Origin of the sequence: Azospirillum brasilense (genome assembly GCF_008365405.1) — a bacterium.
GTDB classification, from domain to species: domain Bacteria; phylum Pseudomonadota; class Alphaproteobacteria; order Azospirillales; family Azospirillaceae; genus Azospirillum; species Azospirillum brasilense_D.
Genome location: NZ_QOKV01000008.1, coordinates 54,508 through 110,054, shown reverse-complemented (window position 1 = coordinate 110,054; position 55,547 = coordinate 54,508). Strand labels below are relative to the sequence as shown.

Here is a 55,547-nt window from a genome sequence, read left to right as displayed (position 1 = left end):
GGTGCCGCCGCCACCGCCCGGCTGCTGTTGGACGCGGTGGCCTACCGCCAAGGCAACAGCCGCTAAACCAATCAGGACGCTTGGATTTTTCCGGTGCGGGGGCCATGCTGACGGTCATCTCCTGCTCCGGCCTGCCCCGGCCCCAACCGTGCGATGACCGTGACCGCCACCGCCCCTTCCGACAGCCCGCCGCGCTCCGGGTGGGACGATCTGACCGCCGAGCTGGACGCCTGGGCTGCCGCCGGGCGCACCGCCACCTTGTGGTGGCGCGACGACGACGCCGTCGAGCCGACTCCTGCGCTCGACCGGATGGTTGCCCTGTCCGTCGAGACCGGCGCGCCGCTGGCCCTGGCGGTCATCCCGGCGGGCGTCACGGACTCCCTCGCCCCCGTTGTGGACGCGGCCCCCTCCGTCACGGTGCTTCAGCACGGCTGGTCGCACGCCAACCACGCCGCTCCCCCCGCGAAGAAAGCGGAGCTTGGCGCGGACCGGCCCGCCGCCGCCGTCCTGGCCGAACTGGCCGAGGGGCGGAACGTGCTGGAGCGCCGGTTCGGACCGCGCGCCCTGCCCGTCCTGGTGCCGCCGTGGAACCGCGTCGCGCCCGGCGTGGCGGCGGGCCTGCCCGGCGCGGGCTTCGCCGGCCTGTCGGTTTTCGGGCCGCGGCGTGTGTCAACCGTCAACATGATGTGTGTCAATACACACATCGACCCGGTGGCCTGGAAGGACGGCAAGCGCTTCCTCGGCGACTCGGAGTCGCTGGGCATGGCGGTCGCCCATCTGCGCGCCCGGCGGCTGGGTACGGTGGACGCGAAGGAGCCGACCGGGCTGCTGACGCATCATTTGGCGATGGACGGCGAAACCTGGGCCTTCACCGCGCGTTTCCTGACCGTGACCCGCCGCCATCCGGCGGCCCGCTGGCTGGCTGCTGAGACCCTGTTCGCCACCCCGTTCGCCGCAGAAGGACATCGCTGAAACATGGCCGAGCTGCCCATGGCCCGACCCTCGACCGGGGAGACGCCGACCGTCGAGGAGATGCGTTACCCCGCCGGGGCGCTCGCCGGCGACTACGCGCGGGCCGGGGCCGGGCTGGCGCTGACGGTGCTGCCGCTGGCCTTTCTGCCCGTCACCCCCTGGATCGCCGTGCCGCTGGCGGCCTGCGCGCTGCTGTTCGCCGTCTTCGCGGCGCGCACCCTGCAACGCCAGCTGACCCGCCTGACCATGGACGGCGAGGGCCTGCGGGCCGACGGGCCGCTGGGCGGCGCCATCCGCTGGGACGCGCTGTCCGGCCTGAAGCTGCGCTATTACGCGACCAGGCGGGGGCGCGACGACGGCTGGATGCAGGCGGCGCTGAGCGGCGGCGGCACGACCCTGCGCTTCGACAGCAATCTGGAGGGCTTCGACGCGGTGATCGAACAGGCCGCCCTCGCCGCCGGGCGCAACGGGGTGGCGCTGACCCCAGTGACGGTGGACAATCTGATCGCTCTCGGCATCGAGCCGCCGGCAGATCCCAATGAAAAAGACCCCAACGAAACGAGGCCGGCACCATGAGCCGCACGCTGCTCCGGGTGGAGGACCTGAAGGTCGATTTCCAGGTGCCGGGCGGCGTGGTCCAGGCGGTGCGCGGCGTGTCCTTCCGGGTGCGGGCGGGGTCCACCGTCGCCCTGGTCGGCGAATCCGGGTCGGGCAAGTCGGTGGCGGCGCAGTCGATCCTGCGCATCCTGCCGCGCAACGCCGCCATCGCCGACGGGCGCATCCTGTTCGACGACGGCATCGTCAACGACGGCGCCGGACCCGTCGACATCGCTTCGCTGAAGGCCGACGGCACGGCGATGCGGGCGCTGCGCGGCGGCCGCATCTCGATCATCTTCCAGGAGCCGATGACCTCGCTGTCGCCCCTGCACACCGTGGGCGACCAGGTGGGCGAGGCGGTGCGGCTGCACCAGCGGGTGACCGCCCGGCAGGCCCGCGCGCAAGCCGAGGACATGCTGCGCCGGGTGCGCTTCCCCGACCCGAAGCGGGCGCTGGACACCTACCCGTTCGAGCTGTCGGGCGGCCTGCGCCAGCGCGCGATGATCGCCATGGCGCTGGTCTGCCGCCCCGCCCTGCTGATCGCCGACGAGCCGACGACCGCGCTGGACGTCACCATCCAGGCGCAGATCCTGAAGCTGATCAAGGACCTCCAGGCCGATCTCGGGATGGCCGTGCTGCTCATCACCCACGACCTGGGGGTGGTCGCCAACCTCGCCGACGAGGTGGTGGTGATGCACCGCGGGCGGATCATGGAATCCGGCACGCGCGAGGACATCTTCGCCGATCCCCGCCACCCCTATCTGAAGGCGCTGCTGCGCGCCGTTCCGCGCTTCCACATGGCGCCGGGGGAACGGCTGGTGCCGATCCGCTCCATCACGTCGCAGGGCGGCAGCCTGCTGGAGAAGGATCACCAGCCCTGGCCGCCCGGCGCCGACGCGGCGGGGCCGCTGCTGGCGGTGGAAGGGGTGCGCAAGCGCTACGGGGCGCGCAAGGCCGGCTGGTTCGGCGCCAAGGCCGGGGCGGGCACGCTGGCGGTGGACGATGTCAGCTTCGCCATCGCGCGCGGCGAATGCGTCGGGCTGGTCGGCGAGTCGGGCTGTGGCAAGACCACCCTGTCGAAGATCCTGATGCGCGCCCTGACTCCGGATCAGGGCAGCGTCCGCTTCAACGACCATGGCCGGGTGGTGGACGTGCTGGGGCTGGAGGGCGCGGCCCTGACCGCCTTCCGCCGCAAGGTGCAGTTCGTCTTCCAGGACCCCTTCGGTTCCCTGAACCCGCGCATGACCGTCTTCGACATCATCGCCGAACCGCTGGTCATCCACGGCATCGGCGACGAGGCGGAGCGCGCCGCGCGGGTGAAGGAGCTGATGGGGCTGGTCGGGCTGGACGCGCGGCATCTGCGCCGCTACCCGCACAGCTTCTCCGGCGGCCAGCGCCAGCGCATCGGCATCGCCCGCGCGCTGGCGCTGCGGCCCGAGCTTCTGCTGCTCGACGAGCCGGTATCGGCGCTCGACGTGTCGATCCAGGCGCAGGTGCTGAACCTGCTGAAGGACCTGAAGGAGCGGCTCGGCCTGACCTACCTGTTCGTCAGCCACAATCTGGCGGTGGTGGATTACATGGCCGACCGCATCCTGGTGATGTGCCGCGGCCGGATCGTCGAGTCGGCCCCGCGCGAGGCGCTGTTCCGCAACCCGGTCCACCCCTACACCCGCGCCCTGCTGGCCGCCGTGCCGGAACCAGACCCCAGCCGCCCGCTGTCGCTGACCGACCTGGAGGAAGGCCGCGCCTCCGACCCCGCCCGCTGGCCCGCCCCCTTCACCATCGACGACGACCACCAGCCCCATCTGGTCGATCTCGGCGGCGGCCATTGCGTGCGCGCCGACGCCGCCGTCCGCGTGCGGGAGGTGGCGTGATGAGGCTGGCCCGCCCCGCCCTGCTGCTGCTCGCCTTCCTCGGGCTCAGCGCCTTCGACGCGGTCGAGACGCCGATGCTGGAGAACGCGGTCGGCGCCGGGTCGCTGCCGCCGGTGGAGAAGCGGCTGCCGCTCACCCCGCTGGTCGAGCCGATGGACCGCGCGTGGCAATCGCCGGGGCGCCATGGCGGCGACCTGCGCCTGCTGATGGCGCGGACCAAGGACACACGGCTGATCTACGTCTACAGCTACGCCCGGCTGGTCGCGCTGACCCCGAGCCTGCGCATCGTGCCCGACATCCTGGAGCGGGTGGATGTGGAGGAGGGGCGGATCTTCACCTTCACGCTGCGCCGCGGCCACCGCTGGTCGGACGGCCATCCCTTCACAGCGGAGGACTTCCGCTACTGGTGGGAGGACATGGCGAACAACGCCAAGCGCTCCCCCGGCGGGCCGCCGCCGGAGATGCTGGTGGCCGGGGAAGCGCCGAAGTTCGAGGTGCTGGACGCCGCCGCGGTGCGCTACACGTGGACCCGCCCCAACCCCTTCTTCCTGCCGATGCTGGCCGGGGCCAAGCCGGTGGAGATCTATGCCCCGGCCCATTACCTGCGGCGCTTCCACCCCCGCTTCACCGAGCCGCTGGAGCTGAAGCAGCGGGTGGAGGCGGAGCGGCAGAAAAGCTGGCAGCAGCTTCACAACCGCAAGGACAATCTGACCGAGTTCGACAACCCGGACCTGCCGACCCTGCAGCCCTGGGTGCCGACGACCGCTCCGCCCGCGGAACGTTTCATCTTCGTAAGGAACCCCTATTTCCATCGGGTGGACCCGGCGGGGCGGCAGTTGCCCTACATCGACCGGGTCATCATGACGGTGGCCGACGCCAAGATCATCCCGGCCAAGACGGGAGCGGGCGAGAGCGACCTCCAGGCGCGCTACCTGCGGTTCGACAACTACACCTTCCTGAAGCAGGGGGCGAAGCGCAACGACCAACGGGTCACGCTGTGGCGCACCGGCATCGGGGCGCAGGTGGCGCTGTTTCCCAACCTGAACTGCAACGACCCGGTGTGGCGCGCGCTGAACCGCGACGTGCGCTACCGCCGCGCCCTGTCGCTGGCTATCGACCGCGAGGAGATGAACCAGGTCATCTATTACGGCCTCGCCATCCCGTCCAACAACACGCTCTTGGAGGTCTCGCCGCTGTGGGTGCCGGCCTACCGCGACCGCTGGGCGCAGTTCGACGTGAAGCAGGCCAACCGGCTGCTCGACGAGATCGGCCTGACCAAGCGCGACGTCAACGGCGTGCGCCTGCTGCCCGACGGCCGCCCGCTGGAGATCGTGGTGGAGACCGCCGGGGAGAGCACGGAGGAGACCGACGCGCTGGAACTGATTGCCGACGGCTGGCGGCGCCTCGGGGCGCGGCTCTACATCCGCTCCTCGCAGCTCGACGTGTTCCGCAACCGCATCTTCGCCGGCGACACCTGCATGTCCATCTCGCGCGGGCTGGACAACGCCATCGCCACCGCGGACATGAGCCCCGGCGAGCTGGTGCCGGTCGATCAGGCCAAGTACCAGTGGCCGAAATGGGGCCAGTTCTTCCAGACGATGGGCAAGGACGGCGAGCGCCCCGACATGCCCGAGGCGCGCGACCTGCTGGAGGCCTTCCGCGCCTGGCGCGACGCCCCGGACGAGGCCGGGCGGGCGGCGGCCTGGACGCGCATCCTGACGCTCAACGCCGAGCAGGTCTTCACCATCGGCACGGTGGCCGGGGTGCCGCAGCCGGTGGTGGCGCGCCGCACCCTGCGCAACGTGCCGGAGGAAGGGCTGTTCAACTACGACCCCGGCGCGCATTTCGGGCTGTACCGGCCCGACGGCTTCTGGTTCGACGGAAAGGGGTGAGGCCATGCTGGGCTACGTGATCCGCCGCATCCTCATCATGATCCCGACGCTGCTGGCGATCAGCGTCATCACCTTCGTCATCATCCAGCTTCCGCCCGGCGACTATCTGACGACGCTGGTCAACGAGATGCAGAGCCGGGGCGAGAGCATGGACCAGGGCCGGCTGGCCATGCTGCGCGAGACCTACGGGCTCGACCGGCCGATGTATGAGCAGTACGCGCTGTGGCTGGCCGGCATGCTGCGCGGCGACTTCGGCTATTCCTTCGAATACAACCTGCCGGTATCGGACGTGGTGGGCGACCGGCTGTCGCTGACCGCCATCGTGTCCTTCGCGACCATCCTGTTCATCTGGGTGGTGTCCTTCCCCATCGGCATCTATTCGGCGACGCGGCAGTACAGCCTGGGTGACTATGTCCTGACCTTCCTCGGCTTCCTCGGGCTGGCGACGCCCAGCTTCCTGCTGGCGCTGGTGATGCTGTATTTCGCCAACGTGTGGTTCGGCACCTCCATCGGCGGGCTGATGGACCCGCGCTACATCGGCCAGCCCTGGAGCTGGGGCAAGGCGATGAGCGTGTTCGAGCACATGTGGATTCCGGTGATCGTCATCGGCACCGCCGGCACCGCCGCGATGATCCGCCGCCTGCGCGCCAACCTGCTGGACGAGCTGCACAAGCCCTACGTCGTCACCGCGCGGGCCAAGGGCCTGCCGCCGGGGCGGGCGCTGGTGAAATACCCGCTGCGCGTGGCGCTGAACCCCTTCGTGTCCGACATCGGCAACCTGCTGCCGCAGGTCGTCTCCGGCGCCGCCATCGTGTCGGTGGTGATGTCGCTGCCGACCACCGGGCCGATGCTGCTCCAGGCGCTGCGCAGCCAGGACATGTATCTGGCCGGGTCCTTCCTGATGTTCCTGGCGGTTCTGACGGTGATCGGCGTCTTTCTGTCCGATCTGGCGCTGGCCGCGCTCGACCCGCGCATCCGCCTGAGCGGGGGAGCCAGCCGATGAGCGCCTCCCTTCCGACCCACACCCCCCTGCCCCACACCGTCGACACCGCCCCCTGGGACCCCGACGAGGTCGAGCGGCTGTCGCCGGAGCAGGAGCGCTTCACCACCGCCTCGCAATGGCGGATGGTCTGGTGGAAGCTGCGGCGGCACAAGCTGGCGGTGGCGTCGGGGATCGTGCTGCTTCTGCTCTACGCCTCGACCCTGGTCAGCGAGGTCCTCGCCCCCTACGCGGTGGACAGCCGCAATTCCCACTTCATCCACGCCCCGCCGCAGACCGTGCATCTGTTCCACGAGGGGCGATTCGTCGGCCCCTTCGTCTACGGCTACAGCTACCGGCTGGACATGGAGATCCTGAAGCGGGAGTACAGGCCCGACCCGGCGAAGGTGCAGCCGATCCGCTTCTTCTGCCGCGGCGACCGTTACGCGTTCTGGGGGCTGGTGGAGACCGACTGGCACCTTGCCTGCCCGGCCGAGGGCGGGACGCTGTTCCTGATGGGCACCGACCGGCTGGGCCGGGACCTGCTGTCGCGGATGATCTACGGGACGCGCATCTCGCTGACCATCGGGCTGATCGGCGTCGCGGTCAGCTTCGTGCTGGGGATCGTCATCGGCGGCATCGCCGGCTATTACGGCGGCTGGGTGGACAATCTGATCCAGCGGCTGATCGAGATCATCCGCTCCTTCCCCGAGCTGCCGCTGTGGATGGCCCTGTCCGCCGCCCTGCCCGTCACCTGGAACCCGATCTTCATCTATTTCGGGATTACGGTGATCCTCGGCCTTCTGGAATGGACGGGCCTCGCCCGCGCCGTGCGGTCCAAGCTGCTGGCCCTGCGCGAGGAGGACTTCACCACCGCCGCCCAGCTGATGGGGGCCAGCCCGGCCCGCATCATCGGGCGGCACCTGCTGCCCAGCTTCATGAGCCACCTGATCGCCTCGGCGACGCTGGCCATCCCCGGCATGATCCTGGGCGAGACGGCGCTGAGCTTCCTCGGCCTCGGCCTGCGCCCGCCGATCACCAGCTGGGGGGTGCTGCTGACCGAGGCGCAGAACATCAACGTGGTGGCGCTGTACCCCTGGCTGATGCTGCCGGTGGTGCCGGTGATCGTGACCGTGCTGAGCTTCAACTTTCTCGGCGACGGCCTGCGGGACGCCGCGGACCCGTATCGGTAAAGCTCAGGGCTTCTTCTTCGCCGCAGGCTCCGGCTGCTCCTTGAGGGAGGCCAGCACCATGCGCACGCGGGCGAGGTCGGCGTCGTTGCCCTTGGCGGCAGCGGAAGCGGGCGCGGCCTTGGCCGGGGGGCGCTTCGGCGGGGCGGGCTCCGCCGCCGCGACCTGGGTGCGGGGAGCGGCGGGAGCGGGCTTGGCGGCCACCGCCTTGCCCGACGCGGCCTTCGCCGGGGTCGCCCTGGCCTCCAGGATGCGGGGATCGCCGCCCTTCGGGCTCCAGGTGCGGACCGGGCCGGTGTCGACATGGACGTGGCCGGTGTGGGGGTAGAGCGCGTAGCCGCCGCGCTGCAGGGCCGCGGCCTCATCGGCGAGACGGCGGGGCGGGACGCCGGGGATGGAGATGTCGGCGGCCTGGCCGCGCAGGTGATAGCTGTTTTCCGCCACGTTCGGGTTGCTGCGGGCCAGCGTGACGTTGGTCAGCGGCGACCGGTAGCCCGAGGTGATGTGGACCGGCGTGTCGGCGTCGGCGCCGCAGCGGTCCCGCAGATCGGCCAGAAGCTCCACCAGGGTGGGATCGACGGGCACCGTCTCGCCGGTGCGGCGGTCGCGGAACAGGCTGGCGATGCGGTCCAGAGCCTGCGGATCATAGCCGTCGGCGCGGCGGTAGGTGACGCTGACCGTCTCGCCGCTGGCGGGATGGTGCAGGACGATCGAGCGGGGGCCGCCATCGAACGAGGCCTTTGGACCCGGAGTGGAGGCGCAGCCGGCGAGCGTTCCGCCGGCGAGCAGACCCAGCAACGATAAGCGCAGAAGATGCCGCATGCGTCTCCCCAGAGTTCTCTCTGCGGTTGCAGGCGGTTTTCATACCATAATTGTCACACGATCCGGCAGTGACAACGGGCCAGGGGACGCGAACGGAGGCTTGGCCGTGTCCTTGGCGCATCACTGTCCAAGGGGATAGTTGCCGATCAGAGAGGAAGCGTCATGCCTTCGCGGGCGACCAGCGTTCCGGGGCGCCGGGCTTCGGCGGCGGTGGCGATGACGTCCAGGTCGGCATCGGTGCGCCGGGGGTCGTGGTGGAAGATGACCGCGCGCTTCACCCCGGCCTCGTCGGCGATGCGCAGGCACTCCTCCCACGTCGAATGGCCCCAGCCGACGCGGGCGGCGTATTCGGCGTCGGTGTAGGTGCAGTCGTAGATCAGCAGGTCGCTGCCGCGCACCAGTTCCATCACGGCGGGGTCGCGCCCTTCCGCTGGGTGCTCGGTGTCGGTGACGTAGCACAGGCTGCGCCCGGCGAACTCCACGCGGTAGCCGGTGGCCCCGTCCGGGTGGTTGAGCCGAGCGGTGCGCACGGTAACGCCTGGCTTCACCGCCAGCGTCTCGCCGCTGACGAAATCGTGGAAGGTGCAGTCGGCCCGAAAGATCTCCACCGGGACCGGGAACAGCGGCGCCGACATCATGCATTCCAGGACGGAGCGCATCGTCCGCTCCCGCTCCAGATGGCCGGCCCTGATCCGCACGCGGCTGGCCGCGTCGAAGGCCGGCGCGAAGAAGGGCAGGCCGCAGATGTGGTCGAGATGGCTGTGGGTCAGCAGCAGATCGACGTCCACCGGCTCCCCCTGGCGCATCAGCGCCTCGCCCAGCGGGCGCAGGCCGGTGCCGGCGTCGAGAACCAGGAGAGCATCCCCGCAGCGCAGCTCGACGCAGGGGGTGTTGCCGCCGTAGCGGACCGTGTCCGGCCCCGGGGAGGCGATGCTGCCACGCACGCCCCAGAAGCGGACGGTGAAGTCCGGCGGGGTGTCAGGCGCACCGGAACAGGCGTCGGAAACGGTTCGTGCCGTCATGGTACCGACAATTTGGCGGTAGGACCCTCGCGAGTCGAGTGAAAAGGTTGTTTCACGAAACGACCCTCCGGCTCGTCCGCAAGCCGGTCCGGCGGCAAGCGGGCAGCCGTTCCGCCTCGATGGAAGGGGGGACGGCGCGAGACGGGGGTAGGAGGAAAAGGCGTGCCGCACCGCCGAGATGCGGAGATGCCCAATCCGATAAGATGTGGTAGTTTGCGCCCGTTCGCCCATCGACGCGAAAAATCGCCTCCGGACCCCGCCCCCTCGGATGGACCCAGACAAGCTCGCCAAAGTCCTCGCCATGGCCGAGTCGGAGCATCAGGGCGAGGCCCAGTCCGCTCTGCGCGCCGCGCGAATCATGCTGTCGAGGGCCGGCCTGTCGTTCCGCGATCTCGCCCGCGGCGCCCGTCCGGTCTCCACCGCCCCGGAACCGCCGCCCGCCGCCAGCGCCCCGCCGCCCGACCGTCCGCCGCCGCCCGACCAGCTCGTCCAAGGCTTGCGCCGTCAGGTGCGCGATCTGGAGCTGGAGGTCGCCGGGCTGAAGCGGCAGCTGGAAAAGAGCAACGGCGACATGGAGCGCCAGCGCGAGGAGGCCGACCGCTGGCGCGGTCTCGCCCGCGAAACCGCCGAGAAGCTCTGGGACCTCGGCAAGGCGCTGGAGCGCAAGCACAGCCGCCACACCAGCCTGGACAAACGCCGCGCCATCCTCGATCTGCTGCAGGACCCCGGCAGCGCCCTGCTGGCCGACCATGAGATCGCGCGGCGGGTCGGCACCTCGACCAAGCTGGTCGCCCATTGGCGCCGCCGGCTGGCCATCGTCGGGCGGAAGATCCGCCTGCTGCCCGTGGTGCCGCGCGGCCGCGGCCTGTGGGGCGGCGGGCGTCCGGCCGGTCCGGCTCGCGGCGGAGCGGCTCTGGCGAACAAGCGCCAGCGCTGGATGGGCTATCCGGTCGCCGTCACCATCGCGGACCGGTCAGGACCGCTCGGCAAGCGACCCTGACACGGCGTTCCCGTTTCAGTTGGCCCGTTTCAGTTGGCCCGTTTCAGTTGGATGATCCGTTCCCATCGGTCGTGGCACTGCCCATATCCGCCGGTGCTTGCGCACTGGACGAGCGATCCGTCACCGCGACGCGCCACACCGTGTTCGACAGGTCGTCGGCGACGATCAGGGCGCCCTTCGGGTCCACCGTGACGCCGACCGGCCGGCCGTAGGTCTTGCCGTCCTCGCCCATGAAGCCGGTCACCACCTCGACCGGGTCGCCGGCGGGGGCTCCGTCGCGGAAGGGGACGAAGATCACCTTGTAGCCGCTGGGAACGCTGCGGTTCCAACTGCCGTGCTCGCCGACGAACACGCCGTCGGCGAAGCGCTCGCCCATGACCGGCGAGGAGAAGGCCACGCCGAGCGCCGCGACGTGCGAGCCCAGGGCGTAGTCCGGCTTGATCGCCGCGGCCACCAGCTCCGGCTTCTGCGGCTGGGCGCGCGGATCGACGTTCTGCCCCCAATAGCTGTAAGGCCAGCCGTAGAATCCGCCCTCGCGGACCGAGGTCAGGTAATCGGGGACGAGGTTGGGGCCGAGCTCGTCGCGTTCGTTGACCACCGCCCACAGCGTGCCGGTCCCCGGCTGGATGGCCAGCGCGGTGGGATTGCGCAGGCCGGTGGCGTAAGGCCGGTGCGCGCCGGTCTGCGCGTCGATCTCCCAGACCATCGCGCGGTCGGCCTCGGCGGGCATCCCGCGTTCGGTGATGTTGCTGTTGGAGCCGATGCCGACATAGAGGAACCGCCCGTCCGGGCTGGCGGCCAGCGACTTGGTCCAGTGATGGTTGATGTAGGCGGGCAGGTCGGTGACCTTCTCCGGCGGCCCCTCGGCCCGGGTCTGGCCGTCGCGGTAGGGGAAGCGCACCAGCGCGTCCTGGTTCGCGACGTAGATCTGGCCATTCACGAAGGCCAGCCCGTAGGGCGCGTTCAACTGGTCGGCGAAGACCGTGCGTTCCTCGTACCGGCCGTCGCCGTCGGCGTCGCGCAGGAGGGTGATGCGGTTGCCGCTCGGCACCGAGGTTGTGCCCTTGGCCTTGATGATGCCGGCGATCAGGTCCTTGGGCCGCAGCGGCGGGGCCGAGCCGCCCCGGCCTTCGGCAACCAGGATGTCGCCGTTGGGAAGGACGAGGGTCTGGCGCGGGATGCCGAGGTCGGTGGCGATCGCCGTGACGGTGAAGCCCTCCGGCACGGTCGGTTTCCGGTCCCCCCAGTTGGCGGGGTTGGCGATCTTCATGCTGGGCAGCAGACCGTGCTGCTGCTCGGGCAGAGGCGGGTTGGCGCCGTAGACGGGCTGCGACGGGTTGTTGTCGTCGCAGGCGGTCAGCAGGACGACGATCCCCGCCGCGGCCAGCAGGCTGGAGCGTTTCATCGCGTTTCTCCCATGCGGGCGCCAATGCGGAGACTGGAGAAGCCGAACCAGGTCGCCAGGATGGCGGTCACGGCGACGGCTGCCGACAGGATCAGGCCCTCCGGCATGGTTCCCCAGGCGTCCCGCGCGTGCACGAAGGCGTTGACGAGGCCGAGCGCGACGGTGATGAGCAGCAGGACGAAGTAGACGAGCCCGCGACCGCGGCGCCGGCCGGCGCGGAACAGGTCGATGAAGGCCCAGAGGAGCGAGACGCTGGCGAAGACCATGCCGCCGGCGATCAGCCAGGAGGCGAAATGGCTCCACTGGATCTCGAAGCTCCTGAAATAGGCGAAGTCGCAGAGCAGGCCGCCCAGGAACAGCGGAAGGGAGGCGGCGAGCAGCACCGCGTGCAAGGGATGGATGGCCCTTGCCGGTCTGCCGTGATCGACGATGGCAACCAAGACGTCATCTCCTTGCCCAACGGGGGTCCGTGCCGAAACGGCGCGGAAATCAATCCTTTCAATGGGTAGGCAGGGAGATGGTTCCGCGCGGCCGCCGGCCGGGGATCGCCTGACAGGGGATCAGGGCACCAGCCGGTAGCCGCCGGGCTCCGTCACCAGGATTTCCGCGTTGGACGGATCGCGCTCGATCTTCTGGCGCAGGCGGTAGACGTGGGTTTCCAGCGTGTGGGTGGTGACCCCGGCGTTGTAGCCCCACACCTCGCCCAGCAGCGTCTCGCGCCCGATCACCGCACCGCCGGCCCGGTACAGGTATTTCAGGATCGCCGTTTCCTTCTCGGTCAGGCGGATCTTGCGGGCGCCGCCGTCCGCAAGGAGCAGCTTGCCCGCCGGGCGGAAGCTGTAGGGGCCGATGGCGAAGACGGCGTCCTCGCTCTGCTCGTGGACGCGGAGATGCGCGCGCAGCCGGGCCAGCAGCACCCCCATGCGGAAGGGCTTGGTGACATAGTCGCTGGCCCCGGAATCGAGCCCCAGGATGGTGTCGGCGTCGGAGGCCGCCGCGGTCAGCATGATGACCGGGCAGCGCACCCCCTCGCGCCGCAGCAGGCGGCAGAGGTCGCGCCCGTCCATGTCCGGCAGCCCGACATCGAGCAGGATGGCGGCGAAGCCGCCCTCGCGCGCAACGGCCAGCGCCGAGGCGCCGTCCCCGGCCTCCACCGTCTCGAATTCCTCCAGAAGCTGGAGCTGCTCGGCGAGGGACTGCCGGAGGGCGGTGTCGTCGTCGATCAGAAGGATGCGTTTCGCAAGCGTCATTCGGGGGCGTTCACCGGTGGCTCCGGGCGCGGAACTTATCATGGCCCGCGCGGGATTGCCCTAGCCTAATCGGAAGGACCTGAGCATAGCGCAACCCGGATTCGCCCGCACCGGCGGCGGTTTGCGCCATCGTTGCACCGCCGGCAACGGTGTGGCGCGCGGGATTTGCTGGACAGGGGTGCGCCACCTGCGCTTTGCTTCCCGCGCTCTCCGACCCATGTCGGGATCTTTCGCCCTTCGGGGCGCAGCACGCGAAGCCTCCGTTATGTACGCCGACGCCCCGTCCGACTCCGCCCTGCCCGAAGCCGTCCTGCCCATGGACGAAGCCGCCATGCGCGCGGTGGACCGGGCGACGGCCGCCCTGCGCCGGGGCGAGGCCGTCGCCATCGAGACCGCCGACGGCAGTGTCGGCGCCGCGGTGTCGGTGGAATCCGTGGCGATCGACGCCGTGCAGCGGCTGGTGCAGCTCACCGGCGCCGCGCCGGTCCTGGCCGTCACCCGCCGCCGCGCCACGGTGCTGAAGCTGATGGGCGAGGGGACCGGCGTCGTCGCCCTGTCGCTTCCCCGCTGCCTGACCGCGGACGAGGCCCACGCGCTGGCCGACCCCGAACACCGCCCGGACGGCATGATGCCGGACGGCCTGACCGCCACGGCCATGGACCCCGGCTCGCGCGAGACCGCGGCGGTGGACCTTGCCCGGCTGGCGCGGCTGCTGCCGGCGGCCATCGTCGCCCCGGGGACCGGACACACGACCACCGGCCACAGCGGCAGCGCCGCGGAATGGGCGGCGAAGCACGACCTGCTGCTGGTCCGCGCCCGCGACATCGCCGACTACCGCGTCCATGTGGTGCGCACGCTGCGCCGGGTGGCCGAGGCCCGCGTCCCGCTGTCCGGCGCCGAGAACACCAGCATCGCCGCCTTCCGCCCCATCGACGGCGGGCCGGAGCATCTGGCGATCATCGTCGGCACCCCGGCGGCGGGCGAGCCGGTGCTGGCCCGCCTGCATTCGGAATGCTTCACCGGCGACCTGCTGGGCAGCCTGCGCTGCGACTGCGGCCAGCAGCTGCGCGGCGCCATCGCCGAGATCGCCCGGCAGGGCAGCGGCGTCCTGCTCTATCTGGCGCAGGAGGGGCGGGGGATCGGCCTCGTCAACAAGCTGCGCGCCTACCGCATCCAGGACCGCGGCTTCGACACGGTCGACGCCAACGAGATCTTGGGATTCGAGGCGGACGAGCGGGTCTATCTGCCGGCGGCGGAGATGCTGCGGCAGTTGGGCTTCACCGCCGTGCGGCTGATGACCAACAACCCCGAGAAGCTGCGCCAGCTCGCCCGCTGCGGGATCGAGGTGGTCGAGCGCGTTCCCCACATCTTCCCGGCCAACGGCCACAACGAAGGCTATCTGCGCACCAAGGCGGAGCGCAGCGGCCACATGTTCTGAGAGTCGATTCTTCGGAGGGCAGGAATCGCCCCTTGCCCGGCAGCTCTTGCCGGGTCGCGGGTCGCATCCGAGCCCGAAAGCGCGCGAGGGCACGGGATTCCAGCCCAGGGAACTGGCACACCGGTTGCTTAGGGTAGGGCTGGACACCGCGACGGGAGACCGCCCATGGCCATCGACGCCACCACCATCGACGCAGCCGCCGCTTCGCGGCCGGTGCAGCGCGAGCGGTCGCCGGCCCAAGCGGCGCCCGCCTTGACGGTCATGGAAAGCCGGGACAGCCCCGACCGGTACGAGGCCGAGGCCGAGATGTCCTTCGGCGACTTCCTCGACATCATCAACCCGCTTCAGCACATCCCCCTCGTCAACACCATCTACCGCGAGATCACCGGCGACACGATCAAGCCGTCGTCGAAGGTCATCGGCGGCATCCTGTTCGGCGGCCCGCTGGGCGGCATGGCGTCCATCGCCAACGCGGTGGTGGAACAGGCCCAGGGCAAAGACATCGGCGGGCAGATCATGGCCTCGCTCGGCTTCGACGGGGACGCCGCCGCCGGCCATCCGCCCGCCGGCACCTCCGGAGCCACCGCGGTCGCCGCTCTGCCGGACTCCACAGCCGGCACCTCAGCGCCGGCTGCGGCAGCCACGGCGCCGGCCACCCAGCCGGCCCATGCCGCGATGGCGGAGCTGCCGGACGCCAAGCGGTCCACGGCCCCGTCGCACGGGGTGGGGGCGGCGGTGGGCGGGACCGGGCGCAATGGCCTGACGGACACGCCGCATCCCTCGCGCATGCCGGCGCGCGACACCCCGCTGGCGAACAGCCTGATGGCCAAATACGCCGCCGCCAAGCCGCATCCCTCCACCATCGGCTTTGCCGCAACGGCGGCCCCCTCCGGCGCCCGGAAGACCGCGGAGGCCCAGGCGCCCGTGGCCCAACCGGACGCCACAGCCGGAACCGGGGCGGCGAACGCACCGACAAATGCGCCGGCACAGGCGAACGCCGCCCCGGCCGCCGCCAACAGCAACGCCTTCGCGCCCGTGACACCGGACATGCTGTCTGAGACGATGATGCGCAATCTGGCCAAATACGAGCAAGGCCGGCGAGCCGCACAGGCCCCCGCGCCCAGTCTGCGGGTGTCGGGCTGAGCGCGATGACCCCGGAAGCGGGTGAGGGAAGGGCGATGGAGATCACGGTTCGTCTTGCGGACCCGCCGGCCGAAGGCCGTCTCGACTGGCCCGGCGGGTCATTCCGCTGCGTTCTCGGCCGCGGCGGCATCCGGTCCGCCAAGCGGGAGGGCGACGGCGCCACCCCGGTCGGCCGCTTCGCGCTGCGCCGCGTGTTGTGGCGCGCCGACCGGCTGGAGCGGCCCGAGACGGGCCTGCCGGTGTCGCCCATCGCGTCCGACGACGGCTGGTGCGACGACCCGGCGGATCCCGCCTACAACCATCCGGTCAAGCGCCCCTACGCCGCCAGCCACGAGGAGCTGTGGCGCGACGACCACGTCTACGACGTCATCGTGGTGATGGGGCACAACGACGACCCGGTGGTGCCGGGTCTGGGCAGCGCCGTCTTCATGCATGTGGCGCGGCCCGATGGGGCGCCGACGGCGGGCTGCGTCGCGCTGCCCCTGCAGGACCTGCTGCGGCTTCTGAAGGACTGCGCGCCAGGCACCGCGCTGACCGTGCTGGACCCGGCGGCGTAATAAGCTCTAACCGGCGGCGGGGGTGGGGCGCGCTCCGAAGATCGCCGTGCCGACCCGCACATGGGTGGCGCCGAAGCGGATCGCCGTTTCGTAATCGCCGCTCATCCCCATGCTGACCTCGGGCAGGCCGGCGCGGCGCGCCATGTCGGCGAGCAGGGCGAAATGCATCGCCGGCTCCTCGTCCACCGGCGGGATGCACATCAGGCCGGTCACCGGCAGGTTCCAGCTGTCACGGCAGGCGGCCAGGAACGCGTCCAGCTCCGCCGGGGAAATGCCGGCCTTCTGCGGCTCCTCGCCGGTGTTGACCTCGATCAGGCAGCGCGGGCGGCGCCCGCTGCGCGCCATCTCCTCGGCCAGGGCCTCGGCCAGCTTGGGCCGGTCCACCGTCTGGATCACGTCGAACAGGGCCACCGCGTCCTTGACCTTGTTGGTCTGGAGCGGGCCGATCAGGTGCAGTTCCAGGTCCGGGAAGCGCTCGCGCAACGCGGGGAACTTCGCCTTGGCTTCCTGCACGCGGTTCTCGCCGAAGACGCGCTGGCCGGCGGCCAGGGCCTCCTCCACCGCCTCGACCGGGTGGGTCTTGGAGACGGCGACCAGGGTTACCGCGCCGGCAGCGCGCCCGCCGGCGGCGCAGCCGTCCTGGATGGAGCGGCGGACGGACTCCAGCCGGGCCGTGACGGTGCCGTCTGGTGTATCGGTGTGCGAAGCGGACATGCCGGCCCTCCCCCTTTTATGGCGCCTGCCTGTACAGGGACCGGAGGGCGTGGTAACGGACGGGCCGACGAAACGCAAGCACCCCGAGGAGAACACGGCATGCGTGGTTGGATGCGTCCCCTGATCCTGTCGGCGCTGATTCTGGGGGCCGCGCCGTTCACGGCCGGCAGCGCCCTTGCCCAGAACACCGGGAACCAGAATGGCGGCAAGCCCGCCGCCGGCAAGGAGGCTCCGAAGACGGTGGCGGGGTCGGCCATCGCTCAGGTGCCCTTCGCCGAACATCCCTTCCCCTTGCAGGACGACGGCACCTACAAGGAGTTCATGGGCGCGGCGGCCGCCGACATCAACCGGCGATGCACCAAGCTGGAAAGCTATGGCTGGGAGTTCAAGAAGGACGACGCCGCCCGCCGCGACCAAATCCTGGAATCCACGCTGGGCGGCTTCCGCAAGGCCGGCTGGAAGATGGGGGAGGTGAAGGTCCGGACGATCCGCGATCCGGGGACCACCGCCTATACGGCGGAGAAGGCCAAGCAGCGCCTGCTGGCCATCTGGACTCCGATGGAGGACGCGGCGATCCTGCTGCTCTGCGAGACCGAAGCGGCGCAAGCCACTAAGAAGTAAGGAACGGCGCCAAAGGAAAACGGCGGCGGATGGGCATCCGCCGCCGTTTCCGTCAGAGCTGCCGCAAGGCCGATCAGAAGGCCAGACGGGTGTCGATCATGATGATGTGCGCGCGGTCGTCGGGGCTGATCCCGCCGTTGTCCAGCGTCGTCATCTCCGAGTCGAGGTCGAGGTAGCTGTACTCCAGGCCCGTGGTCAGGCCGGGCGCGATGGTGTAGGTCACGCCGGCCTGATACAGCTCGGCCTTGACCGGGGCCACGAACCCGGTGTTCGGGCTGGTGCCGTTGGACTTCGACTGCGAGTAGTTGGCTGCCAGGATGAACGGACCGGTGGCGTACTGGGCGCCGACGATCCAGATGTCCTGCTTCTCCTTCACGGTCAGCGACTTGTCGTAGCCGCTCTCGCCGCTGTAGGCGTAGCTGCCGCCGACCTTGAAGTCGCCGAAGCCGACGTTCAGGCCGACATGGTAGGAGTTGAGCTCTTCGAAGCGGGTGGCGCCGGCGCCGGTGCCGTCATCGACCGCATCGCCGAACTGGTAGAAGGCGCTGGCCCCGATGGTGAAGCCGCCGAACTCGTTGGTGTAGGTGCCGCCGACCTCGACGACGTCCTGGAAGCCGCCATTGTCCTGGCGGCGGTTGATCGAGGTGTGCGAGTCGCCCGTGCGCGGCGTGTAGGAGACGCCGCCCTGGATGCCCGCGAAGGTCGGGGTCAGGTAGATGACCTTGGTGCCGACGTCACCCGACGCGAAGGCGCGGAAGTTGTTGGTGGTGGTCGGCAGCAGCGAATAGGTCTGCGAGCCGCCCAGGAACTCCACCGTGTTGTTGTCCGGACCGCCGGCGATGCCTTCGACGTTCGGGCCGATGATGCCGAACTCGTCCGACAGGCCGTTGATCGTGCCGGCCTGCAGGGTGCCGAAGCCGCTGTTGACGAAGATGAACGCGCGGTCGGCGTCCATGGTGCGGACGTTGCCGGCGCCGTTGGCGGCGCGCATGCGGACGCGGCCGCCGTATTCCAGGCCGTTGTCGGCCGTGGCGACCGGGGTGACGGTCACGCGGAAGCGGTTGGCGAACTCCGTGGAGCGGGTGCCTTCGTCACGGTCCTGCTCGACATAGGCGCCCTGGAAGAAAGCGTCGCCGCCGATCTTGACCTCGAACTTGGTCTGGGCGGAAGCCATGCCGCTGCAGGTGATGATCGCGATGGCTGCGCAGCCCGTAACAAGAGAACGCTTCATTGATGGTCCATCCTTCTGGCAGGCCCCCAAGGAGACTGGAGCCGTGCGGTTGTGCTTCCCACCAACTACTAAGCCACCCGTTCGTTTACCCGGCAAGGGTGATTCGACGGGGTAAGCGGTTCAACTGTAACACAGTTGCCATTCCGACACAGGTATAAGTGTTTGAAGGCTAATGGATTTTCCCGTATGCCGTAAATATAGCACATTTCATGGCGAGATTTTGGGCGCCATGAACAAACTTTGCGCACCAAAACGCGCCATGGCGGACGGTGGACCGAAGGCAAAAGACGCAAGGAAAAGACGCAGAGTGACGGCAAGGAGGATGCACAAAGAAAAAGGGCGGTGGCCGAAGCCACCGCCCTTTTCCATCCACGGGTGACCGCAGATTAGAACGCCAGGACCGTGCGGAGCAGGACGACGTGACCGTCGTTGTCCAGGTCCACAGCGGCCGTGCTCAGGTCGCTGTCGGCCTTGAAGTAGTCGTACTGAGCCTGCAGGGTCAGGCCCGGAGCGACGGTGTAACCGGCGCCGATCTCGTAGACCTCGAGCGAGCGATCGCCAGCGGTGTAGAGGCTGCCGGCGTCCTTGCCGTTCTTGTAGTTGGCGCCGACGACGATCGGGCCGGCGGTGTACTGAGCGCCGACAACCCAGATGCGGCTCTTCTCGTTGTCCGAGGTCGCGGTCTGGATCTGGCCCGACTCACCGAAGTCGGTGTACGAACCGCCGAGCGAGAAGCCGGCGTAGCCAACCTGGGCACCGACCTGCCAGGCGTTCAGGTCCTCGACGCTGGCGCCGACCGAGGTCGTGCCGGCGGCGCTGCCCCAGTAGTAACCGGCGCTCGCCTTCACAGCGACACCACCGAAGGTGTTGCTGTAGTTGGCACCGACTTCGACCAGATCCTCGAACGTGGTCGAGAAGCCGCGGCCAGAAGCGGCGACCGGGGTCAGGTCGGCGCGGTTGACCGAGGCGTGCGAGTCGTCGTTGCGGGGGGTGTAGCTGCCGCCCACCTGCAGGCCGGCGAAGCGCGGCGAGAAGTACACGATCTTGGTCGCGTTGTTCTCGACGACCAGCGACTGGTTCAGGATCGAGCCGTTCAGACCGCCCAGGCCGCCGGCGATGTCCGAGGTCTGGCTGATCCAGGAGGTGACGCCGTCATAGATGGCCAGCGGCAGGTAGTCCTGCGGGGCCGTGACGTAGGTGGCGTCGTTGAAGGAGTTGGTCACGCCCATCTGGACCTGACCGAAGGCGCCCTGCGCGAAGATGTAGCCGCGGTCGGCGTCCATCGTGCGGTTGTTGCTGGCGCCCGAGTTGGCGCGCATACGGATGCGGCCGCCGTACTCCAGGCCGTTGTCGGCCTTGGCGGTCGGGGTCACGATGACGCGGAAGCGGTTGCGGAAGTCAACCGAACGGGCGCCCTGGTCGCGGTCTTCGTTGACGTAGCCGCCTTCGAAGTAGGCGTCGCCGCCGACCTTGACTTCAAACTTGGCCTGAGCGTTGGCAGCGCCGGCACCCAGAGCCAGAGCGGCAGCGGCGCAGCCCGCGAGCAGATAACGGTTCATGATTGTTGCCTCCATCCTGGCAGCAGAATTTTCAGCCCGGTTAACGTCCTGGCTGGCTCTGTGGTACGCAGATGCGGGGACGCCAGCAAGCCGGAAATCGAAAAGTTGCAGCAATGAAGGAACAGTGTGTCCGACGGAACACACCTTGATTGTGCGCCGTCGTTGGAATTCCGCCGCCCGCGCCATCCCGTCCGCAGGGCTCCGGCATCGCCCCGGACACAGCAAAGGCACAGGCTGCGCCCCGCATCGGCTGTTGCCGCGGGCGGGCTTTTATGGTCTTTTCACCGGCATCCGCCGCGGTATCGTGCGCGGTACCCCGAATTTATTGATCCAGGTTCCGACCATGCGCCGTTCCCGTGTCCTTCGCCTTGCCCCCGTCGTGCTCGCGGCGTCGCTCGCCGTGGCCGGTTGCTCCAGCTGGGGCGGCCAGACGGAAACCGTCGATGAGCAGATCAAGAAGGAATACAAGTTCGGCAGCCTTCTCGGCACCGACGGCGGCTTCAGCCTGTTCGGCAAGAACAAGCGCAACGGCGCCGAGCAGGGCGACCCGAACGGGATCGGCGTCAACAGCTTCCTGTGGCGCGCCTCGCTGGACACGCTGTCCTTCATGCCGATCGTCTCCGCCGATCCGTTCGGCGGAGTCATCCTGACCGATTGGTACACGCCGCCGGACACCCCGAACGAGCGCTTCAAGGTCAACCTGTACATCATGGACCGCCAGCTCCGCGCCGACGGCGTGCGGGTGTCGGTGTTCAAGCAGCAGCGGGCCGGGTCGGACTGGCGCGACAGCGCGGTCGGGCCGGAGACGGCGTCGACGCTGGAGGACGCGGTGCTGACCCGCGCCCGCCAGATCCGCGTCGCCCAACAGGCCGCGGCGCGCTGAACACGGGCACCGATCAGCCAAGCAGGGGCCGGGCGGGGCAGGGCGCGGACATCGGTCCGCCGCCTGTTACTCCGCCAGCGGCGCCTTATCTATCAAGACCCACGAAATTCACGGAACGGCGTCTGCGGTCATGTCGCGTTACAATGTCAAGGAAACCGAAGCGAAGTGGCAGGGCGAGTGGGAGCGGCAGGGCTGCTTCACCGCGCGCGAGGACGCTTCCCGTGAGAAGTATTACGTGCTGGAGATGTTCCCCTACCCGTCGGGGCGCATCCACATGGGGCATGTCCGCAACTACACCATCGGCGATGTGATCGCGCGGTACAAGCGCGCCCGCGGCTTCAACGTGCTGCACCCGATGGGCTGGGACGCCTTCGGCCTGCCGGCGGAGAACGCCGCGCTCGAGAAGAAGACCCACCCGGCCAAATGGACGCGCGAGAACATCGCGGCCATGCGCGCCCAGCTGAAGACGATGGGCCTGTCCATCGACTGGGACCGCGAGATCGCCACCTGCGACGTGGAGTATTACCGCCACGAGCAGAAGATGTTCCTGGATTTCCTCAAGGAAGGCCTGGCCTACCGCAAGGAGTCCTGGGTCAACTGGGACCCGGTCGACAACACGGTCCTCGCCAACGAGCAGGTGATCGACGGCCGCGGCTGGCGCACCGGAGCGCTGGTGGAGAAGCGCAAGCTGTCGCAGTGGTTCCTCAAGATCACCGCCTACGCCGACGAACTGCTGAAGGGGCTGGACACGCTGGACCGCTGGCCGGAGCGCGTGCGCCTGATGCAGGAGAACTGGATCGGCAAGTCCACCGGCGTGCGCTTCCGCTTCGACCTCGTCGGGCGGGCGGACACGCTGGAGGTCTTCACGACCCGGCCCGACACGCTGTTCGGCGCCTCCTTCGCGGCGATCTCCGCCAACCACCCGCTGGCCGCCGAGCTGGCCGCCGGCAACCCCGCGCTGGCCGAGTTCATCGCCGAGTGCAACCGTCTGGGCACCAGCGAGGAGGCGATCGAGACCGCCGAGAAGCGCGGTTTCGACACCGGGCTGAAGGTGGCGCATCCCTTCGACCCGTCCTGGGAACTGCCGGTCTACGTCGCCAACTTCGTGCTGATGGACTACGGCACGGGCGCCATCTTCGGCTGCCCGGCCCATGACCAGCGCGACCTGGACTTCGCCCGCAAGTACGGCCTGCCGGTCACGCCGGTGGTCGTCCCGGCGGACGCCGATCCCGCCGCCTTCGCGGTTGGCGACGAGGCCTACACCGGCCCCGGCCTGCTGCGCAATTCCCGCTTCCTCGACGGGCTGGAGGTCGAGCCGGCCAAGCAGGAGGTCGGCAGGAGGCTGGAGGAGCAGGGGCAGGGCGAGCGCACCACCCAGTACCGTCTGCGCGACTGGGGCGTCTCCCGCCAGCGTTACTGGGGCTGCCCGATCCCGGTCATCCACTGCGAAAGCTGCGGCATCGTCCCGGTGCCCGAGCGGGATCTGCCGGTCGTCCTTCCGGACGACGTGACCTTCGACAAGCCCGGCAACCCGCTCGACCATCACCCGACCTGGAAGCACACGAGCTGCCCGAGCTGCGGCAAGCCGGCGGTGCGCGAGACCGACACCTTCGACACCTTTATCGAGTCGAGCTGGTATTTCGCCCGCTTCTGCTCGCCCAAGGCCGAGGACGTCGCCTTCACGCGCGAGGCGGTGGACTACTGGCTGGCGGTCGACCAGTACATCGGCGGCATCGAGCATGCCGTGCTGCACCTGCTCTACTCCCGTTTCTGGACGCGGGCGATGAAGCAGTGCGGCTACCTGAACGTGGAGGAGCCCTTCGCCGGCCTCTTCACCCAGGGCATGGTCAACCACGAGACCTACAAGGACGCCGGCACCGGCGCCTGGCTGGCCCCGACCGACATCCGCAAGAACGATCTGGGCGACTACATCCGCAACGACGACGGTGGCCCCGTGACGGTCGGCCGTGTCGAGAAGATGTCGAAGTCCAAGAAGAACGTGGTGGACCCGGCGCACATCATCGGCACTTACGGCGCCGACGCCGCCCGCCTGTTCATGCTGTCCGACAGCCCGCCGGAACGCGACCTGGAATGGACCGAAGCCGGCATCGACGGCGCCTGGCGCTACATCAACCGCCTGTGGCGGATGGTGACGGAATCGCCGGTGGCACTGCCGCCCGCCGGCGCGCCGAAGCCGGACGCCCTCGGCGCCAAGGCCGAAGCCACCCGCCGGATGGTCCACAAGGCCATCGCCGGCATCTCGGAAGACCTGGAGAAGTTCCGCTTCAACAAGGCGGTCGCCCGTGTGCGCGAGCTGTCCAACGCCCTGGGCGAGCTGGACGGCACGGGCGAGGGCGAAGCCTGGGTGCTGCGTGAAGGCTTCGAGGCCACCGTGCGCCTGATCGCCCCGATGATGCCCCATCTGGCCGAGGAGCTGTGGGCGCAGCTCGGCCACGCCACACTGCTGGTGAACCAGCCCTGGCCGCAGGCCGACGCCGCCCTGGTGGTCGAGGATTCGGTCACCATGGCGGTCCAGGTCAACGGCAAGCTGCGCGCGACGCTGGAGTTGCCGCGGGACATGGCGAAGGACGCCGCGGAGCAGGCCGCCCTGGCCGATCCGAACGTCCAGCGCGCCCTGGAGGGCAAGCCGGTGCGCAAGGTCATCGTCGTCCCGAACCGGGTGATCAATGTCGTCGTCTGAACTTCATAACGACCCTGGCGGCCATAACGGCAGAGCCGGCGTCCGGCGGCGGGGGCTTCTGGCCCTCGCCGTGCTCGCGCCGGCGGTGCTCGCCACGGCGGCCTGCGGTTTCCAGCCCATGTATGGAAATCTCGGGGCGAACAGCATCGGCACCGCCGAGCTTCAGCAGGTGGACATCGGGCTCATCCCGGACCGCTATGGCCAGAAGCTGCGCAATCTCCTGATCGACCGCTTCTACGTCGACGGCCGCCCCGCTGCCCCGCTCTACCGGCTGCAGACCACGCTGACCGCGTCGGAGCAAAAGCTGTCCCTTCAGAAGGACGCGACCGCCACCCGCGCCCAGCTCGTCGTGAACGCTCCCTACCAGCTCATCGACGCGGCAACGGGAAAGATCCTGTTCAAGGCCAACGCGCGGTCCTTCATCAGCTACAACGTGCTGGAGCAGCAGTACGGCGCCCTGGCCACCGTCGAGAACGCCTACGACCGCGCGATTCTGGAAATCTCCAACGAGATCACCACCCGCGTGGCCGCCGAACTCGGCCGCAAGACCTGATCCGCACTGAGTAACGGAGGCCGTTCCTCCGCCACCGACGGTGACTTCGTGAAGCTGCAAGCCCGGGCGATCGACGGCTTCCTGCGCAGCCCCGATCCCAAGATCCGCGCGGTCCTGCTCTACGGCCCGGACACCGGTCTGGTGCGCGACCGCGCCATGGGGCTGGGCCGCACCGTGGTCGCCGACCTGTCCGACCCCTTCCGCGTGACCGAGCTGCTGGGCCGCGCCGTCGCCGACGACCCGGCGCGCCTGGCCGACGAGGCGGCCGCCCTGTCCTTCACCGGCGGGCGCCGCCTGATCCGCGTGCGCGAGGCGGAGGACAACGCCGCCACCGCCTTCACCGCCTTCCTGGCTGCACTTCCGCCCGGCGACAGCCTCGTCATCGTCGAAGCCGGCGATCTCGGCAACCGGTCGAAGCTGCGCACCCTGTTCGAGGGGGCGGACGGCGCCGTCGCCATTCCCTGTTATGTGGAGGAGGAGGCCGCGCTTGGCCGGGTCATCGCCGACATCCTGCACGGCCACGGCCTGACCGCCGACCCCGACGCCTTGTCCTTCCTCGCCGGCAATCTCGTCGGCGACCGCATGGTGGCGCGCGGCGAGATGGAGAAGCTGGCGCTCTACATGGGCACCGAGACGCGCGTCCGGCTGGAGGACGCCCAGGCCTGCGTCGGCGACAGCGCGGCCCTGTCGCTCGACGAGCCGATCTGGGCGGCGGCGGAGGGCGACTTCGCGACGCTCGACCGCTCGCTGGCCCGTCTGTTCGCCGAGGGCATGTCCCCGGTGCCGATCCTGCGCGCCGCTCAGCGCCATTTCCAGCGCCTCCAACTGGTCGCCGGGCAGGTGGCGGCGGGCAAGTCGGCGGACGCCGCGGTGGAGGCGCTGCGCCCGCCGGTGTTCTTCAAGATGAAGCCGCGGCTGACCGGTCAGGCCCGCCGCTGGCCGGCGCCGCTGGTCCGGCAGGCGCTGGAGCGGCTGGTCGAGGCCGAGGCGGACTGCAAGCGCACCAACATGCCCGACCAGACGCTCTGCGCCCGCGTCCTCTTCCAGCTCGCCTCGCTGGCGCGGCGCTGACCTTTCCTACTTCGCGGCCAGGAACTGCGGCACGCGCAGCAGGATCAGCTCGTTGTGGTCCTGTTTGCCCAGCGCGCGGCCGGACGAGTAGGGCAGGTTGTTGTCGTTGCCGACGACGATGTGCTCCGCGTCCACCACGTCGACGTTCTCGATGGTCACGAAGGGGAAGGTGAACTTGCCCTTATCGCCGCCGAGCTGGGTGACGCCCTTCGGATCGTCGATGTCCATCAGATCGACATAGCCCACTTTCTTCACAAAGCCCTCGGCGTCGGCCTGGGCAAAGTCGATTTTGTAGACCCGCTTGAACCGGGCCGGAACGTTGAAGCAATCCGGGGTGGGTTGGCTGGTGCAGCCCTGGGCCGGGTTCCCCTCGCCGTTGTCGCGCTCGATGATCAGGCCGGTGGTGGCGTCGATCATGTTGAAGTCGCCGATGTTGTTGCCGTTGGCCTCCAGAAGGTACTTGACGCTGCGGCCCGTGAAGTCGCCCTTGGCGACGTCGAATTCGGCGATGCGCAGATACTCCCGCCCGTCCTTGGTCTCCCAGGCGCCAACCGTCCCAATCTGGGCGTTGAACAGCGGCCCTTCGAACAGCGGATAGAGGAACCGGCCGTCCTTCGACGCGGCCATGCCCTCGAAACCGCGCGAGCGGCGCACCTCGAAGCCGACGGCGCCCGGCACCGCCGGGGTGGACACCGCGTAATGGTCGGGGGAGCGCACGGGCTTGCCGTCCACCATGCTCTCGTGCAGGGACAGCAGTTTGCCGGTCCGGTCGGTCACCAGGATGTAGGGGCCGAACTCATCGCCGAAATACATCCGGTCGCCGATGATCTGCACGCTCTCGACGTCGAAGTCGGCGCCGGTCAGGTAGCGTTCCTTGGTCGCCTCGGTGACGATGGGGAAGGGCACCTTGCGGTCGGGATCGCGCAGGAACAGCGTCTCGGCCACCGCCGCCTTGCCGGTCTTCCAGTCGATGGTCAGCCGGTGCACCGTCAGCATGGCGTCGGCGGAGTTGCCCTTGCTGCCGAAGCCGTTGTCGGTCAGCACCAGGAAGCTGCCGTCGCCCAGCGCCTTGATGCCGGAAAAACCCTGGACTGGCTGGCCTTCGAAGGGCAGCGCCATGCCGGTGCCGCGCGGCGCGCCCGGCGCCGACAGGAAGGACGTGCCGTCGATGCTGCGGGGCTGGTCGACGCGCTTGCGGTCGGCGGCGGTGAACTTGCCGGAGGTGCGGAAGAGGTCCGGCGCTTCGGCGGGCGGGGCGATGAAGGTGGCGGCGTCGATGACGCCGTGGCCGGCCAGTTCCGCCGGGAATTTCTGGTCCGCAAGCGCCGGACCGGCGAGCAGGGCCGCGGTGAGGCCGGCAAGGCACAGGCCGTGGATGGGCTTCATAGATCTCCCCCTCTGTGTCGGCTCCGGCCGCGTCGCTGCGGCCGGACGACCCTGTTTAGGGGGAGTTCATGTTAGTGCCGTTTCACTAAAGTGACAGTTTGGTTCCGCGACGTCCTACTCACCACCGAGGCGCCGCAGCACGTCGTCGAGCTGGTCCAGCGTCTGGTAATGGATGGTGATGGAGCCGCCCTTGCCTTGGGGCGTGATGGCAACCTTCAGCCCGATGCGGGCCGAGATCTCCTCCTCCAGATTCACCAGATCGACGTCCTTGAGCGTCGGGTCGGTGGCGGCACCGCCGCGTCCGCCGGTCTTCTTGGCCTTGACCGGCGCACTGCCACGCATCAGGTCCTCGGTCTGGCGGACATTCAGCCCACGCTTGACCACCTCGCGCGCCACCGACACCGGATCGGAGGAGGTGAGCAACGCGCGGGCGTGACCGGCGCTGAGCGCCCCGTCCTGCACCATGCCCTTGACCGGGTCGGGCAGGGCGAGCAGACGCATCATGTTGGCGACGTGGCTGCGGCTCTTGCCGACCGAGCGCGCCAGATCCTCCTGCGTGTGCTCGAACTCCTCCATCAGCCGCTTGTAGCCCTCGGCCTCTTCGAGCGGCGTCAGGTCCTGGCGCTGGATGTTCTCGATCAGCGCGATTTCCAGCGCTTCACGGTCCGACAGCTCGCGGATGACGACCGGCACCTCATGCAGGCCGGCGATCTGCGCGGCCCGCCAGCGGCGCTCGCCGGCAATCAGCTCATAGGAGTTGGTCGTCTCCGAATCGCGGCGGACGAGCAGGGGCTGGAGGATGCCCTTGTCGCGGATCGACTCGACCAGACCCTGCAGCGCCTCGTCGTCGAAGGTGCGGCGCGGCTGGTACTTGCCGGGATGGATGAACTCGATGGGCACCTGCTTGGACTGGCGCACCTTGTCGAGCGCGGAATAATCCTCCGCCGCCTCGCCGAACAGGGCGGACAGACCGCGGCCCAGGCTGGCGCGGCGGGCACCGCCGTCCGAACGTTTGGTATCCTCCATCACGCGCTCAGCCTCTTCTCACGGCGCAGCACCTCGCCCGCCAGATGGATGTATGCCTGCGACCCGGGGCAGCGCATGTCGTAGATCAGCACCGGCTTGCCGTGGGACGGCGCCTCCGACACCTTCACGTTCCGCGGGATGACGGTGTCGTAGACCTTCTCGCCGAAGAAGCCGCGCACGTCGGCGGCCACCATGTCGGACAGGTTGTTGCGCTTGTCGAACATGGTCAGCACGACGCCGTGGATGTCGAGTTCGGGGTTGAAGGCGCGCTTCACCCGCTCGATGGTTCGGACGAGATGGCTGAGCCCCTCCAGCGCGTAGAACTCGCACTGCAGCGGCACCATCACGGCGTGGGAGGCGACCAGCGCGTTCAGCGTCAGCAGGCCGAGCGCCGGCGGGCAGTCGATCAGCACGTAGTCGTATTCCAGCGCGCTCTTGTCCACCGCCTCGCGCAGCCGGAACTCGCGCCGCTCGGAGGTGACCAGCTCGACCTCGGCACCGGACAGATCGACGGAGGAGGTGATGATCGACAGGTTCGGCACCGTCGACACCGTGGCGGCGTCCTCCAGCGGCATGCCGTCGAAGAGCACGTCGTAGATGCCGACGCGGCGTTCGGCGCGTGGGATGCCGAGGCCGGTGGAGGCATTGCCCTGGGGATCGAGATCGATCACCAGGACGCGCTTGCCGATGGCGGCCAGAGCGGTTGCCAGATTGATGGTGGTCGTGGTTTTGCCCACGCCGCCTTTCTGGTTGGCAATCGATATGACTCGCGCGGAAGGAAAGGCGGAGGGCATGTCAGCCTCGCGGGAAGCGTCGGAGCGGGAATGCATCAGGGTCGCGGTCTTAGACACGGGCGATACCACTCACACGCAGGATGGTTCCGGTGGGGTCGGTGCGGCTGTCGAAGCGCTCGGTCCGCATCTTCCAATATTTGGTGGTATCGGTCAATTCGTCCGCCACATTTTGGCCCTTGGGAAACAGTGCCGCACCCCGGTCCTGAAGGAAGGGATGGGCCCAGGTCAGCAGGTCGTTCAGCGGCGCCAGGGCGCGGGCCGTCACCACGTCGGCGGCGATCGGCGGCACCGCCTCGATCCGCTTGTTGTGCACGGTGACCGACGCTCCGGCGACACGGGCGGCCTCGCGCAGGAAGGCGCATTTGCGGGAGTCGCTCTCCACCAGATGTACCTCCGGCACGCCCATGATGGCGAGGACCAAGCCGGGGAAGCCGGCGCCGCTGCCGAGATCAACCAGCACCCGAGTCCCTTCGGGCAGCAGCGGATAGAGCTGGGCGGAGTCGAGAAAATGCCGGCGCCAGGCGTCGGGCAGGGTGGAGGGGCCGACGAGATTGATCTTCGGCTGCCACTTGCGCAGCGTCGCCTCGTATGCGGCGAGGCGGTCCAGCGTTTCACGTGAAACACCGGTCTCCGCCTGGAAGGCCGCGGCATCGAACAGGCTCATCAGACGGCCACCTTCACGTCGCGCCGTTTCACGTGGCGGAGCAGGGCAACCAGCGCCGCCGGGGTCATGCCGGGAATGCGGGCCGCTGCCCCCAAGGTCGCCGGACGGGCCTGCCGCAGCTTCTGCCGAATCTCCGCCGACAGGCTGCCGATGGTGTCGGGATCGAGATCGTCGGGAAGCGCCAACGCCTCGTCCTTGCGGAAGGCTCGAATGTCGGCCTCCTGCCGGTCGAGATAGCCGGCGTATTTCCCGTCGATCTCCAACTGCTCGGCGACATCGCCGGGGATCGCCGCCAGTTCCGGCCACAGTCGGGCCAGGGTGGCAAGGTCGAGGTCGGGATAGCGCAGCAGATCGGCGGCGGTCCGCCGCACACCGTCCTGGTTGACCGCGATGCCCTGCCGCTGCAGTTCCGCGGGGGTGGCCTGGAGCGCGCGCACCAGCGTGCGACCGGCGGACAGCGCCTCGGCCTTCGCCGTGAAGGCATCGCGCCGCGCCGACCCGACACAGCCAATGGCCAGCCCCTTCGGCGTCAGCCGCTGGTCGGCGTTGTCGGCGCGCAGGATCAACCGATACTCGGCGCGCGAGGTGAACATCCGGTAGGGCTCGTTGGTCCCTCGGGTGATCAGGTCGTCGACCAGAACCCCGATGTAGGCGTCGGCGCGGTCGAGGACAAAGCCCTCCGCCGAACCGCCGGCCAGCAGAGCGGCGTTGATGCCGGCCATCAGCCCCTGCGCCGCCGCCTCCTCATAGCCGGTGGTGCCGTTGATCTGGCCGGCGAAGAACAGGCCGGGGGTCCGGCGGGTCTCCAGCGTCGGCTTCAGCTCCCGCGGGTCCACGAAGTCGTATTCGATGGCGTAGCCGGGGCGGATCATCACTGCCCGCTCCAGCCCCGGCATCGCCTTCAGGAAGCCGAGCTGAACGTCGCGGGGCAGGGAGGTCGAAATGCCGTTCGGGTAGACCGTGTCGTCGTCCAGCCCCTCCGGCTCCAGGAAGATCTGGTGGCGCTCCTTGTCGGCGAAGCGGACCACCTTGTCCTCGATGGACGGGCAATAGCGTGGGCCGGTGCTCTGGATCTGGCCGGAATACATCGGCGCGCGGTGGAGGTTGCCGCGGATCAGCGCGTGCATCTCCGGCGTCGTCCAGGTGATCGCGCAGTCGATCTGCGGCGTGTCGATGCGGTCGGTCAGGTAGGAAAAGGGCGGGGGTGGCGTGTCGCCCGGCTGTTTCTCAAGCGCGGCCCAGTCGATGGTCTTGCCGTCGAGCCGCGGCGGCGTGCCGGTCTTCAGGCGACCGAGCGGGAAGCCGAGACGCGCCAGCGTGTCGGACAGGCCGATGGACGGCGCCTCGCCGACGCGACCCGCCGGGGTGGTTTCCTCGCCGATGTGGATCAGGCCGCGCAGGAAGGTGCCGGTGGTCACCACCACGCATCCCGCAGCGAGGATCTCTCCGGAGCCGGTGACCACGCCCGTGACGCGCCCATCCTCGCCGATGGTCAGGTCCTCGGCGCCGCCGGCCTCGATGGACAGGTTCGGCTGTTCGGCGAGGATCGCCTGCACCGCCTGCCGGTAGAGCTTGCGGTCGGCCTGGGCGCGCGGGCCGCGAACGGCCGGTCCCTTGCTGCGGTTGAGGATGCGGAACTGGATGCCGCCGCGGTCGATGGCGCGGGCCATGACGCCGTCGAGCGCATCGATCTCGCGCACCAGATGGCCTTTCGCCAACCCGCCGATGGCCGGGTTGCAGGACATCTCGCCGATGGTGTCCAGCTTATGGGTGAGCAGCAGGGTGCGCGCACCCATGCGCGCCGCGGCGGCGGCAGCCTCGCAACCGGCGTGGCCTCCGCCGACAACAATGACGTCGAACGTTCGCATGGCCGGACCATAGCCGAGTCAGCGTCGGACGCCAAGTGCGGCGACGCCGCAAAGCCCGTGTTTCACGTGAAACAGAGCGTCGCAACGCGTTTGTCACGCCACCCCCGGCTCACTTGCCGATGCAGAAATCCCGGAAGATCACGTCCAGCAGGTCTTCGACATCGACACGCCCGGTGATGCGGCCGAGAGCGCGGCTCGCCAGACGCACATCCTCGGCCATCAGCTCCGGCAGGGGGGCGGTTAGGGCGCGGCGCAGGGCATCGCGGCACTCCTCCAAGGCGGAGCGGTGGCGGGCACGGGTGAGGGCCGGGGCACCGCTGCCCGCCAGCCGATCGGCGGTAAACGCCGTCAAACGCCGTTCCAGCTCCGGCAGGCCGGCGCCGGTCCGGGCCGAGACCGCGACCGCCTCCCAGCCGCCGACGGTTGGCACCGCGGCATCGACGACGTCCGTCTTGTTCAGGACGACCACCGTGTCCTTGTCGAGCAGGGCGACGGTCGCCGGGTCGAGTGTGGGTAGGGCGGTGGCATCGAACACGGCAACCTTCACGTCGGCGCGGGCGGCGCGGTCGAGCGCGCGGCGAATGCCTTCCTCTTCCACCTCGTCGGCGGCGGCCTCGCGCAGGCCCGCCGTGTCGGCCAGCACCACCGGGTAGCCACCGAGGTCGAGATGAACCTCGATCACGTCGCGTGTGGTGCCGGCGCGGGCCGAGACAATGGCGGCCTCGCGGCGGGCGAGGGCGTTCAGCAGGCTCGACTTGCCGGCGTTGGGAGCGCCGACGATGGCAATGTGCAGACCTTCGCGCAACCGCTCACCCCGGCCGCGGTCGTCCAGATGGGCGTCGATCTCGGCGGCCAAAGCGTCCAACACAGGGCGGGCGGCATCCGACACGCCGGATGGTAAATCCTCATCGGGGAAGTCGATGTCGGCTTCGATGTGGGCGAGTGACCGGGTCAGCCGATCGCGCCAGCCGTCGTAGAGTTTGCCGAGCGCGCCTTCCATCTGGCGTAAGGCCTGACGGCGCTGGGCGGAGGTCTCAGCGTCCACGAGGTCGGCGACCGCCTCGGCCTCGGTCAGGTCGAGCTTGCCGTTCTCGAAGGCGCGGCGGGTGAACTCACCGGGTTCGGCGACGCGCAGGCCGGGCCGGGCGGACAGCGCCTCCACCACGCCGGCCACCACGGCGCGCCCGCCATGCAGGTGCAGCTCGACCACATCCTCGCCGGTGAAGCTGCGGGGAGCGGTGAAGCGCAGGACCAGGGCATCGTCCAGCGCCTCCCCGGTCTTGGGATCGCGCAGCCGGACCAGGGTGGCCATGCGGGGTTCGGGCAGCGGCTTGCCGGTCAGGGCGGCGAGCGCGTCGCCGGAAGCCGGACCCGAAACGCGAACCACCGCCACACCGGCGCGGCCGGGGGCGGTGGCGAGGGCGAAGATGGTCGGGATCATCGTGCCGAATATCATCGTGCCGGTTCCGGAACGATCAGCCAACCTGTTCCGGCAGCAGTTCTTTTTGTTCCGGCTTCAGCATGAGCCGCTCCACACGCCCACCAGCGATCAGGTGCGTCTCCAGGATTGCGTCCACGTCGGCGAAGGATTGGTAGGTGTACCAGACGCCCTCCGGGTAGACGACCAGCACCGGACCCAGCTCGCAGCGGTCCAGGCAACCGGCGGCGTTGATGCGTACCCGGCCGTCCAGACCCAGCTCACGGGCACGCGCCTTCATGTAGTCGCGGAGCTTCTCGGAACCCCGGGCGGCGCAGGAGCCGCGCTTGTGTCCGTCGGGGCGGCGGTTGGTGCAGGAGAAAACATGGGCTTCGAAGTACGGCTTCGGATCGGTCACTTGCGTCCATCCTGTCCCATGGCGGCGGCCATCTGGGACCAAAACATTTTCTGAAGCTGCTCCATGCCCTGAATCCCCGCCGGCAGCCACGTCTTCATCATCGTCTCGGGGTCCATGGCGAGCAGGGAAGCCTGCATGCGATCCTGGATCTCCTGCATCATGGCGTCCTGCATGGGCTTCACGTCGGGAAGGCCCAGGAAATGGCGCGCCTCTTCCGGTGTGCAGTCGATGTCGATGGTGATCTTCATGGCCCCATTCCCTTGGAAGGCGCGCGGTGCGCGGGAAATTAAGGGTTGAGCGCCGCTTCGGCTCATGCCCCACTATACAGATAGGAAGCCCTGGCGCAACGGCACCGCCGCGCCAGTTTATTCCCAACCACGCCACAAACTGGAAACGCCTGCGATGCCCGCGAACCTGCTTGGCCGGGAGACCAGCCCCTACCTGCTCCAGCACAAGGACAACCCCGTCCATTGGATGGCCTGGGGTCGCGACGCCTTCGAACGGGCTAGGCGCGAGAACAAGCCGGTGCTGCTGTCGGTCGGCTACGCCGCGTGCCACTGGTGCCACGTGATGGCGCACGAGAGCTTCGAGAACCCGGAGATCGCCGGGCTGATGAACGAGCTGTTCGTGAACATCAAGGTGGACCGGGAGGAGCGGCCCGACGTCGACCAGATCTACCAGTCGGCTCTGGCCATGCTGGGGCAGCAGGGCGGCTGGCCGCTGACCATGTTCCTGACGCCGGAGGCCGAGCCCTTCTGGGGCGGTACCTACTTCCCGCCGGCCTCGCGCTACGGACGCCCCGGCTTTCCCGACGTGCTGCGCGGCGTGGCGGAGACCTACCGCAACAAGCCGGAGAACGTGACCCGCAACGTCGCCGCGCTGAAGGACGCGCTGGGCAAGCTGGCCGAGAACCGGGCGGCGGGGGAGGTCGACCTCGCCATGCTGGACCAGATCGCCGACCGGCTGGTCCGCGAGGTGGATCCCTTCCACGGCGGCATCGGCCACGCCCCGAAATTTCCCCAGGTGCCGATCTTCACGCTGCTGTGGCGGGCCTGGCTGCGCACCGGCAAGGAGCCTTACCGGGAGGCGGTCACCAACACGCTGGCCCACATGAGCCAGGGCGGCATCTACGACCATCTGGGCGGCGGTTTCGCCCGCTACTCGGTGGACGAGATGTGGCTGGTGCCGCATTTCGAGAAGATGCTCTATGACAACGCCCAGCTTCTCGACCTGATGACCCTGGTCTGGCAGGCGGAACGGGAGCCGCTGTTCGAGGCGCGCATCCGTGAAACGGTGGGCTGGACGCTGCGCGAGATGATCGCCGAGGGCGGCGGCTTAGCGGCGACCCAGGACGCCGACAGCGAGGGCGAGGAGGGCCTCTTCTACATCTGGAACGAGGAGGAGGTCGACCGGCTCCTCGGCCCCGGCGCGGAAGTCTTCAAGCGCGCCTACGGCGTCACGCCCCAGGGCAACTGGGAGGGGGCGACCATCCTCAACCGGCTGCACCGCATCGAGGCGCTGGACGCCGAGACGGAGGCTAAGCTGGCCGACCAGCGGGCGATCCTCTGGCGGGAGCGGGAGAAGCGGATCAAGCCGGGCTGGGACGACAAGGTGCTGGCCGATTGGAACGGCCTGATGATCGCGGCCCTCGCCCAGGCCGGCATGGTCTTCGACGAGCCGGAGTGGATCGCGGCCGCGCAGCGCGCCTATGCCTTCGTCCGCGACCGCATGACCGAGGACGGGCGCCTGCTGCACAGCTGGCGGGCCGGACAGCTCAAGCACCGGGCGACGCTGGACGACTACGCCCATATGGCGCGCGCGGCACTCGCCCTGCACGAGGCGACCGGCGACGCGGAGCCGCTGGAGCAGGCGCGGGCCTGGGTGCGGGTGCTCGACGCGCATTTCTGGGACGCCCAGGCCTGCGGCTATTTCTACACGGCGGACGATGCCGACGACCTGATCGTGCGCACCAAGTCGGCCGGCGACGCGGCGACGCCCAGCGGCAACGGCACGATGCTGGCCGTGCTGGCGACGCTGCACCACCGCACCGGTGAGGCCGCCTTCCGGGAGCGGGCGGACGCCCTGGCCGCCGCCTTCTCCGGCGAGCTGAGCCGCAATTTCTTCCCGCTGCCGACCTATCTGAACGCGGCGGAGCTTCTCCAGAAGGCGCAGCAGATCGTCATCGTCGGCGACCCGCGGGCGTCCGACACCGCGGCGCTGCGCCGGGCGGTGCTCGACCGGCCGCTTCCCGACCGCATCCTCAGCGTCCTGCCGCCGGGCACGGATTTGCCCGTCGGCCATCCGGCGCACGGCAAGGGCATGCAGGGCGGGGCAGCGACCGCCTATGTCTGCACCGGCATGACCTGCTCCCCCCCGGTGACCGCGCCCGACGCGCTGGCCGCCGCCCTGATCCGGAGGTGACTCCATGGCCACGACGACCGGAAGCCTGACCGTCGACAGCCCGCTGGGCCTGCTGACCCTGACCAGCGCCGCCGGCGCCATCGTGGCGCTCGATTGGGGACGGCTGGGCGACGACCGGCCGGACCCCGTGCTGGAGGAGGCGGCGCGCCAGCTCCGCGACTATTTCGCCGGGACGCGGTTGGATTTCGACCTGCCGCTGTCCCCCCGCGGAACGGCCTTCCGGCAGAAGGTCTGGGCGGCGATGCAGGCCATTCCCTACGGCGGCGTCCTGACCTACGGCGACGTCGCGCGGCGGCTGGAGACGGCGCCGCGGGCCGTGGGCGGGGCCTGCGGCGCCAACCCGATCCCGGTGATCATCCCCTGCCACCGCATCGTCGGGGGCGGTGGGGCGCCCGGCGGCTATTCCGGTCTGGGCGGCCTGCGAACCAAGGATTGGCTGCTCCGCCACGAGCGGCGGTACCGGGTGACAGCGGAACAGGCCGGCGATACGCTGGAGCTTCAGCTTCTATAAAAAGGGAAGGAACCGACCACCATGGTTCACGCGATCCGCATCCACGACTACGGCGGACCCGAAGCGCTGCGCTGGGACGAGGTCGAGGTGGGCGACCCCGGCCCCGGTCAGGTGCGCCTGCGCCAGACCGCCGTCGGGCTGAACTACATCGACACCTATCACCGCTCCGGCGCCTACAAGCTGCCGCAGCTTCCCGCAATCATCGGGACCGAGGGCGCCGGCGTGGTCGAGGCCGTGGGGCCGGACGTGACGACGCTGAAGCCCGGCGACCGGGTCGGCTACGCGCCGCTGATCGGCGCCTACGCCGAATCCCGTCTCGCCCCCGCCGACCGGCTGATCCCGCTGCCGAGCTGGATCGAGGACCGGCAGGCCGCCGCCATGCTGCTCCAGGGCATGACCGCGCAGTTCCTCCTGCGCTCCACCTACGCGGTGCAGCCGGGCGACACCATCCTGGTGCAGGCCGCCGCCGGCGGCGTCGGCCAGATCCTCTGTCAGTGGGCGAAGCATCTGGGCGCCACGGTAATCGGCACGGTCAGCAGTGACGAGAAGGCGGAGCTGGCCCGCGCCGCCGGCTGCGACCATCCCATCATCTACACGCGCGACAACTTCGTGAACCGGGTAAAGGACCTGACGGACGGGCAGGGCGTGCCGGTGGTCTATGACGGCGTCGGCAAGACGACCTTCATGGACAGCCTGGACTGTCTGCGGCCCCGCGGCTTCATGGTTCTGTTCGGCGCGGCGTCCGGGCCGGTCCCGCCGCTGGATCTCCAGGTTCTGGCGGCCAAGGGTTCGCTTTACGTCACGCGCCCGACCTTGTTCAGCTACGTCGCCAAGCGCGACGACCTGATGGCCAGCGCTGCCGACCTGTTCGAGGTGGTGCATACCGGCGGGGTGACCATCAACGTCGGCCAGACCTTCGCGCTGCGCGACGCGGCGGAGGCCCACCGGGCGCTGGAGTCCCGCGCCACGACCGGGTCCACGGTGCTGCTGCCGTAAGGTTCAAAGCCCTCTCCCGCCCCGGGAGAGGGAGGGACCCACGCGCGAGCGTGGGAGGGTGAGGGTGTTGGCAAGGATCGGTGCCTTGATCCTCGTGCGCCCCTCACCCGGCCCTTCGGGCCACCCTCTCCCGGGACGGGAGAGGGAATAACAGCTCACTCAGCGGCCCAGAGCGGGTTCTTCAGCTTCTTGAGAAGCTCCGCATGGGCCGCCAGCTCCTCCTCGCTGGGCGCGTGGGCGCGCGGGGCGCGGTAGGGGCGGTCGATGCGGATCGCCGCGGGACCGCCTGCCGCCGGGCCGGAGGCCAGCGCCAGACCGGCCTGCCGCCCGCCGCGCAGCTCCAGATACACCTCGGCCAGAAGCTGGGCGTCGAGAAGCGCGCCGTGGTAGGTGCGGCTGGAATTGTCGACGCCGAAGCGCTTGCAGAGCGCGTCCAGGGTGGCCGGCGCGCCGGGGAACTTCTGCCGCGCCATCAGCAGCGTGTCGATGGCCCGGTCCTTCGGCATCACCGGATAGCCGGCGATCCGCATCTCCCAGTTCAGGAAGTGCATGTCGAAGGCCGCGTTGTGGATGACCAGCGGCGCGTCGCCGATGAAGGCCACGAACTCCGCCACCACGTCGTTGAACAGCGGCTTGTCCGACAGGAACTCCGTCGTCAGCCCGTGCACCGCCACGGCGTCCGGCGGCACGTCGCGCTCCGGGTTGACGTAGCAATGGAAGGTCTTGCCGGTGGCGACGTGGTTGTGCAGCTCGACGCAGCCGATTTCGATCAGCCGGTGCCCTTCCTCGGGCTTGAAGCCGGTCGTTTCCGTATCGAGGACGATCTCACGCATGAACCACCTGTCCGGGCTGGTATCCCCGCGGCGGCCATAGCCGTCCGCGGCGCCGCTTCACGTCGGCGAGGATGTTGCGCAGCGCCCGCCGGGTGGCCCGCCGTCCGTCGCCGGTGTTGACGACATGGTCGGCGCGCCGCCGCTTCTCCGCGTCGGGCATCTGCCGGGCCAGAATAGCGGCGAACTTGTCCGGCGTCATGCCCGGCCGCGCCAGCACCCGTGACTTCTGCACCAGGAAGGGGGCGGTGACCACCACGCTGCGGTCCACCTTGCGCTCCCCACCCGTCTCGAACAGCAGGGGAATGTCCAGCACCGCCACGCGGACGCGGCGGCGCGCCACTTGTTTCAGGAAGCGCCGCTGCGCGGCCTGCACCGCCGGGTGGAGGATCGCCTCCAGCCGCTTCAGCGCCGCCGGGTTGCCGAAGACCGCCGCGCCCAGCGCCCGCCGGTCCACGGCGCCATCCACCACGACGCCGGGAAAGGCCGCGTCGATGGCCGGCACGGCCGCGCCATGGCGCCCCAGCAGGCCGTGCACCACGGCGTCGCTGTCGCAGACCGGAGCGCCCATGCGCTTCAGCATGCGCGCCGCCGTGCTCTTGCCCATGCCGATGGAGCCGGTCAGTCCCAACACGATCATCGAGCGACCTCAGCCCTGGAGAACGGTGGCCTTCAGCCCTTCGGTGACCTCGGGCTCGCGGCCGAACCAGGCGGCGAAGCCGGGGCGAGCCTGGTGGAGCAGCATGCCGACGCCGTCCACCACGCGGTTGCCGCGGGCCTGCGCCGCGGTCAGCAGCGGGGTCATCAGGGGCGTGTAGACGATGTCGGTGACCACGGCCGAACCGGGCAGGGCGTGCAGCTCCAGCTCCAGCGGCGGCTGGCCCGCCATGCCCTGGGTGGTCGTGTTCACCACCAGCGCCGCCCCTTCGAGAAGCGTTTCACGTGAAACCCAATCGGCGACCTCGATGGCGCCTCCGATGTCAGCGGCCAACTCTTCCGCCCGCGCCCGCGTGCGGTTGACCAGCCAGACCCGTGGCGTGCCCTCGTCGAGGAGAGAGGCCACGACGGCGCGCGCCGCACCACCGGCCCCGATCACCACCGCCGACCCGTCCGCGGCGGTCCAGCCCGGCGCACCGCTCTTCAGGTTCTCGATGAAGCCGAAGCCGTCGGTGTTGCGGCCTTCGAGCGACCCGTCCTCGCCGACCACGATGGTGTTCACCGCACCCATCCGCTTGGCGGTGGCGTCCAGCCGGTCGACCGTGCGCCAGGCGGCCTCCTTGTGCGGCACCGTGACGTTGCAGCCGCGGAAGCCGAGCGCGGGCAGAGCGCGGATGGCCTGCTCAATCCGGTCGGGAGGCACGGCCAGCGGCACATAGGCGCCGTCGATGCCGTACTGCTCCAGCCAGTAGCCGTGCAGCCGGGGCGAACGCGAATGGCCGATCGGCCAACCCATCACCCCGGCCAGCGTCGCCTTGCCGCTGATCGTCATTCCGCAATCACCCCATGCACCCGCAGGAACCCGAGCAGCGGCAGCAGCGGCAGCCCGAGGATCGTGAAGAAGTCGCCGTCCACCCGATGGAACAGCTGCGCGCCCAACCCTTCCAGGTGATAGGCGCCGACCGACCCCAGCACGTCGTCCCCCGCCGCGTTCAGGTAGGACTCCAGAAAGGCGTCGCTGAACGGGCGCATGGTCAGGCGGGCGCGGTCCACATGGTGCCACAGCCGCTCGCCGTCGCGGATCACCACGGCGCAGCTCACCAGCCGGTGCGTCTTGCCGCGCAGCTCCTGAAGCTGGACCCTTGCGGCGTCGCGGTCGGCCGGCTTGTCGAACCAGCGGCCCTCGCACTCCAGCATCTGGTCGGCGCCGATCACCAGGGCGCCAGGATGCTTGCGGGTGACGCGCTGCGCCTTCAGCTCGGCAAGCGCCTCGGCCACATCCTCGACCGGAGCGCCCTCGGCGCGGGCGGCCAGCTTGATCTCCTCCTCGTCCACCGCGGCGGGGGCGAGCGCGACGCGCACCCCGGCGCGCTCCAGCATCTCGGCCCGGGTGCGGGAGCCGGAGGCGAGGACGACGGTGGGAACCGCTCCGCTCACGTCAGCGGCCCCTCGGGGACGACGCCCGGAACGACGCCGGGCAGGCCGCCGGTCTGACGGCGGGCGAGCAGCATCATGATCTCCGCCGCCGTCTCCTCGATGGAGCGGCGCGACACGTCGATCACCGGCCAGCCGCGCCGGGTGAACATGCGCCGGGCGTCGGTGACCTCGGCCCGCACCACCTCGGGATCGACGTAGGTGGAGGACTCGTTCTGGTTCAACAGCTTCAGCCGGTTGCGGCGGATCTGCACCAGACGGTCCGGATCCTTCGTCAGGCCGACGACCAGCGGCCGGGTCAGCTTCTCGATCTCCGGCGGCATCGGGCATCCCGGGACGATCGGGATGTTCGCCGCCTTGATGCCGCGGTTCGCCAGATAGATGCAGGTCGGCGTCTTCGACGTGCGCGACACGCCCATCAGGATCACGTCGGCCTCGTGCAGGTCCCAGCTCGACTGGCCGTCGTCGTGCGCCAGCGCGAAGTCCATCGCGTCCATGCGCCCGAAATACTCGGCGTCCAAGGCGTGCTGGCGGCCGGGCTGGCGCTGCGATTCCACGCCGAGGAAGGCGGCCAGCGCGTTGATCAGCGGGTCGAGCACCGGGATGCAGGGGACCTGCACCTCGCGGCAGAAGTCCTGGAGGCGGCGGCGCAGCTTCTCGTCCACCAGCGTGAACATGACGAGGCCGCGATTCTCCTGGACGCCCTCCAGAACCATGTCGAGCTGACGCTCGGTCCGCACGAGATTCCAGAAATGCTCGACCGGGCGAACATCGTCGAACTGGATGACGCACGCGCGGGCGACGCTGTTGATCGTCTCGCCGGTCGCGTCCGACACAAGATGCAGGTGGAACTGTCTCATCCGTCCCCAACGTGTTGTGGAGAACCCGTCCGAATCTGTGGACAACGGGGATCTCCTGGATTCTATCCCTCCGGGCGGGACTCGTCGCCCCCGCTGGCGCCCCCTTCGGGACAATCCGCGCGCCCTCTCCGGAACATGGGTACAATGACTCGCGCGGACCATGTTATCCACGGGATTCCCAGGCTTCGCGGTATAGCATTTCCGCCGTTTCCGGCGAAAGCGTCCGGAGTCGTCCACAGAATCCGATTTTCGTCCACAGCGCACCGTCCAGCCTGTGGACGATTCCGCGCAAAGCGGGGATTCCCGTTTTCCACAGGCACCCACCACCCCTTCTTCCTTTCTCTCCTTAAAAAGAATACTGAGTAGGAGGGTGACAACCCGCAGACCCGATTCACCTACAGGGGAACGATTCGCCGTGTCCGAGGCCGTGTCCGAGAATGCCAAGCCGATGCTCGCAGCCCTTGCCGGCGAGGTGCGCCAGCGCCCGCCTTTCTGGCTGATGCGCCAGGCCGGCCGTTACCTGCCGGAATATCGGGAATTGCGCGCCAAGGCCGGCAGCTTCCTCGACATGTGCTACAACCCCGACCATGCGGTCGAGGTGACCCTGCAGCCGCTGCGCCGCTACGACATGGACGCGGCGATTCTGTTTTCCGACATCCTGGTGGTGCCGCACGCCCTGGGCCAGCCGCTGGCCTTCCTGGAGGGCGAGGGGCCGAAGCTGGACCCTGTGAGAAGCGTGGAAGACCTCAAGCGCCTGTCGCGCGATCGCTTCCACGAGCGGCTGGAGCCGGTCTACGAAACCGTCCGCCGGCTCTCCAGCGCGATTCCGGCGCACACCACGCTGATCGGCTTTGCCGGGGCACCCTGGACCATCGCCTGCTACATGGTCGAAGGGGCGGGGTCCAAGGAGTACGCCCATGTCAAGCGCTGGGCCTACGGCGATCCCGCCGGGTTCGGCGCGCTGATGGATCTGCTGGTCGAGGTGACCGCCGATTACCTGTGCACCCAGATCGAGGCCGGGGCCGAGGTCGTGCAGCTCTTCGACAGCTGGGCGGGCGTCCTGCCGGCCGGCGAATTCCGCCGCTGGGTGATCGAGCCGACGCGGCGGATCGTGGATCTCATCAAGGCGCGTCACCCCGCGATTCCGGTCATCGGTTTCCCGCGCGGTGCGGGCCTCTCCTATGAGGCCTACGTCACGGGCAGTGGGGTGGATGCGGTCGGGCTCGACACCACCGTCCCGGTGGCTTGGGCGGCCGGGAATCTGCAATCCAGATTGCCGGTGCAGGGCAACCTCGACCCGATCATGCTCGCCGCCGGTGGCGAGGCCCTGCGCAGTGCGGCGTCGGAGATTCTGGAGACGCTTGCCGGCAGGCCCTTCGTCTTCAACCTGGGCCACGGCGTGATCCAGACCACCCCGCCGGAACACGTGGCCGAGCTGGCCCGTCTGATCAAGGACTGGCCGAACCGGGGCTGAGGCCCCGGCGGAGTCCAAAACAAGCGCGCAACGGGAAGGGAAGGGGATTCCAGTGCTTTACCTCTGGGTCAAGGCTCTGCACGTCATCAGCATCATCGCCTGGATGGCCGGGCTTCTCTATTTGCCGCGGCTGTTCGTCTATCATTGCGAGACGGCGCCGGGCTCCGAATCCTCGGAGCGGTTCAAGGTGATGGAGCGTCGCCTGCTGCGCGCCATCATGAATCCGGCGATGGGCGCCGCCTATCTGTTCGGAATCGCGATGATCGTGATGGAACCGGCCTGGATGAAGCAGGGCTGGCTGCACGCCAAGCTGCTGTTCGTCCTGGCCCTGACCGTCACGCACATGATGATGGCGCGCTGGCGCAAGGACTTCGAGGCGGACCGCAACACCCGCCCGCAACGTTTCTTCCGCATGTGGAACGAGGCGCCGACCCTGCTGATGATCGGCATCGTCATCTTCGTGATCGTGAAGCCGTTCTGACGGGAAGGGGCGGCGGTCAGCCCCGCCGTCCCATCACCCGGCGGGTGACCGCCTTCTCCGCCTCCACCGCCAGGAAGATCGCCAGACCGGCCGCCGTCATGGCCACCCACTGGGTCCAGTCGACCGCCGCCGTGCCGAACAGGCTCTGCAGGGGCGGGGCGTAGGTGAAGGCGAGCTGGAAGACCAGCATCAGCCCGATGGAGATCCACACCGGGCGGCTGCCGAACAGCCCCCGCCGGTTCAGCACCGAGGCGGTGACCGCCCGGGCGTTCAGCAGGAAGAAGATCTCCCCCATCACCAGCGCGTTGACGGCCATGGTGCGGGCGACCGGCGTCGGGTCGCCGTGGCCCTCGTGCAGCAGGAAGAATCCGAAGCTGGTGGCGACCAGAAGCGCCATCACCAGCACCATGCGCCCGATCAGGAAACCGGGCAGGATCGGTTCGTCCTGCGGGCGGGGCGGGCGCTTCATCACCGCGGCCTCCGGCGGCTCGAAGGCCAGCGCCAGACCCAGCGTCACCGCCGTCACCATGTTGACCCACAGAATCTGGACCGGGGTGATCGGCAGCGTGTAGCCGGCCAGCACGGCGACCAGGATCACCAGCGCCTGGGCGCCGTTGGTCGGCAGCATGAACAGGATCGTCTTGCGCAGATTGTCGTAGACGGTCCGCCCTTCCTCCACGGCGTGGGCGATGGAGGCGAAGTTGTCGTCGGCCAGCACCATGCTGGCGGCCTCCTTCGCGGCCTCCGTCCCCTTGCAGCCCATGGCGACGCCGACGTCGGCGCGCTTCAGGGCGGGGGCGTCGTTCACCCCGTCGCCGGTCATGGCGACCGTGTGTCCGGCCGTCTGGAGCGCGCGGACGAGGCGCAGCTTGTGCTCCGGCGTGGTGCGGGCGAAGACGTCGGCGTCGCGCGCCACGGCGACCAGCGCCGCGTCGTCCAGGCGGTCCAATTCGGTCCCGGACACCGCGTCGCCCGACAGGTTGAACTGCCGTCCGATGGCCTGAGCGGTACCGGCGTGGTCGCCGGTGATCATCTTCACCCGGATTCCGGCCGCCTGGCACTCGGCCACCGCCACCACCGCCTCCTCGCGCGCCGGGTCGATGAAGCCGCACAGGCCGAGCAGGGTCAGCCCCTCGCGCACGTCGTCCATGTCCAGCACGGTCTGGCCGGTCCGGGCGGGCCGCCAGGCGAGCGCCAGGACGCGCTGGCCGCGCGCCGCCAGATCCTCCACCCGCGCCAGCCAATGGCCGGCGTCGAGTGGTGCGTTGCCGCCGTCCGCGGCCCGTACGTGCGCGCACATGGACAGCACGCGCTCCGGCGCGCCCTTGACGTACAGCAGCCCGTGCCCCTCATGGTCGTGGTGCAGGGTGGCCATGTACTTGTGTTCGGATTCGAAGGGGATGACGTCCGTGCGCGGGCGGCGGGCGGCCTCTTCCCGCACGTCCAGCCCGGCCTTCATGCCCAGCGCCAGCAGGGCGCCGTCGGTCGGGTCGCCGGCCACCGTCCAGCCGCCGCTGCCATCCCCGTCATCCTCGCCGCGCTGAAGCTCCGCGTCGTTGCACAACAGGGCGGCGCGGGCCAGCTCGGTCAGCACGGGATCGGCGGCGGGGTCCAGGGCCGCGCCGTCGCGGCGGAACTCGCCTTCGGGGCGGTAGCCGGTGCCGGTCACCGCGCAGTCGCCCGCCACGGTCACCACGGTCTGCACGACCAGCTCGTTGCGGGTCAGCGTGCCGGTCTTGTCGGAGCAGATGATCCCGACCGAGCCCAGCGTCTCCACCGCCGGCAGGCGGCGGATGATGGCGTTGCGCCGGGCCATGCGGGTGACGCCGATGGCCAGCGTGATCGTCATCACCGCCGGCAGCCCCTCCGGAATCGCCGCCACCGCCAAGCCGACGGCGGCCATGACCATGTCCGCCCAATGCTCCCCCCGCACCAGAGAGCCGTAGAGGAAGGTCAGCGCGGTCAGGGCCAGGATGCCGATGGTCAGCCAGCGCCCGAAGACCGCCATCTGGGCGAGCAACGGCGTGGTCAGCTCCTCCACGCCCGCCAGGAGCGTGCCGATGCGGCCCAGCTCCGTCCGGTCCCCCGTGGCCACCACGACGCCCGTGGCCTGTCCCTGGGCCACCAGCGTGCCAGAATAGGCCATGCCGCCGCGCTCCGCCAGGGGAGCGTCCAAGGCCACCGCGTCGGCGCTCTTGGCAACCGGCACGGATTCCCCGGTCAGCGCCGCCTCCTGCACGCGCAGCCCCTTGACGCGGACCAGCCGCAGGTCCGCCGGCACCTTGTCGCCCGAGGCCAGAAGCACCCGGTCGCCGGGCACCAGATCCTCCGCTGGCACGGTGACCTGATGACCCCCGCGCAAAACCACCGCCTGTGGCGACAGCATGCTGCGGATGGCGTCCAGCGCCTGCTCCGCCTTGCCTTCCTGGACATAGCCGATGGCCGCGTTGATCAGCACCACGCCGGCGATCACCGCGGCGTCGACGAACTCGCCGAGCAGGACCGTGACGACTCCCGCACCGATCAGCACGTAGATCAGCAGATTGTCGAACTGCGCCAGGAAGCGCATCAGCGCCGATCGGCGGGGCGGCGGAGTCAGCCGGTTTGGGCCGTGTCGGTCCAGGCGCTCCGCCGCTTCCTCGGGCGTCAGCCCGTCGTCGGGGCTGTCCAGCGCGGCCAAGGCTTGGTCCGGGGGCTGGGCGTGCCAGGGCAGGGGGTCCGTGGAGGCTTCGGGAGCAACGATGGTTCCGGGTCCGGAACGGTCATGCGGGCTCATGATGTCAACCAAACCGTTTCTGTCCTAAACGTCCAGGTCGTGGCCCGGTGGCCTGGATAACAGGGGATGCGGCATCATGACCCGGACGAAGACGCGCAAGATTCCACCCGATTTCCAAGAATTCGCTTTCATTTGACTTGCAGACGGCGTTCCGCTAACCATCTTTCCCACCACGGGGCGGCAAGCCTCGCGGGCACCCATCCCACATCCGCCGTTTCGTCCCTCCCCAACGATCTGGGCGCGACGTCCGACAGGCATTCCCCGCCTTCAGCGCCGTCCGACGCTCAACCGACGCACCCTGCGCCGGCCCGGGACCTCTGGCACTCCCCCTCGCATGACCGATTCCCTTAAGGCACCCCCATGCATCTCCAAGAGCTGAAGTGCAAGAGCCCCGCCGAACTGCTGGCGTTCGCCGAGGAACTGCAGATCGAGAACGCCAGCACGCTGCGCAAGCAGGACATGATGTTCGCCATCCTCAAGCAGCTGGCGGAAAACGATGTCCCGATCTACGGCGACGGCGTGCTCGAGGTTCTTCAGGACGGTTTCGGGTTCCTGCGCTCGCCGGAGGCCAACTATCTTCCCGGCCCCGACGACATCTATGTCAGCCCCAGCCAGGTGCGCCGCTTCAGCCTGCGCACCGGCGACACGGTCGAGGGGCAGATCCGCGCGCCCAAGGACGGCGAGCGCTACTTCGCCCTTCTCAAGGTCAACACGATCAACTTCGATGCGCCGGACAAGGTCCGCCACCGCATCAACTTCGACAACCTGACCCCGCTCTACCCGGAAGAGCGGCTGCGCATGGAAGTCGACGACCCGACCAAGAAGAACTACACGGGCCGCATCATCGACCTCGTGGCGCCGCTGGGCAAGGGCCAGCGCGGGCTGATCGTCGCCCCGCCGCGCACCGGCAAGACGGTGATGCTGCAGAACATCGCCCACTCCATCGCCACCAACCACCCGGAAGCCTATCTGATCGTCCTGCTGATCGACGAGCGCCCGGAAGAGGTGACCGACATGGCCCGCTCCGTGCAGGGCGAGGTCATCAGCTCCACCTTCGACGAGCCGGCGACGCGCCACGTCCAGGTCGCCGAGATGGTCATCGAGAAGGCCAAGCGGCTGGTCGAGCACAAGCGCGACGTGGTCATCCTGTTGGACTCCATCACCCGTCTGGCCCGCGCCTACAACACGGTCGTTCCCTCCTCGGGCAAGGTGCTGACCGGCGGTGTCGACGCCAACGCGCTGCAGCGCCCGAAGCGCTTCTTCGGTGCGGCCCGCAACATCGAGGAGGGCGGTTCGCTGACCATCATCGCGACCGCGCTGATCGACACCGGCAGCCGCATGGACGAGGTGATCTTCGAAGAGTTCAAGGGCACCGGCAACTCCGAGATCGTGCTGGACCGCAAGCTCTCCGACAAGCGCACCTTCCCGGCCATCGACATCTCCAAGTCGGGCACCCGCAAGGAGGAGCTGCTGGTCGACAAGGGCACCATCTCCAAGATGTGGATCCTGCGCCGCATCCTGATGCCGATGGGCGTGACCGACGCGGTGGACTTCCTGGTCGACAAGCTGAAGCACACCAAGTCGAACTCGGAATTCTTCGAGTCCATGAATCAGTAGCCGGCGATTGTCTCTCCCCGTCCGGTTCAAGGGCGGGGAGAGCACGAAAAAAGGCGGGAGGCCCCGGTGGAGCCTCCCGCCTTTTTGTTTGTCCGAAGCCGATGGCCCGGATCAGAACCGGGATATCAGAACGGCGGCATCAGAACGGGGATTGCGGCGCCTCTTCGGCCTGGCCCTGCTGGCCGGCGGTCTGACGGCGGTACAGGTCGACGAAGTCGATCGGGTTGATCATCAGCGGCGGGAAGCCGCCGTCCTGGGTGCAGCCGGCCACGATGGCGCGGGCGAAGGGGAACAGCATCCGCGGCGCCTCGATCAGCAGCACCGGGCGGTGATGCTCCTGCGGCAGGCCCGGAAGCTGGAACAGGCCGCCATAGGCGACCTCGACCAGGAAGGCGGTCGCTTCGGCCTGCTTGGCCTCGCAATGCAGCTTCAGCACGACCTCATAGACGTCCTCGCCCATCGGCTGAACCTGCACGTCCACGCCGATGTTGACCTGCGGCTGCGGCTGGCCGGGCAGCAGGCTCTGCGGGGCGTTGGGGTTCTCGAAGGACAGGTCCTTCACATACTGCGCCAGCACATGCATCGGCAGCGACGAGGCGGCTTCCTGATCTTGACCGTTGATCTGCTGATCGGACATGGACAACTCCTGGCCGCGGGGCGGCATCACGATGGAAAGGTCTTCAAGACCCGCTGGCTAGCACGGAATTGCTGGCTCCACAAAGTGAAACCGGCGTGTTTCACCCGCGGTCGTTGCGGTAGGGCGAGCCGGGCGGCGCCCAGCGGGAGTCACCGAGCTTGGGCGTGTCGTCCGGCCCGTCGCGGTCCGCCGGACCGGCGTTTCCCGGACGGCCGCCGTCAGGGTCGACCTCCTGGTATTCGACGTCGATCACGCCCGGCGGCGGGCGGTTGGACGGTCCGCCGTGAGGACCGTTCGGATCGCCGGCGCTCCAGCTCCGATTGCCTGTTTGGCCGCCCATGCGGCCGTGCATCTGGAAGGAGGCGGCGCCTTTCATACGGTCGAACAGCCAGCGGCCCAGGGCGTTGCGGATCGGGCGCACGAACAGCAGGATTCCGACGATGTCCGTCAGGAAGCCGGGGATGATCAGCAGCAGGCCGGCGACGACGACGCAGAAGCCCTCGAACACGGCGCCGACCGGGCTTTCGCCGCGCTCCGCCGCCTGCTGCGCGCGCTTCAGCACGGACAGGCCCTGCCAACGGATCAGCACGGACCCGAGGATGGCGGACAGGATGACCAGCCCGACCGTCGGACCGGCGCCGATCCGGTCGCCGACCTCGATGAAGGTGGCGATTTCCGCGATCGGCAGCAAAAGGAACAACAGCAACAGTGGATTCATGGCCGTCCTTGCTCTTTCAACCCCAAGGGCCTATCTACACCAGGGTACGCACCCGATCTTTGGTTGGAAGAACAGCTCCGGCACGGGTCATCGGGTGGAATCCTCGGCGGAGAGAGCGAGCTGGGACTTGGTCCCGGCACCGTTCCGGTACACTTAATGCTCACCCGCCGGAGGGTCCAGTAGTGGATCAAGCGGGGCCGGTGATTTCGGGGCCGGCCTTCAGTCACCCGGAAGGATGGATGATGGGAGATGGGTTTGTGTTCGTCGAGATCCTGATCTTCGCGATGATCGCGGCGTTTCTCGTGTACCGGCTGCGCAGCGTGCTCGGCCGCCGCACCGGTGAGGAACGTCAGCGGCCGAACCCCTTCACGGCCCGCCCCAACAACCAGCCCGACAACGTGGTGGCGATGCCGAACCGCGAGCGGCCCCTGCCGAACGTCGCCCCGTCGCCCGACGAGCCGGTGTCGCTGGCCACCGCGCTGGAGCAGATCAAGGCCGCCGACCCCAGCTTCGACGAGAAGTATTTCCTGCAGGGCGCCCGCGGCGCCTTCCAGATGATCGTGGAGGCCTTCGCCAAGGGCGACACGGCCACCCTGCGCCCGCTGCTCTCGGACGAGGTCTACGACAACTTCGCCCGCGCGGTGCGCGAGCGCCAGTCGGCCGGCGAGACGCTGGAGACCCGCATCGAGACGATCACCGATGCCGACGTGGTGGAGGCCCGCATGGACGGCCGCACCGCGCTGGTCACCGTGAAGTTCGTGTCGGAGCAGATGAACGTCGTGCGCAACAGCGCCGGTGCCGTGGTGGACGGCGATCCCAACGCCGTGGTCGAGGCCGTGGACGTCTGGACCTTCGCCCGCAACACCCGCGCCGGCGACCCGAACTGGGCGCTCGTCGAAACCCGCACCCCCCAATGACCGATCGGTTCTGATGCTCTCTCATCCGGTTGTTCGTCTCAGCGCCGCGGCAGTCCTTGCCGCGGCGTTTCTCGTTGGCTGCGAGCGGAAGGAGGAGGAGGCCAAGGCGCCGCCGCCCCCGCCGCCCGAAAAGCTGGTCCTCACCCCGGTCGCCTTCACGGCGCTGCCCGGCTGGAGCGCCGACCGCGTGGCGGAGGCCGTCCCGGCCTTCCAGCGCTCCTGCGCGAAGGTCAAGGCGCTGGCCGCCGACCGCTCCATCGGACCGGACGGGGTCGGTGGCAAGGCGGCGGACTGGCAAGCCCCCTGCGCCGAGCTTGCCAAGCTGCCGCCCGGCGACGACGCGGCGGCCCGCGCCTACTTCGAGACGTGGTTCACCCCCTACGCCGCGGCCAACAACGCCGAGCGGCGCGGCCTTTTCACCGGCTATTACGAGGTGGAGCTGAAGGGCAGCCGGATGCCGGACCCGGCCTTCCCGGTGCCGCTCTACAAGCGCCCGGCCGATCTGGTGATGGTCGATCTCGGCGAATTCGCCGATCGCTGGCGGGGTGAGCGCATCGCCGGCCGGGTGACGGCGGGCCGGTTGAAGCCCTTCGAGGACCGCGCCGCCATCGAGGCCGGGGCATTGGGCGGGAAAGGGCTGGAGCTGGTCTGGCTTCAGGACCCCATCGCCACCTTCTTCCTGCACATCCAGGGATCGGGCCGCGTCAGCTTCCCCGACGGGAGCGAGACGCGCGTCGGCTACGCCGCCCAGAACGGCCACAAATACGTTGCCATCGGGCGGGAGCTGATCGACCGCGGCGCCCTGAAACGCGAGGAGGTGTCGCTCCAGACCATCCGCGCCTGGCTCCAAGCCAACCCCGGCGAGGCGGCGGCGCTGATGAACAAGAACCCTTCCTACGTCTTCTTCCAGGAGCTGAAGGGGGAGGGGCCGAACGGCGCCCAGAACGTCGCCCTGACGCCGGGGCGCAGCCTCGCCGTCGATTCCAAGTTCCTGCCCTACGGCGTGCCGGTCTGGCTGGACGCCGAGGACCCTCTGGACGCCCAAACCCGGCTGCGCCGCCTGCTGATCGCCCAGGACACCGGCGGGGCCATCCGCGGCCCGGTTCGCGGCGACGTCTTCTGGGGCCATGGGCCGGAGGCGGAGGAAAAGGCCGGCGTGATGAAGAGCGCCGGCGAATACTACGTCCTTCTGCCGAAGACCGTCGCGCCGGCGTCCTAACCGGACGTCCAACATCCGGAAGAACCCGGGCGGAGCGGGGGCCTGAGCGTCATCATGCCGGGACGTGTCCACCGGAAGGAGGGCTCATCCCGCATGATGCTCCTGGCCCGAGCGATGGCGGCCCGAGTGACCAGGCAGGTGTTCGCGGGGTTCCTGGCCGCCGCGTTGCTCCTGCCCGGCAGACCCGCCTCCGCCTCCATGATGGAAGACCAGGGATGGAGCAAGGAGGACAAGGCGCTCGCCCTCAACGTCGGCACCGGCATATTGGCCCTGGGGTGGGGCGTATGGTCCTGGGATTGGGGCACCGGCGGCCCTCGCTTTCAGGATGAGGGTTGGTTCGGCCGCAGCACGACCGAAGGCGGTGCCGACAAGATCGGCCATGCCTGGACCGGTTACGCGATCAGCCATCTGCTGGCCCGCCAATATCAGAGTTGGGGCTTCACCCAGACGGACTCCGCCCGGTACGGCGCGCTGTCGTCGCTGGGCATCATGGGCTTGGTGGAGGTCGGTGACGCCTTCAGCGACGACTACGGATTCTCCTATCAGGACATGCTGTTCAACACCGTCGGAGCCGTGGCCGGCTACATCCTGTGGGACAACCCGGAATTGGCCCGCAAGGTTGATTTCAGGGTCGAGTACAACCCGTTCTCCGGCGGCGACAAATATCAAGCGGACGTCTTCACCGACTACAGACGGCTGAAATATCTGCTCGCGGTGAAGGCGGATGGATTCGACGCCATCCAGGACCCCCTGCTGCGGCATCTGGAGTTCCATGTCGGCTTCTACGCGCGGGGCTACGAGGATTACAGCACCAACCCCAGCCGCGACGATCGAAGCCAATACTTCTATCTCGGCATTGGCTTGAACCTGACCCGCCTGCTCAGCCCGCATGTGAAGACCGGCGGCGTGTTCCACTACATCCAGCCGCCCTACACCTACATATCCAAGGATTGGCGCATCGCTCCCTGAGCGGAACCGATACCCTTGCAAAGCATCGGACCGGCGAACAGGGGTGAAGAAAACCAATGGGGCGCCGAAGGTTTCCCTCGGCGCCCCAATGTTTCACGTGGATCAGCGGGCGGGATCGGAGAGCGATCCCTTTTCCATTACCCCTTGGCTATTATCCCTTGATGATCATCGGGCCGAGGCGGCGGCCGGCAAAGACGTGGATGTGCAGGTGCGGAACCTCCTGGTTCGCGTCCTCGCCGCAGTTGGACAGGATTCGGTAACCGGGCTCGGCGGCGCCGGCGCCGCGGGCAACCTCGCCGACCGCGCGGAACAGGCCGGCGATCTCCGCCTCCGTCGCGCGGGCGCTGAAATCGTCCATGTCGACGTAGGCGCCCTTCGGGATCACCAGGATGTGCGTCGGGGCCTGTGGGTTGATGTCGTGGAAGGCCAGCGCGTGCTCGGTCTCCAGGACCTTCTTGCACGGGATTTCGCCGCGCAGGATGCGGGCGAAGACGTTGTTCGGATCGTAGGTCTTGGCCATCGCGTCGTTTCCCCTTCCGCCTTTATCGATTTAAGCTTTGCGTGCCTTCTTCTCGGCGATGCCGCTGGTGCCCTCGCGCTGGGCCAGCTTCTCCCAGACCTCGGCGGGCTCCAGCCCGGCGTCGGCCCACAGCACCATCAGGTGATAGAGCAGGTCCGCCGATTCCGAGGCCATGGCCGCCTTGTCGCCGCGCACCGCCTCGATGACCGTCTCCACCGCCTCCTCGCCGACCTTCTGGGCGATCTTGGCGGTGCCGCGGTGGAACAGCTTGGCGGTGTAGGAGGTCTCCGGATCGGCGCCCTTGCGCGCCTGGACGGTGGCGTAGAGCCGGTCCAGAACCTTGGCGTTGACGGCCTTCTTGTCGTCAGACATGGGCCGCCTCCGCCGCGGAGGACACGGGCCGGGCCGGGCGCACCGGAATGCCGGCTTCGGCCAGCGCCGCCTTGGCCTGCCCGATGGTGTAGGTGCCGAAATGGAAGATGGAGGCCGCCAGAACCGCCGTGGCGTGGCCCTCGCGGATGCCCTCCACCAGATGGTCCAGCGTGCCGACGCCGCCCGACGCGATGACCGGGATGCGCAGCCCATCGGCCACCTTGCGGGTCAAGGCGAGGTCGAAGCCGCTCTTGGTGCCGTCGCGGTCCATCGAGGTCAGCAGGATCTCGCCCGCGCCATAGGACTCCATGCGCTTGGCCCACTCGATGGCGTCAATGCCGGTGGCCTTGCGCCCGCCGTGGGTGAAGATCTCCCAGCGGCCCGGCTCGACCTGCTTGGCGTCGATGGCGACGACGATGCACTGGGCGCCGAACTTCTCCGCCGCCTCCTGCACGAACTCCGGACGGTGGATGGCCGCGGTGTTGATCGACACCTTGTCGGCGCCGGCCAGCAGCAGCTTGCGGATGTCCTCGACCGTGCGCACGCCGCCGCCGACGGTCAGCGGCATGAACACCTGCTCGGCGGTGCGGCGCACCACGTCGTAGATGGTGTCGCGGTTCTCGTGGCTGGCCGTGATGTCGAGGAAGGTCAGCTCGTCCGCCCCCTCCCGGTCATAGACGCGGGCCTGCTCCACGGGGTCGCCGGCGTCGATCAGATCGACGAAGTTGACCCCCTTGACGACCCGCCCGTCCTTGACGTCCAGGCAGGGGATGACGCGCATCTTGAGCATCAGCCGGCCTTTCCGGTGACGGGGGCGCCAGAAACGGAAACGGATGAGAGCAGGTCGAGCGCCGTCTTCGGGTCGATGCGCCCGTCGTACAGCGCGCGGCCGCAGATGACGCCCTGGATGCCGGTGTCCTCCTCCTTCTTCAACGCGATCAGGTCGTCGATGGAGGAGACGCCGCCCGACGCGATCACCGGGGTGGTCAGGTGGAAGGCGAGGTCGGACGTCGCCTCGACGTTCACGCCGCCCATGGCGCCGTCGCGGTTGATGTCGGTGTAGATGATCGCGGCCACGCCGCTGTCCTCGAACTTCAGCGCCAGATCCAGCGCCTTGATGGTCGAGGTCTCGGCCCAGCCGGCAACGGCCACGTAACCCTCGCGCGCGTCGATGCCCACGGCGACCTTGCCGGGGAACTCCCGGCAGGCTTCACGGACCAGCTCCGGCTCGCGCAGGGCGACGGTGCCCAGGATGACGCGGCTGACGCCCTTCTCCAGCCACAGGGCGATGGTCTTCAGGTCGCGGATGCCGCCGCCCAGCTGCACCGGGATGGTCACGGCGCCCAGGATGCTCTCGACCGCCCGGCCGTTGACCGGCTTGCCCTCGAAGGCGCCGTTCAGATCGACCAGATGCAGCCATTCGAAGCCCTGGCTTTCGAACAGGCGGGCCTGGTCGGCGGGTTCGGTGTTGAAGACGGTCGCCTGGCTCATCTCGCCGCGCAGCAGCCGAACGCAGGCACCGTCTTTGAGGTCGATGGCGGGATAGATGATCATCGCGGTGTCTCGTCCTATGGCGTGTCGTGAAGCGTGTCGGGGGTGAGGTCTTTCACATAGAAATGTCCGGCCAGCCTTTTGCCGTCCACCAGCGCATAGAAGGGATGCGTGCCCCAGCGTTTGAAGCCCAGATCCTCGTACAGCGTGATCGCCGCGCTCTGGGTTTCGCGCACGTCGAGGTTCAGCACGCGGAAGCCGGACGCCCGCGCCTCCTCCTCGACCGCCACGGTCAGGCGGCGGGCGAGGCCGTGGCCGCGCGCCCAGGGGGCGACGAAGCTGGTGGTCAGGGTGGCGGCGTGGGCCTGCGCCTCGTTGTTGCGGGCCGGCTTCACGAGCTGGGCGGAGCCGGCGATGACGCCGTCCAGCCGGCCGACGAACAGGATGCGTTCCGGCACCACCAGAACGCCCTTCCAGTAGCGTTCCATGATCTCGCGGGCGGGCGGCGCCACCCAGCCGAAGCCGCCGCCGGCCTTGACGGCGTCGTCGGCGGCGTCGCACAGGTCGTGCAGGTCGCCCGTCTTCAGCGCGTCGATGCGTTCGACCGTGACGTCGGTCATCGTCAGACCCGCCAGGTCAGGAAGTTGGCGACCAGGGCGAGGCCGGTCTCCTGGCTCTTTTCCGGGTGGAACTGGGTGCCGACCAGATTGTCGCGCCCGACCACCGCGGCGAAGGGGCCGCCGTAATCGGCACTGGCGATCACATCCTCCGGCCGCTCCACGGCGAAGCGGTAGGAGTGGACGAAATAGGCGTGCGCCCGCTCCGGCAGGCCGGCCAGCACCGGATGCTCCCGGCGGATGTCCAGCTCGTTCCAGCCCATGTGCGGGATCTTCAGGGTGGGATCGGCGGGCTCCAGCTTCACAACCTCGCCCTTGATCCAGCCCAGCCCCTCGGTCACGCCGTATTCGCGCCCGCGCTCCGCCATCAGCTGCATGCCGACGCAGATGCCCAGGAACGGGCGGCCCTTGCCGTGCACCACCTCCTCCAGCGCGTCGAGCATGCCGGGAACCTCCGACAGGCCGCGCTTGCAGTCGGCGAAGGCGCCGACGCCCGGCAGGACGACGCGGTCGGCCTTGCGCACGGCGTCGGCGTCGGAGGTCACCAGGACCTGGAAGGAGGCATGGCACTCCGCCGCCGCGCGCTCCAGAGCCTTGGCGGCGGAACGCAGGTTGCCGGAGCCGTAATCGATCAGCGCAACGGTTTCCATGAAACGAGGACCTTGTGACAGAGCGCCGGCCTTGTCGGAGCCGCCGGTTTTTTTAGAGGGAGCCGCCCAGCGTCCCCTTGGTGGAGGGCACGGCGTCGCGCTTGCGCGGGTCGATGTCGATCCCGGCCCGCAGCGCGCGGGCAAGCGCCTTGTAGCAGCTTTCCACGATGTGGTGGTTGTTCTCGCCATAGAGGCATTCGACGTGCAGCGTCACGCCCGCGGCCATGGCGAAGGCCTGGAACCACTCGCGGAACAGCTCGGTGTCCATGTCGCCGATCTTGTCGCGGCTGAAGGACACCTTCCAGATCAGGTAGGGCCGGTTGGAGAAGTCCA

The 55,547-nt window shown here is 69.1% G+C and carries 56 protein-coding genes (2 of these 56 only partly in view); 25 read left to right on the top strand and 31 right to left on the bottom strand.

The genetic code is table 11. The features are described from left to right. From DS837_RS14650 to DS837_RS14620, 7 genes are all read left to right on the top strand, one after another. Positions 1-66: the 3' end of a glycosyltransferase family protein gene (locus tag DS837_RS14650; RefSeq protein WP_149165428.1), read on the top strand. 1,092 nt of this gene lie to the left of the window's left edge; only the last 66 of its 1,158 coding nucleotides appear in the window; its start codon lies beyond the left edge, outside the window; its stop codon occupies positions 64-66. Positions 67-153: 87 nt separating this feature from the next. Continuing rightward, positions 154-972: a polysaccharide deacetylase family protein gene (locus tag DS837_RS14645; protein WP_247889936.1), complete on the top strand. Its 819-nt coding sequence runs from the start codon at positions 154-156 to the stop codon at positions 970-972. A gap of 3 nt (positions 973-975) precedes the next feature. Continuing rightward, the gene (locus tag DS837_RS14640) at positions 976-1,548 is read left to right on the top strand and encodes a hypothetical protein (RefSeq protein ID WP_149165427.1); all 573 of its coding nucleotides are present in this window, start codon (positions 976-978) and stop codon (positions 1,546-1,548) included. Then, complete coding sequence (locus DS837_RS14635) at positions 1,545-3,443, top strand: ABC transporter ATP-binding protein (RefSeq protein ID WP_149165426.1); 1,899 nt, start codon at positions 1,545-1,547, stop codon at positions 3,441-3,443. Before DS837_RS14640 ends, DS837_RS14635 begins: the two co-directional genes overlap by 4 nt. Further along, a complete protein-coding gene (locus DS837_RS14630; protein ID WP_247889935.1) occupies positions 3,443-5,335 on the top strand; it encodes an ABC transporter substrate-binding protein in 1,893 nt (630 codons plus the stop codon). The genes DS837_RS14635 and DS837_RS14630 overlap by 1 nt, the downstream gene beginning before the upstream one ends. A gap of 4 nt (positions 5,336-5,339) precedes the next feature. After that, positions 5,340-6,338, top strand: a complete 999-nt coding sequence (locus DS837_RS14625) for an ABC transporter permease (protein WP_119507538.1) — start codon at positions 5,340-5,342, stop codon at positions 6,336-6,338. Continuing rightward, positions 6,335-7,507: an ABC transporter permease gene (locus DS837_RS14620; protein ID WP_149165424.1), complete on the top strand. Its 1,173-nt coding sequence runs from the start codon at positions 6,335-6,337 to the stop codon at positions 7,505-7,507. The genes DS837_RS14625 and DS837_RS14620 overlap by 4 nt, the downstream gene beginning before the upstream one ends. Before the next feature lie 3 nt (positions 7,508-7,510). On the opposite strand, the gene DS837_RS14615 is transcribed toward DS837_RS14620, so the two are convergent. Further along, entirely contained in the window at positions 7,511-8,326 is an 816-nt protein-coding gene (locus DS837_RS14615; RefSeq protein WP_149165423.1) for a YcbK family protein, read from the bottom strand. Positions 8,327-8,472: 146 nt separating this feature from the next. Then, a complete protein-coding gene (locus DS837_RS14610; protein WP_149165422.1) occupies positions 8,473-9,348 on the bottom strand; it encodes an MBL fold metallo-hydrolase in 876 nt (291 codons plus the stop codon). A gap of 268 nt (positions 9,349-9,616) precedes the next feature. Between DS837_RS14610 and DS837_RS14605 the strand changes: the two genes are divergently transcribed. Then, on the top strand, positions 9,617-10,348 hold the full coding sequence (locus DS837_RS14605; protein ID WP_247889934.1) for a hypothetical protein: 732 nt from the start codon (positions 9,617-9,619) through the stop codon (positions 10,346-10,348). Positions 10,349-10,391: 43 nt separating this feature from the next. On the opposite strand, the gene DS837_RS14600 is transcribed toward DS837_RS14605, so the two are convergent. From DS837_RS14600 to DS837_RS14590, 3 genes are all read right to left on the bottom strand, one after another. Then, positions 10,392-11,753: a PQQ-dependent sugar dehydrogenase gene (locus DS837_RS14600; protein WP_149165421.1), complete on the bottom strand. Its 1,362-nt coding sequence runs from the start codon at positions 11,751-11,753 to the stop codon at positions 10,392-10,394. Beyond that, complete coding sequence (locus tag DS837_RS14595) at positions 11,750-12,193, bottom strand: DUF2231 domain-containing protein (protein WP_149165420.1); 444 nt, start codon at positions 12,191-12,193, stop codon at positions 11,750-11,752. The genes DS837_RS14600 and DS837_RS14595 overlap by 4 nt, the downstream gene beginning before the upstream one ends. Positions 12,194-12,313: 120 nt before the next feature. Then, positions 12,314-13,003 (bottom strand): response regulator transcription factor, encoded by a 690-nt coding sequence (locus DS837_RS14590; RefSeq protein ID WP_094301366.1) that lies wholly within the window; start codon positions 13,001-13,003, stop codon positions 12,314-12,316. A 265-nt stretch (positions 13,004-13,268) separates the two neighbouring features. Here DS837_RS14590 and ribA point away from each other — a divergent pair, with 265 nt between their 5' ends. From ribA to DS837_RS14575, 3 genes are all read left to right on the top strand, one after another. Next, a complete protein-coding gene (gene ribA / locus DS837_RS14585) occupies positions 13,269-14,441 on the top strand; it encodes a GTP cyclohydrolase II (RefSeq protein ID WP_211102232.1) in 1,173 nt (390 codons plus the stop codon). Positions 14,442-14,606: 165 nt separating this feature from the next. Beyond that, positions 14,607-15,584 carry a hypothetical protein gene (locus tag DS837_RS14580; protein WP_149165419.1) on the top strand — a complete coding sequence of 326 codons (978 nt, stop codon included), beginning with the start codon at positions 14,607-14,609 and terminating at the stop codon, positions 15,582-15,584. A 35-nt stretch (positions 15,585-15,619) separates the two neighbouring features. Continuing rightward, positions 15,620-16,141, top strand: a complete 522-nt coding sequence (locus DS837_RS14575) for a L,D-transpeptidase family protein (RefSeq protein ID WP_149165418.1) — start codon at positions 15,620-15,622, stop codon at positions 16,139-16,141. 6 nt (positions 16,142-16,147) lie between these two features. On the opposite strand, the gene DS837_RS14570 is transcribed toward DS837_RS14575, so the two are convergent. Further along, complete coding sequence (locus tag DS837_RS14570) at positions 16,148-16,855, bottom strand: YggS family pyridoxal phosphate-dependent enzyme (RefSeq protein WP_149165417.1); 708 nt, start codon at positions 16,853-16,855, stop codon at positions 16,148-16,150. 99 nt (positions 16,856-16,954) lie between these two features. On the opposite strand from DS837_RS14570, the gene DS837_RS14565 reads away from it, so the two are divergent. Beyond that, positions 16,955-17,476 carry a hypothetical protein gene (locus DS837_RS14565; RefSeq protein WP_149165416.1) on the top strand — a complete coding sequence of 174 codons (522 nt, stop codon included), beginning with the start codon at positions 16,955-16,957 and terminating at the stop codon, positions 17,474-17,476. A 73-nt stretch (positions 17,477-17,549) separates the two neighbouring features. Here the strand turns inward: DS837_RS14565 and DS837_RS14560 are convergent, their stop codons facing one another. Next, positions 17,550-18,707, bottom strand: a complete 1,158-nt coding sequence (locus tag DS837_RS14560) for a porin (protein ID WP_149165415.1) — start codon at positions 18,705-18,707, stop codon at positions 17,550-17,552. 386 nt (positions 18,708-19,093) lie between these two features. Then, a complete protein-coding gene (locus DS837_RS14555) occupies positions 19,094-20,266 on the bottom strand; it encodes a porin (protein WP_149165414.1) in 1,173 nt (390 codons plus the stop codon). A gap of 343 nt (positions 20,267-20,609) precedes the next feature. Here DS837_RS14555 and DS837_RS14550 point away from each other — a divergent pair, with 343 nt between their 5' ends. The 4 genes from DS837_RS14550 to holA all read left to right on the top strand — a co-directional run bounded on the left by DS837_RS14550 (position 20,610) and on the right by holA (position 25,474). Continuing rightward, positions 20,610-21,149, top strand: a complete 540-nt coding sequence (locus tag DS837_RS14550; protein WP_038531557.1) for a DUF3576 domain-containing protein — start codon at positions 20,610-20,612, stop codon at positions 21,147-21,149. A gap of 130 nt (positions 21,150-21,279) precedes the next feature. Next, positions 21,280-23,850 carry a leucine--tRNA ligase gene (gene leuS, locus DS837_RS14545; protein WP_149165413.1) on the top strand — a complete coding sequence of 857 codons (2,571 nt, stop codon included), beginning with the start codon at positions 21,280-21,282 and terminating at the stop codon, positions 23,848-23,850. A 70-nt stretch (positions 23,851-23,920) separates the two neighbouring features. Continuing rightward, entirely contained in the window at positions 23,921-24,403 is a 483-nt protein-coding gene (gene lptE / locus DS837_RS14540; protein ID WP_247889933.1) for an LPS assembly lipoprotein LptE, read from the top strand. Between the two features lie 48 nt (positions 24,404-24,451). Next, positions 24,452-25,474, top strand: coding sequence for a DNA polymerase III subunit delta (gene holA, locus DS837_RS14535; RefSeq protein WP_149165411.1), 1,023 nt, complete (start codon positions 24,452-24,454; stop codon positions 25,472-25,474). Between the two features lie 6 nt (positions 25,475-25,480). Here holA and DS837_RS14530 read toward each other — a convergent pair whose 3' ends face one another. The 8 genes from DS837_RS14530 to DS837_RS14495 form a co-directional block, all read right to left on the bottom strand. After that, positions 25,481-26,860 carry an esterase-like activity of phytase family protein gene (locus DS837_RS14530; RefSeq protein ID WP_149165410.1) on the bottom strand — a complete coding sequence of 460 codons (1,380 nt, stop codon included), beginning with the start codon at positions 26,858-26,860 and terminating at the stop codon, positions 25,481-25,483. Positions 26,861-26,974: 114 nt separating this feature from the next. Continuing rightward, positions 26,975-27,886, bottom strand: coding sequence for a ParB/RepB/Spo0J family partition protein (locus DS837_RS14525; RefSeq protein ID WP_211102230.1), 912 nt, complete (start codon positions 27,884-27,886; stop codon positions 26,975-26,977). Further along, positions 27,886-28,680: a ParA family protein gene (locus DS837_RS14520; RefSeq protein WP_149165535.1), complete on the bottom strand. Its 795-nt coding sequence runs from the start codon at positions 28,678-28,680 to the stop codon at positions 27,886-27,888. Before DS837_RS14520 ends, DS837_RS14525 begins: the two co-directional genes overlap by 1 nt. 49 nt (positions 28,681-28,729) lie before the next feature. Further along, positions 28,730-29,344, bottom strand: coding sequence for a 16S rRNA (guanine(527)-N(7))-methyltransferase RsmG (rsmG, locus tag DS837_RS14515; RefSeq protein WP_149165408.1), 615 nt, complete (start codon positions 29,342-29,344; stop codon positions 28,730-28,732). Beyond that, positions 29,344-31,212 (bottom strand): tRNA uridine-5-carboxymethylaminomethyl(34) synthesis enzyme MnmG, encoded by a 1,869-nt coding sequence (gene mnmG / locus DS837_RS14510; RefSeq protein ID WP_149165407.1) that lies wholly within the window; start codon positions 31,210-31,212, stop codon positions 29,344-29,346. Before mnmG ends, rsmG begins: the two co-directional genes overlap by 1 nt. A gap of 109 nt (positions 31,213-31,321) precedes the next feature. Continuing rightward, positions 31,322-32,653: a tRNA uridine-5-carboxymethylaminomethyl(34) synthesis GTPase MnmE gene (gene mnmE, locus DS837_RS14505; RefSeq protein WP_149165534.1), complete on the bottom strand. Its 1,332-nt coding sequence runs from the start codon at positions 32,651-32,653 to the stop codon at positions 31,322-31,324. 34 nt (positions 32,654-32,687) lie between these two features. Further along, positions 32,688-33,047 (bottom strand): (2Fe-2S) ferredoxin domain-containing protein, encoded by a 360-nt coding sequence (locus DS837_RS14500; protein ID WP_149165406.1) that lies wholly within the window; start codon positions 33,045-33,047, stop codon positions 32,688-32,690. Next, positions 33,044-33,295, bottom strand: a complete 252-nt coding sequence (locus DS837_RS14495) for a DUF6489 family protein (RefSeq protein ID WP_014238933.1) — start codon at positions 33,293-33,295, stop codon at positions 33,044-33,046. Before DS837_RS14495 ends, DS837_RS14500 begins: the two co-directional genes overlap by 4 nt. Positions 33,296-33,449: 154 nt before the next feature. Here DS837_RS14495 and DS837_RS14490 point away from each other — a divergent pair, with 154 nt between their 5' ends. The 3 genes from DS837_RS14490 to DS837_RS14480 are packed head-to-tail and all read left to right on the top strand — an operon-like array spanning position 33,450 to position 36,975. Further along, a complete protein-coding gene (locus DS837_RS14490) occupies positions 33,450-35,468 on the top strand; it encodes a thioredoxin domain-containing protein (RefSeq protein WP_149165405.1) in 2,019 nt (672 codons plus the stop codon). Between the two features lie 4 nt (positions 35,469-35,472). Next, positions 35,473-35,979, top strand: a complete 507-nt coding sequence (locus tag DS837_RS14485; protein WP_149165404.1) for a methylated-DNA--[protein]-cysteine S-methyltransferase — start codon at positions 35,473-35,475, stop codon at positions 35,977-35,979. 21 nt (positions 35,980-36,000) lie between these two features. Continuing rightward, entirely contained in the window at positions 36,001-36,975 is a 975-nt protein-coding gene (locus DS837_RS14480; RefSeq protein WP_149165403.1) for a quinone oxidoreductase family protein, read from the top strand. A 155-nt stretch (positions 36,976-37,130) separates the two neighbouring features. On the opposite strand, the gene dnaQ is transcribed toward DS837_RS14480, so the two are convergent. Genes dnaQ through DS837_RS14455 form a run of 5 tightly spaced genes read right to left on the bottom strand, consistent with a single transcriptional unit; the run spans position 37,131 to position 40,756 of the window. Continuing rightward, on the bottom strand, positions 37,131-37,808 hold the full coding sequence (gene dnaQ / locus DS837_RS14475) for a DNA polymerase III subunit epsilon (protein ID WP_149165402.1): 678 nt from the start codon (positions 37,806-37,808) through the stop codon (positions 37,131-37,133). Beyond that, positions 37,801-38,445, bottom strand: a complete 645-nt coding sequence (coaE, locus tag DS837_RS14470; protein WP_149165401.1) for a dephospho-CoA kinase — start codon at positions 38,443-38,445, stop codon at positions 37,801-37,803. The genes dnaQ and coaE overlap by 8 nt, the downstream gene beginning before the upstream one ends. 9 nt (positions 38,446-38,454) lie before the next feature. After that, the gene (locus DS837_RS14465) at positions 38,455-39,294 is read right to left on the bottom strand and encodes a shikimate dehydrogenase (RefSeq protein ID WP_149165400.1); all 840 of its coding nucleotides are present in this window, start codon (positions 39,292-39,294) and stop codon (positions 38,455-38,457) included. Further along, positions 39,291-39,899 carry a Maf family protein gene (locus tag DS837_RS14460; RefSeq protein WP_149165399.1) on the bottom strand — a complete coding sequence of 203 codons (609 nt, stop codon included), beginning with the start codon at positions 39,897-39,899 and terminating at the stop codon, positions 39,291-39,293. Before DS837_RS14460 ends, DS837_RS14465 begins: the two co-directional genes overlap by 4 nt. Continuing rightward, positions 39,896-40,756, bottom strand: coding sequence for a pyruvate, water dikinase regulatory protein (locus DS837_RS14455; protein ID WP_149165398.1), 861 nt, complete (start codon positions 40,754-40,756; stop codon positions 39,896-39,898). Before DS837_RS14455 ends, DS837_RS14460 begins: the two co-directional genes overlap by 4 nt. A 448-nt stretch (positions 40,757-41,204) precedes the next feature. On the opposite strand from DS837_RS14455, the gene hemE reads away from it, so the two are divergent. Together hemE and hemJ are read left to right on the top strand one after the other, a co-directional pair. Beyond that, entirely contained in the window at positions 41,205-42,230 is a 1,026-nt protein-coding gene (hemE, locus tag DS837_RS14450; RefSeq protein WP_211102228.1) for a uroporphyrinogen decarboxylase, read from the top strand. A gap of 52 nt (positions 42,231-42,282) precedes the next feature. Beyond that, entirely contained in the window at positions 42,283-42,711 is a 429-nt protein-coding gene (gene hemJ / locus DS837_RS14445) for a protoporphyrinogen oxidase HemJ (protein ID WP_035670314.1), read from the top strand. A 16-nt stretch (positions 42,712-42,727) separates the two neighbouring features. On the opposite strand, the gene DS837_RS14440 is transcribed toward hemJ, so the two are convergent. Next, entirely contained in the window at positions 42,728-45,487 is a 2,760-nt protein-coding gene (locus tag DS837_RS14440) for a cation-transporting P-type ATPase (protein ID WP_149165397.1), read from the bottom strand. Positions 45,488-45,847: 360 nt separating this feature from the next. Between DS837_RS14440 and rho the strand changes: the two genes are divergently transcribed. Continuing rightward, a complete protein-coding gene (rho, locus tag DS837_RS14435) occupies positions 45,848-47,104 on the top strand; it encodes a transcription termination factor Rho (RefSeq protein WP_145623162.1) in 1,257 nt (418 codons plus the stop codon). Positions 47,105-47,243: 139 nt separating this feature from the next. Here rho and secB read toward each other — a convergent pair whose 3' ends face one another. Both secB and DS837_RS14425 read right to left on the bottom strand, forming a co-directional pair. After that, positions 47,244-47,741 (bottom strand): protein-export chaperone SecB, encoded by a 498-nt coding sequence (secB, locus tag DS837_RS14430; RefSeq protein ID WP_149165396.1) that lies wholly within the window; start codon positions 47,739-47,741, stop codon positions 47,244-47,246. A 100-nt stretch (positions 47,742-47,841) separates the two neighbouring features. Next, positions 47,842-48,459, bottom strand: coding sequence for an FxsA family protein (locus DS837_RS14425; protein WP_149165395.1), 618 nt, complete (start codon positions 48,457-48,459; stop codon positions 47,842-47,844). A gap of 242 nt (positions 48,460-48,701) precedes the next feature. Between DS837_RS14425 and DS837_RS14420 the strand changes: the two genes are divergently transcribed. From DS837_RS14420 to DS837_RS14410, 3 genes are all read left to right on the top strand, one after another. Further along, positions 48,702-49,376 carry a Tim44/TimA family putative adaptor protein gene (locus tag DS837_RS14420; RefSeq protein ID WP_170295868.1) on the top strand — a complete coding sequence of 225 codons (675 nt, stop codon included), beginning with the start codon at positions 48,702-48,704 and terminating at the stop codon, positions 49,374-49,376. Between the two features lie 13 nt (positions 49,377-49,389). After that, positions 49,390-50,595 (top strand): murein transglycosylase A, encoded by a 1,206-nt coding sequence (gene mltA, locus DS837_RS14415; protein ID WP_149165393.1) that lies wholly within the window; start codon positions 49,390-49,392, stop codon positions 50,593-50,595. 93 nt (positions 50,596-50,688) lie between these two features. Further along, positions 50,689-51,564: a DUF2279 domain-containing protein gene (locus DS837_RS14410; RefSeq protein WP_170295863.1), complete on the top strand. Its 876-nt coding sequence runs from the start codon at positions 50,689-50,691 to the stop codon at positions 51,562-51,564. 151 nt (positions 51,565-51,715) lie between these two features. On the opposite strand, the gene DS837_RS14405 is transcribed toward DS837_RS14410, so the two are convergent. The 7 genes in view from DS837_RS14405 to hisB are tightly spaced (at most 52 nt apart) and all read right to left on the bottom strand, a layout consistent with a single transcriptional unit that may run on beyond the window. Continuing rightward, entirely contained in the window at positions 51,716-52,084 is a 369-nt protein-coding gene (locus tag DS837_RS14405) for a histidine triad nucleotide-binding protein (protein ID WP_149165391.1), read from the bottom strand. 30 nt (positions 52,085-52,114) lie between these two features. Then, complete coding sequence (locus DS837_RS14400; protein WP_149165390.1) at positions 52,115-52,456, bottom strand: phosphoribosyl-ATP diphosphatase; 342 nt, start codon at positions 52,454-52,456, stop codon at positions 52,115-52,117. Next, positions 52,449-53,246 (bottom strand): imidazole glycerol phosphate synthase subunit HisF, encoded by a 798-nt coding sequence (gene hisF, locus DS837_RS14395; RefSeq protein ID WP_149165389.1) that lies wholly within the window; start codon positions 53,244-53,246, stop codon positions 52,449-52,451. Before hisF ends, DS837_RS14400 begins: the two co-directional genes overlap by 8 nt. After that, complete coding sequence (gene hisA, locus DS837_RS14390; RefSeq protein ID WP_149165388.1) at positions 53,246-54,010, bottom strand: 1-(5-phosphoribosyl)-5-[(5-phosphoribosylamino)methylideneamino]imidazole-4-carboxamide isomerase; 765 nt, start codon at positions 54,008-54,010, stop codon at positions 53,246-53,248. Before hisA ends, hisF begins: the two co-directional genes overlap by 1 nt. A 14-nt stretch (positions 54,011-54,024) precedes the next feature. Next, complete coding sequence (locus DS837_RS14385) at positions 54,025-54,567, bottom strand: GNAT family N-acetyltransferase (protein WP_149165387.1); 543 nt, start codon at positions 54,565-54,567, stop codon at positions 54,025-54,027. Between the two features lie 2 nt (positions 54,568-54,569). Then, positions 54,570-55,214: an imidazole glycerol phosphate synthase subunit HisH gene (gene hisH, locus DS837_RS14380; RefSeq protein ID WP_149165386.1), complete on the bottom strand. Its 645-nt coding sequence runs from the start codon at positions 55,212-55,214 to the stop codon at positions 54,570-54,572. Between the two features lie 52 nt (positions 55,215-55,266). After that, positions 55,267-55,547, bottom strand: the 3' portion of a protein-coding gene (gene hisB, locus DS837_RS14375) for an imidazoleglycerol-phosphate dehydratase HisB (RefSeq protein WP_149165385.1). It continues 343 nt past the right edge of the window; the window shows 281 of its 624 coding nt (coding positions 344-624); the start codon falls outside the window, past its right edge; it ends in the stop codon at positions 55,267-55,269.

Coding starts and splice junctions, on each gene's coding strand:
- hisH (WP_149165386.1), bottom strand. CDS start 55,214: ATGGAAACCGTTGCGCTGATCGATTACGGCTCCGGCAACCTGCGTTCC.
- DS837_RS14385 (WP_149165387.1), bottom strand. CDS start 54,567: ATGACCGACGTCACGGTCGAACGCATCGACGCGCTGAAGACGGGCGAC.
- secB (WP_149165396.1), bottom strand. CDS start 47,741: ATGTCCGATCAGCAGATCAACGGTCAAGATCAGGAAGCCGCCTCGTCG.
- DS837_RS14590 (WP_094301366.1), bottom strand. CDS start 13,003: ATGACGCTTGCGAAACGCATCCTTCTGATCGACGACGACACCGCCCTC.
- mnmG (WP_149165407.1), bottom strand. CDS start 31,212: ATGCGAACGTTCGACGTCATTGTTGTCGGCGGAGGCCACGCCGGTTGC.
- DS837_RS14405 (WP_149165391.1), bottom strand. CDS start 52,084: ATGGCCAAGACCTACGATCCGAACAACGTCTTCGCCCGCATCCTGCGC.
- DS837_RS14645 (WP_247889936.1), top strand. CDS start 154: ATGACCGTGACCGCCACCGCCCCTTCCGACAGCCCGCCGCGCTCCGGG.
- mltA (WP_149165393.1), top strand. CDS start 49,390: ATGCTCTCTCATCCGGTTGTTCGTCTCAGCGCCGCGGCAGTCCTTGCC.
- DS837_RS14580 (WP_149165419.1), top strand. CDS start 14,607: ATGGCCATCGACGCCACCACCATCGACGCAGCCGCCGCTTCGCGGCCG.
- DS837_RS14575 (WP_149165418.1), top strand. CDS start 15,620: ATGGAGATCACGGTTCGTCTTGCGGACCCGCCGGCCGAAGGCCGTCTC.
- DS837_RS14625 (WP_119507538.1), top strand. CDS start 5,340: ATGCTGGGCTACGTGATCCGCCGCATCCTCATCATGATCCCGACGCTG.
- hisA (WP_149165388.1), bottom strand. CDS start 54,010: ATGATCATCTATCCCGCCATCGACCTCAAAGACGGTGCCTGCGTTCGG.
- DS837_RS14565 (WP_149165416.1), top strand. CDS start 16,955: ATGCGTGGTTGGATGCGTCCCCTGATCCTGTCGGCGCTGATTCTGGGG.
- hemE (WP_211102228.1), top strand. CDS start 41,205: ATGCTCGCAGCCCTTGCCGGCGAGGTGCGCCAGCGCCCGCCTTTCTGG.
- DS837_RS14440 (WP_149165397.1), bottom strand. CDS start 45,487: ATGAGCCCGCATGACCGTTCCGGACCCGGAACCATCGTTGCTCCCGAA.
- mnmE (WP_149165534.1), bottom strand. CDS start 32,653: ATGATCCCGACCATCTTCGCCCTCGCCACCGCCCCCGGCCGCGCCGGT.
- DS837_RS14635 (WP_149165426.1), top strand. CDS start 1,545: ATGAGCCGCACGCTGCTCCGGGTGGAGGACCTGAAGGTCGATTTCCAG.
- DS837_RS14530 (WP_149165410.1), bottom strand. CDS start 26,860: ATGAAGCCCATCCACGGCCTGTGCCTTGCCGGCCTCACCGCGGCCCTG.
- DS837_RS14485 (WP_149165404.1), top strand. CDS start 35,473: ATGGCCACGACGACCGGAAGCCTGACCGTCGACAGCCCGCTGGGCCTG.
- DS837_RS14490 (WP_149165405.1), top strand. CDS start 33,450: ATGCCCGCGAACCTGCTTGGCCGGGAGACCAGCCCCTACCTGCTCCAG.
- rho (WP_145623162.1), top strand. CDS start 45,848: ATGCATCTCCAAGAGCTGAAGTGCAAGAGCCCCGCCGAACTGCTGGCG.
- DS837_RS14465 (WP_149165400.1), bottom strand. CDS start 39,294: ATGACGATCAGCGGCAAGGCGACGCTGGCCGGGGTGATGGGTTGGCCG.
- dnaQ (WP_149165402.1), bottom strand. CDS start 37,808: ATGCGTGAGATCGTCCTCGATACGGAAACGACCGGCTTCAAGCCCGAG.
- DS837_RS14570 (WP_149165417.1), bottom strand. CDS start 16,855: ATGTCCGCTTCGCACACCGATACACCAGACGGCACCGTCACGGCCCGG.
- DS837_RS14525 (WP_211102230.1), bottom strand. CDS start 27,886: ATGGAGGATACCAAACGTTCGGACGGCGGTGCCCGCCGCGCCAGCCTG.
- DS837_RS14425 (WP_149165395.1), bottom strand. CDS start 48,459: ATGAATCCACTGTTGCTGTTGTTCCTTTTGCTGCCGATCGCGGAAATC.
- DS837_RS14455 (WP_149165398.1), bottom strand. CDS start 40,756: ATGAGACAGTTCCACCTGCATCTTGTGTCGGACGCGACCGGCGAGACG.
- DS837_RS14615 (WP_149165423.1), bottom strand. CDS start 8,326: ATGCGGCATCTTCTGCGCTTATCGTTGCTGGGTCTGCTCGCCGGCGGA.
- hisF (WP_149165389.1), bottom strand. CDS start 53,246: ATGCTCAAGATGCGCGTCATCCCCTGCCTGGACGTCAAGGACGGGCGG.
- DS837_RS14630 (WP_247889935.1), top strand. CDS start 3,443: ATGAGGCTGGCCCGCCCCGCCCTGCTGCTGCTCGCCTTCCTCGGGCTC.
- coaE (WP_149165401.1), bottom strand. CDS start 38,445: ATGATCGTGTTGGGACTGACCGGCTCCATCGGCATGGGCAAGAGCACG.
- DS837_RS14560 (WP_149165415.1), bottom strand. CDS start 18,707: ATGAAGCGTTCTCTTGTTACGGGCTGCGCAGCCATCGCGATCATCACC.
- DS837_RS14610 (WP_149165422.1), bottom strand. CDS start 9,348: ATGACGGCACGAACCGTTTCCGACGCCTGTTCCGGTGCGCCTGACACC.
- DS837_RS14495 (WP_014238933.1), bottom strand. CDS start 33,295: ATGAAGATCACCATCGACATCGACTGCACACCGGAAGAGGCGCGCCAT.
- DS837_RS14400 (WP_149165390.1), bottom strand. CDS start 52,456: ATGTCTGACGACAAGAAGGCCGTCAACGCCAAGGTTCTGGACCGGCTC.
- DS837_RS14550 (WP_038531557.1), top strand. CDS start 20,610: ATGCGCCGTTCCCGTGTCCTTCGCCTTGCCCCCGTCGTGCTCGCGGCG.
- DS837_RS14410 (WP_170295863.1), top strand. CDS start 50,689: ATGATGCTCCTGGCCCGAGCGATGGCGGCCCGAGTGACCAGGCAGGTG.
- DS837_RS14640 (WP_149165427.1), top strand. CDS start 976: ATGGCCGAGCTGCCCATGGCCCGACCCTCGACCGGGGAGACGCCGACC.
- DS837_RS14520 (WP_149165535.1), bottom strand. CDS start 28,680: ATGCCCTCCGCCTTTCCTTCCGCGCGAGTCATATCGATTGCCAACCAG.
- DS837_RS14600 (WP_149165421.1), bottom strand. CDS start 11,753: ATGAAACGCTCCAGCCTGCTGGCCGCGGCGGGGATCGTCGTCCTGCTG.
- rsmG (WP_149165408.1), bottom strand. CDS start 29,344: ATGAGCCTGTTCGATGCCGCGGCCTTCCAGGCGGAGACCGGTGTTTCA.
- DS837_RS14620 (WP_149165424.1), top strand. CDS start 6,335: ATGAGCGCCTCCCTTCCGACCCACACCCCCCTGCCCCACACCGTCGAC.
- leuS (WP_149165413.1), top strand. CDS start 21,280: ATGTCGCGTTACAATGTCAAGGAAACCGAAGCGAAGTGGCAGGGCGAG.
- DS837_RS14420 (WP_170295868.1), top strand. CDS start 48,702: ATGGGAGATGGGTTTGTGTTCGTCGAGATCCTGATCTTCGCGATGATC.
- DS837_RS14605 (WP_247889934.1), top strand. CDS start 9,617: ATGGACCCAGACAAGCTCGCCAAAGTCCTCGCCATGGCCGAGTCGGAG.
- ribA (WP_211102232.1), top strand. CDS start 13,269: ATGTACGCCGACGCCCCGTCCGACTCCGCCCTGCCCGAAGCCGTCCTG.
- DS837_RS14480 (WP_149165403.1), top strand. CDS start 36,001: ATGGTTCACGCGATCCGCATCCACGACTACGGCGGACCCGAAGCGCTG.
- DS837_RS14555 (WP_149165414.1), bottom strand. CDS start 20,266: ATGAACCGTTATCTGCTCGCGGGCTGCGCCGCTGCCGCTCTGGCTCTG.